Genomic DNA, 56,718 nt, shown 5'->3' on the forward strand with positions numbered 1-56,718 from the left:
TGCGACGACATCACCGATGGCCAGACGCTGGGCCACGACGCCAAGGCGCCAGACAATCCCGCCGAGCGGATCGCCTTCCTGCGCGACCGCACCGACACGGCGCTGGCGGGCAAGCCGACTGGGCTGGTCCCGTTCGACGCGCTGGCGACGGTCGCGGCGGAGTGCGCGATCCCTGCCAACCTGCCGCACGATCACCTTGCCGGCTTCGCGCGGGACTCGGTCGGCTGGTCCCCGACGACCGAAGAGGATTTGCTGTCCTATTGCTACCAGGTCGCGGGCGCGGTCGGGGTGATGATGGGGCATGTCATGGGCGTCGATTCCGGGGACCGCGACACGCTCGACCGCGCATCGGACCTCGGCATCGCCTTCCAGCTGGCGAACATCGCGCGCGACCTTGCCGACGATGCGGAGGTGGGACGCAACTACATCCCGACCGAGTGGAAGCTCGACCCCGCCAAGGCCGCCGATCGTCCCGAGATCGCACGGCGGCTGGCGGATTTGGCGGAGCGGTATCGCCGATCGAGCAAGGTCGGCGCGGCGCGGCTTCCGTTCCGAAGCCGCTGGGCGGTGCTGAGCGCGGCCGGGATCTATGGCGAAGTCGCAACGCGCGCGGTCGCGCTTGGCCCCCGCGCCTGGGACAAGCGGCTGAGCATTTCGAAGGCGGAAAAGTTCGCGCTGGTGATCGAGGCGTTTGGCGAGGCGCTGATGCCCGCGCCGAAGGTCAGCCGCGAAGGGCTGTGGACTCGCCCGTAGACGCCCGCGGCGCCCTGACCCGCGCTTCATCGTTGGTTGCAAGTTCGGCCTTCAGCGCCTCGATCGTCGGGGCGTAGAGAAAGCCGAAGCTGACGGTGCCTTCGCGGCTTTCCACGATATGGTGCATCCGGTGCGCCTGGACGATCCGCTTGAAGTACGTCGAGCGGGGAACGACGCGATGCTCGACGCGGCGGTGGACGATGACGTCGTGGAAGCCGAAGTAGATCGCGCCATAGGCGGCGATGCCCGCTCCGACCCATGCGGCCCAATCGCCCCAGCCGCCCTGCACGCCGCCATAGAGCAACGCGATCGACGGAAGCGCGAAGATGACGCCGTAGAGGTCGTTGAGCTCGAAACGGCCGGTCCGCGGCCGGTGATGGCTCTTGTGAAGCACCCAGCCGAGGCGCCCGTGCATCACCCAGCGATGCATGACGTAAGCGAAGCCTTCCATGAAGGCGACGGTGCCGACGAGCAGCAAGAGACCCGAAATCAACGACATGGCGGAGCCATTACACCTATTACGCGGGCTTGTCGGCGATAAAGCTCATCAGCTGCGCCAGCGTCGCTTCCATCTGGTCCTGCATCTGGCTGATCAGCTCGTTCTCGCGCATGTTCTCGTGGTCAAGCGGCTTGGAATAGCTGTCCGAAAAGGCCTGCAGGTCCTCGGCGTCGAAAATGCCCTTGGCGACGAGCTTGGCGAGAATCACGAGCAGGCCGTTGGTGTTGGCGATATTCCCCGCGACCAGCGCCTCGTCGACCATCGACATCGTCGACTCGACCTCGTCCTCTTCCGTATCCTCGATGATGTCGTTCATCGGCCCAATGTGGCATCTTCGCGAGCGAGTGCAAGGCGGCCGAGCGTCCGCCATGCGTCGGCCTTGATAGCGTAGTTGAGCGTGTAGGCCGGACTCGACGACGGCAAGTCGATCAGCTCAATGGCCTCGAGGGCGCCCAGCGCACGCCGCCCGATCCTCGCGGCGGTCTTGCCGTTGAAGGCGATCGCCGCGAGGCGCGGATGAGTCGTGACATAATCGATCAGCGGGTTGGCCCGAACGTCTCTCATCGCGCCGTCGAGACTGCCGGTCCGCCGAGCCTCCCCAACCACGTCCCATAGCGCGATGCCGCGAGCGCTTAGCCGGTCGAGGCGATCGTGATAGTCGGCCTGAGCGAGCGGTTCGCCGATGGCATCGCCTAGGAGGCGCCAGAACTGATTTTGCGGATGGGCGTAGTAACGCTGCGCGCCGAGCGACGCCTCCCCCGGCAGGCTGCCGAGTATCAGCAGCACCGCATCTGTCGACCCGACCGGCGCCATCGACTGCTTGAGCGCGGAATCCATCCGTCCGACATAGCGGCAAGGCTTCCGCGCGGCCATTGCCCCGACCCCGTCGCAGCCGCTAAGTCGCGGCGATGGAGCCCGCCGACCTGCGCATCGCCCTCTTTTCGGGCAATTATAATTACGTTCGCGACGGGGCGAATCAGGCGCTCAATCGCCTGGTGGGATACCTGCTTCGGCGCGGCGCGCAGGTGCGGGTTTATTCCCCGGTGGTCGAGGATCCGGCGTTTCCGCCGACCGGCGACCTGGTCAACGTGCCGTCGATCGCGATCCCGGGGCGCAAGGAATATCGCCTGCCGATCGCGCTGCCCGCATCGGTGAAGGCCGACCTGGCCGCGTTCGACCCCAATGTCATCCATATCGCCAGCCCCGACATCGTCGCCCATCGCGCGGTCAGTTGGGCACGGCGGCGAAATGTCCCGGCGGTGGCGTCGGTCCACACGCGGTTCGACACCTATCTTCAATATTATCATCTCGCGATGCTCGAGCCGGTGGTGCGCGGACTTCTTCGCCGCCTTTACCAGCGCTGCGACGCGATCGTCGCCCCGGCGCTGTCGACCGCGTCGATCCTTCGTGCGCAACGGATGAACAAGGATATCTCGATCTGGGCACGCGGCGTCGATCGCAGCCAGTTCAATCCGAAGCGGCGCAGCATGGAATGGCGCCGCGAAATGGGGCTCGCCGACGACGACTTCGTCATCGGCTACCTTGGCCGGGTCGTCATGGAAAAAGGACTCGATGTGTTCGCCGACGCGATCCGCGCCGCGCGCGAGGCGGGGATCGAGCACCGTGTCCTCGTCATCGGCGAGGGCCCCGCGCGCGAATGGTTCGCGGCGCAACTGCCAGAGGATACGGTCTTCACCGGCGAACTGGCGGGGAACGAGCTGGCGCGGGCGCTGGCGTCGACCGACCTGTTCCTCAACCCCTCGATCACCGAGTCCTTCGGTAATGTCACGCTGGAGGCAATGGCGTGCGGGCTTCCCGTGATCGCGGCATCGGCGTCGGGCGCGACCAACCTCGTCCGCCACAAGCAGACCGGGATGCTGGTTACCCCTCAGGACACCGAAAGCTTCGTCGAGGCGATTGCCGCCTATCGCGACCCCGCGCTTCGGGCGAAGCACGGACGCGCGGGCCTGGCCTTCGCCAAGACGATGGACTGGGACGAGATCAACGCCGCGGTGCTTCGCGTCTATACGCGGGTCATCGCGCGGCGCCGGCCCCGCCCGTAGCCGCTTACTTCACGCGCTCGATCCGCCGGGCGGCGTCGTCGAGGATCTCGGTGATCTCGTGGACCAGCGCCTCGTCGAAGCCGCTCTGTTGCACGCGGTGGCGCAGCGCATTCATCAAATTGCCGATGGCCCGACCGATCGGCGGGTGATTGCCCGCCTCCCGCGACGGCTTGACCTCGTCGAGCCGCTCGAACAGCGCGTCGACCTCATCGCTATTCTCGTCGAGATGCGCCTTGCCTTCGTCGGTGACCGCGAATGCCTTGCGCGATCCTTCGGCCGCCTGCTCCTCGATCAGCCCCATGTCGGTCAGCATGGTCAGCGTTGGATAGACCACGCCCGGACTGGGCGCATAATCGCCGCCGGTTAGTTCCTCGATCGCCTTGATCAGGTCGTAGCCGTGGCGTGGTTCGTCGGCGATCAGCTTGAGCAGGACGAGGCGAAGCTCGCCCGATCCGAACATCCGCTTACGGCCGCGCGGGCCACGTGGACCGCCCCCGCCACCGCGAAAGCCGCGATCGCCGCGATCGCCGGGCATGTCGCCGAAGTCAAAGTGGAAGCCGCCGGGTCCGAAGTTCATGCCGAACCCCCGCCGTCCGCCGAAGACGAAGCGAGCACCACGCTCACGCGGACCGCATCCATGTTCATGTCTAAGCATCTTAATTCCTTCCAAGATGCGTCTAAGATATATCTTCGATAGGTCTTCGACAAGGGACGTCGTGGAAATTTTTGGGAGGCCCCCTATGTCGGGTCTCGCATGGCCGACCTGTTCCTCTCCGACGCTCCCAACGACACCGCCACCGATCCCGCTGCGCCGCTCGCCGACCGTCTGCGTCCCGCTTCGCTTGCCGACGTCGTCGGGCAAGATCATGTCACCGGCCCGGAAGGCGCGATCGGGCGAATGGTCGAGGCGGGCAAATTGTCGTCGATCATCCTGTGGGGCCCACCGGGCACGGGCAAGACAAGCATTGCGCGGTTGCTCGCCGACGCGGTCGGATTGCGCTTCGTGTCGCTCTCCGCCGTCTTCTCGGGCGTGGCAGACCTGAAAAAGGTCTTCGCCGAAGCGAAGGTCGCCGCGCGCGCGGGCCAGCGCACCTTACTATTCGTGGACGAAATCCACCGTTTCAATCGCGCGCAGCAGGACGGCTTCCTGCCGTTCGTCGAGGACGGGACGATCACGCTGGTCGGTGCGACGACCGAGAACCCCAGCTTCGAGCTTAACGCCGCGCTCTTGTCCCGCTGCCAGGTGCTGATCCTCCAGCGGCTCGACCGCGAAGCGCTCGGCCAGTTGCTCGACCGCGCCGAAGCAGAGATGGGCCGCCCGTTGCCGGTAACCGACGAGGCGCGTGATGCGCTGCTCGCGAGTGCCGACGGTGACGGGCGCTTCCTGCTCAACCAGGTCGAGACCTTATTCGATGTCGGATTGGAAGCCCCGCTCGATTCCGCCGGGCTCGCCTCGTTCCTGCAGCGCCGCGTCGCGGTCTACGACAAGGACCGCGAGGGGCATTACAACCTGATCTCGGCGCTGCATAAGTCGATCCGCGGGTCCGACCCGCAGGCAGCGCTTTACTATATGGCGCGGATGCTGGTTGCCGGGGAAGAACCGTTGTTCGTGCTTCGCCGGCTCGTCCGCGCAGCAGTCGAGGATGTCGGTCTCGCCGATCCGCAGGCCCTCGTGCAATGCCTTGCCGCCAAGGATGCCTACGATTTCCTCGGGTCGCCCGAAGGCGAACTGGCGATCGTTCAGGCGTGCCTGTACCTCGCCACCGCGCCCAAATCGAACGCGACCTACACCGCGATGAAGTCGTCGTGGCGATCGGCCAAGGAAACCGGGTCGCTGATGCCGCCGATGAACATCGTCAACGCGCCGACGCGGCTGATGAAGGACGCGGGCTATGGCAAGGGCTATGCCTATGATCATGATGCCGAGGACGGCTTTTCGGGCGCCAATTACTGGCCCGACGAAATGACTCCGCAGGATTATTATCGGCCGACCCCACGCGGTTTCGAGGCGAAGATCGCGGAGCGGCTTGCGTTCTGGGCGCAAAAGCGGAGAGAGTTGCGCGACGACATTTAAGCGACGCGAGGAACGCCATGTACCAGACCACCGAGCCCGCCGTGTACTGGCAACAGCAACTCGTCGAATGGGGTCCCAAGGTCCTGTTCGCGATCCTGATCCTCGTCGCGACGCATTTCATCGCCAAGGCGGTTCAGTGGGGCCTTGCCAAGCTGGTCGATCGGATGCCCGTCCTGAAGCGGCATCCCGGCACCGGCGGCGACAGCATCGGCACCGAGCTTGGCCGCCTTGCCTATTGGCTGGTTTGGCTGGTCGGCCTGATCGCGGCGCTCCAGCCGCTCGGCCTGTCGGGCGTGCTGACCCCGGTCACCAGCCTGACCAACGAAGTATTCGCCTTCCTGCCCCGCCTGCTGGGCGCAGGGCTGTTCTTCTTCGCCGGCCTGATCCTTGCCCGCGTCGTTCGCCACATCGTCGAGGCGGCGCTGGGCGCACTCAACCTCGAACGGCTCGCGGGTCGCGCGGGGCTGAAGCTGGGCGATTCCCCGGTCGCGGTCGACACGACCGGCGTTGCCAGCGAAGGCGCCGCGCCGGCGCGAAGCTCGATCGCGCGTGCGGTCGGCGTGACCGTCAGCGCCACGATCATCATCTTCGCCGCCATCGGCGCGCTGCAGATCCTCCAGATTTCGGCGATTTCCGATCCGGCGACGGCAATGCTTCAATCGATTGCGCTCGCCATTCCGCGCGTGCTTGCCGCGCTGGTGTGGCTGGCGATCGCCTTTCTGATCGGCCGCTGGGTCAAGACGCTGATCGAGACCGTCCTTCCCAGCCTTGGCTTCGACAATAGCGTCCGCGCGCTCGGCATCATGCCCGCCAGCGCCAACCCGTCGCGCCTGGTCGGCGCGGTCGCGATGACCGCGATCCTGCTGGCGGCAGCGATCGAGGCGGCGCGGCAGCTTGGCGGCGATACGCTCGCGGCGCTGCTGTTCCAGATCACCGAGCTTGGCGGCAAGGTCATCTTCGGCACGGTCATCATCGTCGTCGGCCTGTTCCTGGCGCGCATCCTCGCGGGTCTGGTCGGATCGTCGACCGGTGAGGGCAATTACGCCGGCACGATCGTCAAATACGCAATCGTCGCGCTGTTCACCGCGATCGGGCTAACCTTCATGGGGCTGGCCGACCTGATCGTGCAGATGGCGTTCGGCCTGATCCTGGGCAGCGCCGCCATCGCCACCGCGATTGCCTTCGGGCTCGGCGGGCGCGAATTCGCGGCGCGGCTGCTCGACGACTGGTATCGCGGTGCGGGCCCGGTCGCCCCGCCGCCCCCGCCGAGGCTGAAGCGCGCGGTCCCGCCGACCGACGACAGCCAGCCGCCGCTGGTGTGAGGCACTTCGCGTCGACGGTCGCGATCGACTGGTCGGGCGCGAAGGGAAAGAAGCACAAGGGCATCGCGGTGGCCGAGGCGCGCGGCGACGAGGCGCCGATCCTCGTTCGCCCGGGTCATGTCTGGTCTCGAAGCGAAGTGCTCGACTGGCTGCTCGACCGAGCCGCAGCGGAGCCGACATTGTTCGGCTTCGACTTCAGCTTCGCCCCTCCATACGTCGAGCGCGGCGCCTATCTGCCCGGCGAAGACGGCATTCCCGACACGGCGCGCGACTTCTGGGCCTATGTCGACCGAGTGAGCGACGACGAGGATCTGGGTGCGGCCTCGTTTCTGGAGCAGGCGCACCGACGCCATTTCTACTTCGGCATCGCCGACGGGCGGAAGGCCGACTTCGTCCACTTCCGCCGCTGTGACGCCGCGCTCAACGCGCAGGGCGGGCGCAAGACCGCGAGCGCCTATGACGCGATCGGCGCGGCGCAGGTCGCGAAGGCGAGTTTCTCGGGCATGCGCCTGCTCCACCGCATCGACGGACAGGTCGCGATCTGGCCAATGGACGAGCTCGGCGCCGGGCAGAGCGCGGTGGTGGAGATCTACACGCGCATCTACATTCGCAATGCGGGCCTGCCGGGGAAGAAAATCCGGTCGGCGGAAGAATTGGACGAAGCGCTGATCGCGCTCGGCTCACCCCCTGCCCGTCTCGACCGCGACCCCAGCGACCATGAGAGCGACGCGCTGATCACCGCCGCGGGAATGCGCGCGCACTTGGCGCACCCCGAGGCCTTTGCGCCTGTCGCGATGACCGAGGCGATTGCGCGAAGCGAGGGATGGACGTTCGGGGTGACCTGACGCTAATGGCGGCCCCGCGTGCCGGTTTAGCTCAGTTGGTAGAGCAGCGGTTTTGTAAACCGAAGGTCGCGGGTTCGACTCCTGCAACCGGCACCATCAATTTACTCGCGCTGACCGTTCCTTTGGCCAAGGGTAGGACAAGTCGCCGATCGCCATCCGATCAGTCCGGTTCGGCGAGGTCGCTCGTATATTGCTGCGCCTTATGCCCGTCGGGCAAGGTGTCGACTGCGATTGCGACAGTGCCAAGCAAATGTTCGAGCGCGGCGCGTGCCGGACCGGCATGGCGCATCGACCCGCGTGACAGCGACAGCAGGATGGTGCCGTCGACGCGCTGGTGAAGCGCATATTGTGCGATTGGCAGTGGCCGGAGGGCGTGGGTCACCTCGATGTTGTTGCGCCATGCGCCGGCCGCGTCTCGGAAGCGCACCGGTCGCCGCCCGACCAGGTCGATGATCACCCGCTCCCCCCTAACGGTTGCGAGCGCGCCCTGGTCGCCGGTGCGATAGCGCAGCAGCGGCAGGCAGAAATTGAAGCCGCCGGTGACGGTCAGCTCGCCGCGCTCTCCGTCGGGAAGCGCGCGTCCTTGCTCGTCAATGACCTCGACCCACAGCCGATCCTGCAGCAGGACATGCGCGCCCAGCGAAGGGTCGAACACCGCGATCGGCCCGACCTCGTTCATCGAATAAAGGTCGAGCACGGGGCAGCCGAACCTTTCTTCCAGCGCCGACCGGAGACCGTCGCTCAGCATCATCGAGACCGACAGCAGTGCCCTGGGACGGCTGGTGACGCCGAGGTCCAGCAGCACTTCGAACGACAGGGGATCGCCAGCGATAAACTCGGGCGCGAGTGCATCGATGTAGGCGGCTCGGTCGTCGGGGGAATGCCAATCGTCGGGGTGGAGGTTGATCTTGGCGAGGCCGGACTCGCCCATTTGCGGAGTCACCGACGTATAGGTGAAACAGGTTTGCTGATGTCCTATCAGCACCACGCCAACCTGCCCCGCGCCATGCTTCGGCACGATCCCGAACAGTGCCAGCGCCCGCTTGTGGAAGCTGAGGTAGCGGCCCGCGACCTGCGGGTGCGAGGGGACCAGCAGGCTGTGGCCCGTGGTGCCGGTCGTCTGGAAATTGATCAGGCGCGAAAGATCGACCGGGTCGGGGACGAAGCGGGCAATGTCCTGGGCAAGATCGGCGCGCGATACGGGTTGGACATCCGCCAAGGTCGCCGGCACCGGGCCGAGCGCGCGATAATGAGGGATGTCGTCAAAGCATTGCCGAATGAAGTCCGGCAGCCATGGTGGCTGGCTCTGTCCGGTCACTGCGGGACCGAGTTCCGCCTCGAACAAGGCAAGCGCGGACAGATCATCACTGGTCAGGCGGTTGCCGCTTTGATTGCGGTAACGCGGCGCTTTCTGATGTTCGCGCATGAAGGTCAGGATTGCCCGACCCTGCGCGGTCAAGGTCGGATAGCGGTCGTCGTCGTCGGCATCTCGGGTCATTCGCGCGTCCATTTATCGGCCGACTCATGTGCCGCCTTGCGCGCCAGCGCGTCGCGAACCTCGCGGGCGCGCTGCTCGGCGAGACGGCTGGCGTCGAGCAGCCGCGCTCGTTCCAGCGCGCTGACCGCGGACAGCCGGTCGCGGGCCTGTTCGGCGCTCTCGCCTGCCGGTCGCAGCCCCAGCCGCGCCAGCATGGTGCGCGCCAGTTCCTCGCGCCGGTCGGCTTGCTCGACATAAGCGTGCGCGCTCGCCTGCCCGGCCAGCTCGCCGAGCGACGTCAACAGGAAGTCCGACAGGCGGGACGGGGCGGGCGGCCGGTCGCGCAGCCAGTCGTCGGCCAGGAGCCAGGCGGCGATTGAACCGAGCATCAATCGGTTGCGCTGGTCGCCTGGCTGACCGGCCGCGAAGGCGCGCCGGATGGTACCATCGACGCCAAGGCCCAGGTCGTGGATGACGTCGCCCAGAAGGGCCGCGACCGCCACGCCGTCGCGCTGGGCAAGCGCGGGCTCGCCAAGGAAATCGGCGGGGGTTTCGGCAATCCTGCGCAGGATCGCTTCGAGGGGCGGGCCAAGATCGTTCATTCGTTCACGCCGCAAACTTCCCGAAAAACTGGGTCGATGGACAGTCGTCGCACACTGCCGCCCTATGCCGTTGCCGGGACTGGCGGAAGCGCGCCGCAAGGCTGTCCACGTCGGCCACGGTCCGCAGCTGGTCGATGGCCACCCCATGGTCATCGAGCGTGAAGCTGCACGGACCGATCCGGCCAAGCTCATCGACGAATAGGAATTGCTCGCCGGGGCCGCAGTCGTGCACCGCGAGCGGGTGACCGCGCGTGCTGGCGTCGATCCGCGCGAGATAGTCCGGGCTGGCGCACAGCCGAACACCGCGCGCGCCAAGCTCGTCCTTTAGCGCGGGAATCGTGTCGGAAAGCCGTCGGCTATCGTCTGGACGCAGCGCCTGTGCGGGAAAGAAGTCGGGCCTGTCCCGGCCGCCAAGCTGGTTGAAGGTGATGTCGTCGATTCCCCAGTCGGCAAGCGTTCGGCAAAGGTCGGCAAAAGACGGCAGCGTCGCCTGCATCAGCACGATATTGGCGCGAAGTTTCAGCCGAGCGCCCTCCCGGGCCCGCTCAGAGGCAAGCGCCACAATCGCAGATCGAACCCGGTCGTAAGCCCCGGGCGCACCCCGCAGTCCGTCATGGACAGACGCAGGCCCGTCGAGGCTGAAGGTCACTTCCGCGAAATGATCGAGCAGGTGGCGACGCACCTCCAGATTGTCCATTCGCGTGCCATTACTGGTCATGCTGAGGGCGACGGCCGCATGACGCGCGAGGCGGGCAGAGAGCCCGAACAACGGTCGCCAGAGCATCGGCTCGCCGCCGAGCCAACTGACGAGCAGGGGCTCGCCCCGCATCCGGGCGGCATCGGCGACAAGGCCGATCACCCGCTCGACCTCGTCAGGATCGGCGGCATGGCGGGCAATCGGCAGCCGCCGGTCGTAGGCGCAAAAACCGCACGAGAAATTGCAGTGGGTGGTGATGCGCCAAAGCAGGATCATGCGGCAACCCTGTCTGAAGCCTGCTGATAATGGCGCTTGGCGAAGCGGCGCGCGAAGTCGAGCAAATCTTCGAACGTGAGGACGCGCTCGATTTCCCAACCTTGCTCCCGCGCGCGGGTCATCCACGCGAGATCGTCCCGAACCATATTGAGCGCCATCATCCCGCCGCCGCGCGCCGCCTTCAACGCCATGGCCGACACGTCCCAGCCGCTGTTCCCGCGTTCGTCGGCGTCGAACATGGTCGAAATGCCGTCGTCGCTGATCTGGACGATGCGAACCGCCCGTGCGTCTTCTTTTCGGTTGGCGTAAGTGTCGCGCAGCTTGTGGATGGGAAAGGCGGTCGCACCGCCGAAATAGCCCGTCAGAATGGCCAGGATCGCATCCTCCTGGTTCGAAAAGCCGTCGGTCGACATCATCTGCTGCTTGCCGCTCCACAGCGTGACTTGCACCTTGGCGCCGGTACGCAGGGCCGACAGCGCGATGATGGCACCGGCGAGCGTGAGGAAGGAGATGCGTCGGCGGGGGTCGGGCATCGACCCGCTGCTGTCGACGTAGAGGTCGAGATCCACCGGTTGGGTGCGGACTTCCTCGCCCGCGACCTCACCGTACGTCCGGCGCACCGTGGTCAGTCCGGGGATAGGATGCGGGGATTGGGCAAGCGTCGACAGCCAGTCGATCTCGTCGAACGAATCGCCAAATTCCCACGGCTCGAGCCCCTCCATCTGAGGCTCGGTCGCGCCCGGCTGTCGAAGCGTGGGGAACGGGACGAGGTGGGGAATGGCCTGTTCGCGATAGTAGAGCGCCGCGATCTGCTCGTCCGTCAGGTCGATCCCACCTGCGCGGAGGATCTCGCCATATTCCCACGTCTCGCGCCGCTGGCCGGCGCCGCTGCCCTTCGATGGCTCGATCGGCTTATTGGTATCCGCACCTTCCGTGTCCTGGCCGGTGATGCGCGGATCCTGCGACGGGTGCAGGCTCGGCCCGCCCTCCCCCTCCTCCATGTCGCTAAGGCCCACCGCGTCGCCGCCAAGCGCCGCGTCGCGCGTGTCGAACAGGGCATCGGCCGGGCCGAGCGCATTCTGGTCTTCAACCAGGTACGGCAGCACCAGCGCGGTAAAGCGGCTCGCCCCGACCAGCCAGTCGCGGGCATAGACGCGGACGATCCGCGCGCCGAGCCACGCATCGCCGAGCAGGCGCGCGTCCTCCGTCTCCCCGCCGATCGATCCGCGGTCGAGCGACCAGAGCGATTCGTAAATGCCCATGTAAAAACGCCACAGCCGGCTCGACGACGCGCCGCTGACGGCGGCCAGCGCGCGGTAGATGTCGCCGATCCGCAGCCCTTCTTGCCGTTGCAGCCGGTCGTTGATCAGCAGGTCGGTGAATAGGTTGGCGACCATCGGGGCATGCGCTTCGAGGGTCGGGAGTTCCTTGCGGATGCGGGCGATCAGCCGGAGGTGATCGGTCGGCGTCGCGGGGGCGAGGACATGGTGGCCAATTTCATGCGCAAGCACTTCGACACCATAGTCTTCGAGCGCGAAGCGGCGTACCTGCGGCAGATCGATGACCACGCTTTTGTCGGCAAGCCGGATCATCGCGAAGCTGCCCTGCAATCCTTCGCGCGCTGCGTCGGGCGAGCTGACGCAAAGAAGGGGATCGTGGAGCCGCGTATACTTGCTCCAATGGGCAAGCGCGGCGGGCCAGTCGGCGCGCCAGCGCGCGACCAACTCCTCGTCGGTCATGCTCATGGCCGCCGCCGCGAATAGACCCTGAGCTGGTAGGACCAGGGCGAGGCGAGCGCGATGCTGTCGTCAGTGAGCGCCATGGCCAGCCCGTTCGCGGGCAAGTCGCACTCCAGCGGGTGACCGTCGACCTCGACGCCCCGGTCAAGCGTGACCGGCGCGGGGTTGGCGGCCTTGGCGCCGGTGAGCGCTTCGGCGAAAACCGGACGCAGGGTCGCTCCATAGGTATCGGCGTCGAGCAGAAAGTGCTGATCACCCGAGCGTGCGAAGAATGCGTTGCCGAACGCGAACAGCACCGGAGGCACGGGAAAGCGACCGCCGAGCCCGGTGAAGCTGCCGACGCGATGGCCTTCGCTTGGCGTACTGCCATCGGGACGCCACCAGCGCGACGATCGGAACGAGGCGACGATCTCGTCCCACGAGGCGTCGGGTTGCGCGCTCACCGCCTGGAGCGCCAGCGCGGGGTTGATTGCTACCCCGAGCGCGGCATCGCGAAGATGCGCCGCTCCCGCGCGCCAACCGGCAAGGATGACCAGCGCGCGAAGATCGGGCACCGAACGCACCTCGCCGCCAAGCCGCGCCAGAATATCCATCCACTCGTCGATCCGCACTCCCGGCACGGCGGCCAGGTTGATCGCGGCGTTGGTCAGCGCGCCGAGCGTATCGCGCGGATTGATGGCGACGAGAGGGGCGAGTGCCGGGGCGACCTCGCGCCACAGCTTCAGCACCATCGCCGAGCGCGGGGTGTCGCCTGCACGCCCATGCTCGACCAGCGACAGCGCCATGTCGAACACTGTGTCGATAAACGCCGCGCCGCCGTCGGGTCGCTCGCGCAGGACATGGCCAAGCAACGGATCGACCGGATCGCGCAGGAAGGCGGACAGCGCGGCGGTGTCGAGGTTCGGCTGCCGCGAGCGAGCCATCGCGACGCGCGCGTTAAGGCCGGCCCGCCGGTCCGCCAGCAGATCGGCGAGCGGCGCGCTGACCGGCATCAGCGGGTTTCGAGCCACGCGAGATAGTTCGTGTAGCGCTGGTGCAGATATTTCAGCTTGAGCAAGTCGTCGTAGAGCGGGCCGTAGAGCTTGCGCCCCTTGCCGAGCTCCGTCACCAGCCGTTCGATGCGGGTCAGCCGGCTTCGCACGGTCCGCGCTTCCAGCCCGTGAAGCCCTTGATCGAACTCGGTCGACAGCGCCCCGACCGGATCGTCGCGATCGAGATCGAGCCGGTCGTATTCGGCGTTCGAGGAATCGAACAAGGCGCGCAGCCAGCTTAGTCGGTCGGCGCGATAGGCGGCATTCTCGGGTCGGGCGAAGAAAGGCGCGTCGACGTCGGGATGAAGCTTGTCGTTGAGGACGAACGGCAGCACCTGGCGCACGTCTTCGAGGTCGACCTCGGCTGAGCCGCGGAACCAGCTCATCGCCTTGGCGAAGGTGAGCAGCGTCATCAGGTTGCGAACCGACAGGCCATTCATCGTCTGGCAGCCCAAGTCCTTGAGCCGGTCGCGCCCTTGGTCCGCAGCAACCGCCGCCGCCCAGTCGACCCGCGACAGACGCGCGGTGTCCTTGGTCATATATTCGAACTGCTCGCCGGCCGATTCGAACAGCTCGAACTGGCTGCTGAAGAATTCGATGCGACGGCGGACGTGCTCGGGAACGGGAATGGCGCGAATGGCGCGGGTCATCCGGTCGAGCTCTTCGGTCGTGAAAACGATCTGCGACGGGACGACATCCTCGGGCCGGACATTGGCCTCGATCCGCATCAGCAGGTCGTTGAGGAAGCGCGGATTGAACGACAGCGCCTGGACGATAACGTCGATGCGGTCGCGCAGCGCCTCGATCACCTGATAGGTGCCGCCGCCCGCATCGTCATTGGCGGTCAGGTACCATGCGGCATCGGGACATTCGTAGATGTGGCCCAGCACCTCGGCATAATTGTCGCCCATCACCGTCAGCAACGCGCTCTGCGTGCGGGTCGGGATGCGATTATATTCGTCGATGATCCTGACCCGCATCGACAGCCAAGGGCGCCAAGCGATGCGGATTTCTTCCATCGACTGCGCGCCGACGAGATCGGCGGGGAGTGGATTGCCGAGCAGGTCGGCGATTGTCATCTGCGGATGGCCATGCTGCATCGAGCGACGAACCTCGCGCGGGCTGTAGCCGGCAAGGACGCCCATCAAGATCGCGCTGGCGGTCTTGCCGCGCCCGGGGCCGCCGACGAACAGGCACTTGCTGCGCGTGGCGAAGGTCAGCAGCGGCAGGAGGACGTAAGACGAATAGCTCTGGGCCGAGGGGAGCACCAGTTCGGACCCGCTGTCACCGATCGGAAAGGCGGCGGGCGGACCGTCATTATATTCAATGTCGTAATGCGGGCTGATGATCGCGTGATTGACGATCCAGAAATAGGCCTGGCGCAGCTTCTCGTCGAGCGGCAGCGCCCCGTCCGCCTCGGCGTCGGACACCGCCAGCGGCCCTTCGAACAGTTCGGCGACATCATACGCCGTCGATTGGCGCGCGGCAGCTGGATTGGTCGGCGACTTGGAAATCGAAGAGAAGATGTTCAGCAGATCCGACCCAAACGCCATTCGACAACCCTCAATTTCCGGTATCGGAATTTGTAGTGTCGGGACCCGCTTTGGCAATTGCTTTCACCGATGCGAAATTCGGCTCGAATAGAAAAATCAGTCGGCCCGCCGAAAGCAGATGTGCCGCTGTTCGGCGCTGCTGAAAAAAATTTTCGGTGGCCGTGGAACCCGAACCCGCGACCGACGTTTTGCTATCGTGGTTCAATTCTTCGGAAGCGAACCATGGAACCCCGGCAACTTCGGTTGCCGGGGTTTACTCGTTTCTGGGGCCTAGAGGCTTCCCGCATCCAGTTCCGCCAGCCGCATCCGCCGCGCCCGATCGGGCAGCGGATATTTGTTGCCGTTGGCGCAATTGAACAGCACTACCCGCTCGTTGCGATCGACCAGACCCCGGTCGAGCGCCGCGCGCCATCCCGCGACGACGGCGCCGCCTTCGGGGCAAAGCAGCATTCCTTCGTCGCCCGCGACATCCTCGACCGCTCGGGCGATCGCTTCCTCCTCGACCGCGATGGCGGCGCCGCCGCTTTCGCGCACCGCGCGCAGGATCAGGAAGTCGCCGACCGCCTTGGGAACGCGAATGCCGGTGGCCATCGTGGCCGCCCCTTCCCAGCGTTCCGCAAACTCCTCGCCCGCCTCGAACGCGCGGACCATCGGCGCGCAGCCGGTCGCCTGCACCGCGATCATGCGCGGGCGCTTCGATCCGATCAGGCCGATCTTCTCCAGTTCGTCGAAGCCCTTCCACATGCCGATCAGGCCGGTGCCGCCGCCGGTGGGATAGAAGATCGCGTCGGGAAGCTCCCAGCCAAGCTGCTCGGCGAGTTCGAGCCCCATGACCTTTTTGCCCTCCAGTCGATAGGGCTCCTTCAGCGTCGAGCAGTCGAACCAGCGCCCCGCCGCCGCGCCTTCGCCGACGATGCGACCGCATTCGTCGATCTGGCCGTCGGCGACGATCACCTCGGCGCCGAGCGCGGCGGTCTCGCGGATGTTGAGTTCGGGGGTCTCCTGCGGACAAATCACCAGCGTGTCGATGCCAGCGCGGGCGCCATACGCGGCGAGCGCGGCGCCGGCATTGCCGTTGGTCGGCATGGCGATGCGAGTCACGCCGAAGTGCCGCGCCATGCTCACCGCCGCCGCCAGCCCGCGGGCCTTGAACGAACCGGTCGGCAAGCGTCCTTCGTCCTTCACCAGCGGCGGCCGGGCTCCGTGATTGGTGCCGGTCTGGACGAGTTCGATCAGCGGCGTTTCCGGTTCGCCCAGGCTTACGGGCTCCGACCCAGCGGGAAGCGGAAGCAGTTCGCGCCACTTCCACATGCCCGCGGGGCGCTTCGCCAATTCTTCGCGGGTCAGGACGGCGGCGACCTTGTCGAGATCGTAGCGCGCCAGCAGCGGTCTTCCTGCGCGCGACAGATTTTGGAGACGGTCGGAGTCGTAGCGCTCACCGGTCAGCGAGCATTCGAGGTGGGTCATGAACATGGGCAAGCGCCTAGCGCAGCGATGCCCACTCCGCGACCCTTCGCTTTCGACGAAGTGACGAAGAGCAGCGACGAACAGTCCGCGCGGCCATTTGTCATGTTGTATCATCCTGTCCTACAAGTCCGACATGCAAAAGATCTCCACATCGCTTCTCGCGCTCTCGCTCGCTCTTCTCCCTGCCAACGCCTTCGCGCAGACGACCACGGCCCCCGCCGCGCAGCCCGACCATGTCGACGATCACCACGACCACGCCAACGACGTGATCGTGACCGGCACCCGCAAGAGCATCGACGATGTGCTTGGCGGCGTGTCGGTCGTCGATGGCGCCGATCTCGCGCGCGAGGTCCGGCCCAGCATCGGCGAGACGCTCGCGAAGCAGCCGGGCGTCAGCGCGACCAGCTTCGGACCCGCCGCGTCGCGCCCGATCCTGCGCGGCCTTGGCGGTGACCGCATCCGCATCCTGACCGACGGCATCGGCAGCCTCGACCTGTCGTCGTCGAGCGCGGACCATGCGGTCGCGATCAACCCGCTGACCGCCGACCGCGTCGAAATCCTGCGCGGCCCTTCGGCGCTTCTGTTCGGATCGTCGGCGATCGGCGGTGTCGTCAACGTCATCGACTCGCGTATTCCGCGCCGCGATCCCGAACGGCCGCTTCATGCCGAGGGCATGGCCGGTTACGGCTCGGCCGCCAACGAACGCTCCGCCAGCCTGTCGGTCGACGTTCCGCTCGGCGCGGGCTTCGTCCTTCATGGCGACGGCAGCTGGTCGAAGAGCGACGATCTCGACACCGGCGGCTACGTCCTCTCGCGGCCACTGCGCGAGGAGGCACGCGCGAGCGCCGACCCGGACGTCCGCGCGCTTGCCGACCTGAAGGGCGAACTGCCCAACAGCGCGGCGCGATCCAAGGAATTCGCGGGCGGAATCGCCTACGTCGATGGCGGCTTGAATGCGGGCCTGTCGATCACGCGCCACACCGCGCTTTATGGAATCCCGTTGCGCTACTCGCTCGAGCCCGGCGCCGAGGTCGAGGCGCCGACGCTAGACGTTCGCTCGACACGATATGACGGGCGCATCGAAGTGCCGATCGGCGGCGCGTTCGAGGCGATCAAGCTCCGCGGCGGCTATTCGCGCTATCGCCACGACGAGCTCGAAGAGAGCGGCGAGATCGGCACCAGCTTTTTCACCAACGGCGGCGAACTTCGCGCCGAGGCAGTGCAGAACGAGCGTGGCGGTTGGGGCGGCACCAGCGGCCTTCAATATGTCGACAAGTCGGTCCGCATCCGTGGTGAGGAAAAATACCTCCCCGACGCGCGGCAGAAGCAGGCCGGCCTCTTCACCCTGCAAAGCTATCGCGCGGGTGACTGGCGGTTCGAGGCGGGGGCGCGGATCGAGCGTTCGACGCTGACCGCCGAGGCCGACGATCAGCTTGGCACCGACGCCGGACGCCGCCGCTTCACCACCGTCTCGCTGTCGGGCGGCGCGCTCTACGAGTTCGCGCCGGGATGGCGCGCCGGGATCAACCTTGCCCGCTCCTCACGCGCGCCGGCGGTCGACGAGCTGTTCGCCAACGGTCCGCACGCGGGCACGCAGGCGTTCGAGATCGGCGATCCTGATTTGAAGGCCGAACGCAGCCTGGGCGGCGAACTGACGCTGCGCCGGACGGCGGGCCCCGTCCGGCTCGGCCTGACCGCCTTCCACAGCCGCTTCACCAACTTCATCTACCAGTCGCCGACCGGCGAGATCGAGGACGACCTGCCCGTCTACCTCTATTCTCAGGGCAAGGCGCGTTACTCGGGGATCGAGGTCGAACTGACCTCGCCGCTCGGGACGGCCGCGGGGATCGATTGGGGAATGGAAGCGCAGGCCGATGCGGTTCGCGCGACGATCAAGGGCTATGGTCCTGCGCCGCAGATCCCGCCGGTGCGCCTGCTCGGTGCGCTGACCGCAAGCCGCGGGCCGATCGATGGGCGGGTCGAGGTCGAGCGGGCGTTCAAGCAGTCGCGGACCGCGCCGCTGGAGACCGAAACGCCGGGCTACACCCTGCTCAACGCGTCGGTCGAATGGCATCCGCTGACCAGTCGTCCCGACCTGGTACTCGGTCTGGCCGCGAACAACATCTTCGATGTCACCGCGCGTCGCCACTCCAGCTTGCTGAAGGATTACGCCCCGTTGGCGGGGCGCGACATCCGCCTGACCGCGCGGTTCGACTTCTAAAGGTCGATCCCGCTGGCGATCGCCTCGAGCTTGCGGACCCGTTCCTTGAGGTCCGCAATTTCGATGCGTCCGCCGGCGGGGGGCAGGTCGGGTTCGCCCATGCGGCTGGCAAGTTCCAGCCGCTTGAAGTCGAGCCACCCCTGCCATCCCTTGAGCGCGGCCATCGCGGCGCCGCCCAGGGCAACGATCGAGGTTCCCCCGATCAGGCCAATCGATAGCGCGTCCATGGTCATTTCTCCGACCGGAGGGCTTCGATCTCGCGAGCCAGTTCGTCGTTCTGGCTGTTGAGGTGGTGGTCGATCGCCATCATGCGGCGGTCGTTCTCGTCCAGCTCGGTACGGAGCGCGTGGATCGAGGTGCGGCCTTCGCCAACCTTGCCCATCTTGTCATATTCGCTGACGCGTTCGCTGCTTCCGGCCTTCTTCTTTTGCGCGAAGAAGTAGATCGCCATCGCGGCATAGGCGACGACTGCAATCTCCCATTCGGTGAACAGCGCGAGGGCGACGAAGCCGATGCGAAGGAAGGTCGGGTCGACGCTGAAGCGGCGGCCGAGCTCGGAGCAGACCCCGGCGATCTTGCGATCGTGGCGATCCAGCGAATAATTGGTTTTCAACGACATTCCCCTTTGTCCTTCCCGATTATTTGGCCGCGTTCAGCGCGGCTTTGAGTTCTTCGAGTTCTGCATCGACCGCCGTGGCGGCGCGAAGCTCCGAAATCTCTTCCTCCAGGCTCTTCGGCCCGGTGAGGCCGAGTGCGTCGGCGCGTCCTTCGGCAAAGTCCGCGCGGCGTTCGAGCAGCTCGAACTTGGCGAACGCTTCCTCGGTGCGGCTGCCGTGCAGCATCTCGCTGGTGCGGGCGCGGGTCATCGCGCTCTCGAACCGGCTGTTGATCGCGGCCTGGCGTGCGCGGGCCTCGGCAAGCTTTGCCTGAAGCCGCTGGATGTCGGCTTCGTAGCCCTTGAGCACCGTTTCGATCTGCGCGATCTCGGCATGAATTCCTTCGGCCATTTCGGCCGCCTTCTGCTTTTCGACCAGCGCGGCGCGGGCCAGGTCTTCGCGACCCTTTTCCAGCGCGAGGCCGGCTTTTTCGGTCCACCCATTGGCCAGGTCGTCGAGCCGGTTGCAGGAGCGGCGAAGCTCCTTGATGTCGGCGATCGACCGGGCGGCGGTGGCCCGCACCTCGACCAGCGTCTCTTCCATCTCGACGATGATCATGCGGATCATTCGGGCCGGGTCTTCCGACCGGTCGAGCAATTCCGTCATGTTCGCCGCGATGATGTCGCGGGTCCGGGTGAAGATCGGGCCCGACAGGATGCCGGCAAGCGGCGCGAAACGGCTAACCGTTTCCGTCTGCTGTTCGGCAACCCGCGGAATGCGGATGGCCGGACGGGCCACGATCGGTTCGAATTCAGGCATAGGTGACAACTTCCACGTTGGCGGCCGAAACGGGGGCCGGAGAAATCGCGGCGCTGACCGCGATCGAGCTCATCAGGAGCGACGCGAAGGCCGCGACCAGATGACGATGAAACTTCAGACCGGACATTTTATTCTCCCTTTTTCATGGCCCTCGGCTTGGTGCGTCGGGTCCATGCCTCAACTGTTTCAAGTGCCGTGCCAATTCGAGTTTTCCGCCAAAAATGGGATATTCGGCGGCGGAATGGGGAGGAGTTGGCGTGAATTCCCACCAGCAGTTGGGAATTCCCACGACTTTGCCGCGCGGGAACCGTGGCGTGCGTCGTTCGCTGGTGCCGCAATCAGATTTTCACCTGAAAGGGACCATCATGTTTGCCAAGATTTTGGGCGCGATCGCCGGAGAGAAGCTCGCTGGACGCAACAACAAGGCCGCGGGCGCGCTGCTGGGCGCCGCGGTGCCGGTCATCGCTCGTCGCGGGCTCGGCCCGCTCGGCTTCGCGCTAGCCGCCGGTTACGGCGCCAAGAAGCTGATCGACTATTCGCGTGGTCGCAAGGCAGCGGAATCGCGCCGCCGGAACAGCCGCGCCGTCTAAGCCGGCACGGTAAGTCAGTAAGGATCAGGCCTCGGCGCCTCGCCGGGGCCTTTTTCTTCGCCTTCGTAGTAAGGTTCGACGGTGCCCTTGAGCTTGACCGTCATCGGATTGCCGAAGCGATCGCGGCTCTTGCCCGCGGCGACGCGGATCCAGCCTTCGGAAATCGAATATTCCTCGACATTGGTCTTTTCGACACCGTTGAAGCGGATGCCGACGCCATGCTTCAGCACGTCCTGGTCGAAGTGCTCGTTGCGCGGGTCGAGGCTGAGGCGGTCGGGGAGGTCTGGCTTGTCGGTCATGCCGACCGCCTAGCCGCTGGCACGCGGCCCCGTCAATTCGACGAACGGCGGGGCGACACGCGTTGCCTTGCACGCCGCCCATCGCCAAGGTCCCGCGCGAACCAACACCTCGGGGGACTCTCATGCGTCATATTTCGCTGCTGCTCGGCTGCTCTCTGTTCGCGGTCGCCGTGCCGACCCTTGCCGCCCAGCAGCCGACGCCCGCCCCCACCCCGCCGGTCGCGCCGCCGATCCCGCAGCCGGGCCAGGCCGAACCAATCCAGCAGGACGTGCCGCCTGGGATCGCCCCCGCGCCGGGGACCGCCGGTCTCAAGGGTCCGAAGTGGAACGTCAACGTCCCCCACGGCCCCGGTCGCACCGTGCCGATCGACACGCGCAAGGGCACGTGGATGAGCCTCGACGTGTCGCCCGACGGACGCGAGATCGCGTTCGACCTGTTGGGCGACATCTATACCGTGCCGATCGGCGGCGGCGAAGCACGCGCGATCTCGACCGGCCATTCGTGGGACATGCAGCCGCGCTATTCGCCCGATGGGCAGGAGATCGCGATCACGTCCGACCGCGGCGGCGGCGATAATATCTGGACGATCCGCCGCGACGGCTCCGCCCCGCGCCAGATCACCAAGGAAGATTTCCGCCTGCTCAACCAGGCCGACTGGTCGCCCGACGGCAGCTTCATCGTCGCGCGCAAGCATTTCACCTCGTCGCGCTCGCTCGGCGCGGGCGAGATGTGGCTCTACCACCGCAGCGGCGGGGACAAGGGCTCTGGCGTGCAGATGACCAAGGCGCGCACCAAGCAGAAGGACACCAACGAACCCGCCTTCTCGCCCGATGGCCGCTATCTCTATTTCTCCGACGACGCGACTCCCGGCGACACGTTCGAATATTCGAAGGATCCGAACGGGCAGATCTACGTCATCCAGCGGCTCGACCGGCAGACCGGCACGATCGAAACCTATGTCGACGGTCCCGGTGGCGCGATCCGTCCGACCCCGTCGCCGGACGGCAAGACCTTGGCCTTCATCCGCCGCGTCCGGTACAAATCGACGCTGATGACGATGGACATCGCGTCCGGACGCATCACGCCGGTCACCGACATCCTCGACCGCGACATGCAGGAAACTTGGGCGGTCCACGGCGTCTATCCGGGGATGAGCTGGACCCCTGACAGCAAGTCGATCGTGTTCTGGGCGAAGGGCGGGATCCACCGCGTCGACGTGGCCAGCCGCGCCATCTTCGAAATCCCCTTCCACGTCACCGGATCGCGCTTCGTCGAGGATGCGGTTCGCCAGCAGAAGGAAGTCGCGCCCGCCAGCTTCAAAACGAAAATGGTCCGCTTCGCCACCAAGAGCCCCGACGGGTCGCGCACCGTCTATGAAGCGCTTGGCAATTTGTGGATCGCCGACGGCAACGGCGCCAACCCGCGGCGGCTGACCCGCGGCGCGGAAATGGAAAGCTACCCGACCTTCTCGCGCGATGGGCGGCAGATCGCCTATGTCGGCTGGACCGATGACAAGGCGGCACGGATCAAGGTGGTGTCGGCGGGCGGCGGCGAGGGTCGCGTCGTCACCAGCGAGCCGGGCCATTACGTCGAGCCCGCATTCTCGCCCGACGGCAGCATGATCACCTATCGCAAGACCAGCGACGGCTTCCTGACGACGCCGCTCTACGGCCGCGATCCCGGTCTCTACGTCGTCCCCGCGCGCGGCGGGGCGGCCAAGCGCGTCGCGAAAAGCGGCGGCCAGCCGATGTTCGGCGCGGCCAACGACCGCATTTTCTTCACCGCGTCGGGACCTGAGGGCAAGCGGCTGCTGAAGTCGGTGTCGCTCGCCGGGACCGACGAAGTCACGCACCTCGTCTCGCAGAACGCAGCGCGGTTCGCGCTGTCGCCCGATGAGCAGTATGTCGCCTGGACCGAGCGCTACCAGGCCTATGTGACGCCGTTCGTTCGTTCGGGCCGGGAAATCGAAATCGCGCCCGAGGGCAAGGCGCTGCCGCAGTCGCGGCTCAGCGTCGATGCGGGCGACTGGATCCACTGGTCGGGCAACGGGCGCACGCTCTACTGGAGCCAGGGTCCGAACCTCTACGGCCAGAATGTCGGCGCCTCGAACGCCTTCACTGGCGGCAAGCAGGCGCCCGCGCCTCTGGTCGCGCAACTCGGTATCGTTGCCGAACAGGTCAAGCCATCGGGCCGCATCGCGCTGACCGGGGCGCGGATCGTGACGATGCGCGGCGACGAAGTGATCGAGGGCGGGACGGTGGTGATCGAAGGCGATCGCATCATCTCCGTCGGGCCGACCGCCGCGGTGTCGGTACCGGCGGGCACGCGCACGATCGACGTCACCGGAAAGACGATCATCCCCGGCCTGATCGACGCGCACTGGCACGGGCCGATGGGCAGCGACCTGATCGTGCCGCAGCAGAATTGGGTCCACGCCGCTGCGCTCGCTTATGGCGTGACCACGGTGCACGACCCGTCGAACGACACCGCCGAGATCTTCGCCGCGGCGGAATATCAGAAGGCGGGCAAGATCCTCGGGCCCCGCATCTTCTCGACCGGCACCATCCTTTACGGCGCGACGACGCCATTCACGGTGGAGGTGAACAGCCTGGACGACGCGCTGTCGCACCTGCGGCGCCTGCAGGCATCGGGCGCCTGGTCGGTGAAGAGCTACAACCAGCCGCGGCGCGAACAGCGGCAGATGGTGATCCAGGCCGCGCGCCAACTGGGGATGGAAGTTGTTCCCGAAGGCGGTTCGCTGTTCGAGCACAACATGACGATGATCGCCGACGGTCACACGACGATCGAACATTCGCTGCCCGTCGCCAATGTTTACGACGACGTGCTTCAATTCTGGCGCGGCAGCGGCACCGCCTACACGCCCACGCTGATCGTCGCGTACGGCGGCGCGTTCGGCGAAAATTGGTGGTACCAGAAAACCAAGGTGTGGGAGGAGCCGATCCTGTCGCGCTGGGTCCCCCGCCCCCTGCTCGATGCGCGCTCGCGCCGACCGGTGATGTATCCCGACGAAGAGAATAATCTGCAGTCGATCGCCAACGTCGCACGACAGGTCAGCGAGCTTGGCGTGCCGGTGTCGATCGGCGCGCACGGGCAGCGCGAAGGCCTTGGCGCGCACTGGGACCTGTGGAGCTTCGCCCTCGGCGGAATGACTCCGCTGCAGTCGCTCAAGACCGGCACGATCAACCCGGCGCGCGCGCTCGGCCTCGACAAGGACCTTGGCAGCGTCGAGCCTGGCAAGCTGGCCGACCTCGTCATCCTCGACGCCAACCCGCTGGAGAACATCCGAAACTCGACTAGCGTCTCGATGACGATGGTCGGCGGCCGCCTGCTCGACCGTAATCTTCAGGTGGTTGCGGGCAATGTCCCGGGCAGCGCGTCGGGCTTCAAGCCCTTCTGGTTCCACGAGCAAGCCGGCGGAAGCTTCACTGCCGGCGCGAGCGTCGGAGTGCCACACCAAGACTGATCATTATCGTTTTTCGATATTGTCGATTGACAATAAGCGCAGATTGCATATTGTTTTTCGATATTGAGGATATCGGAGAACGATGATGACCATCACCAGATCGAATTCGGACCCGTTGCTCACCACCGCGCGATACGTCCTTGGTGGGGCAATGGGTCTTTGCGCCTTTGCAACGACGATGACCGCGATCGGTCTCGGCGCCGTGCTGACCGTCCAGCGGCAGGAGATGAACGACAAGCTGGCGCTCGAGGGCGTAGCGGACGGCGGCTATCTCGCGGTGGTCGCGGGTATGCTCCTGATCGGCGCGCTGCTTGCGCTGACGTTTCTCTTCCTGCGCGAACTCTTCCGCATCGTCGGGTCGGTGCGAATGGGCGACCCGTTCGTTCCGATCAATGCCGACCGGCTGCAGCGCATGGCGTGGATGAATCTCGTGATCCAGTTCCTCTTGGTTGCCGTGGCCTCGATTGCGGTCTGGTTCCGCAAGATGAGCACTGCCCTCCTCGCCGAGGACGCGCTTAACCTGGCCGTCGGCGCGACTCTGCTGACGCTGGTGCTCTTCATTCTGGCGCGGGTGTTCCGGGTCGGCGCGGCGATGCGCGAAGAGCTGGAAGGGACGATCTGATGGCGATCATCGTCAAGCTCGACGACCGGCTTCACGAGCGGCGGATGACCCTCACCGAACTTGCGGAGCGGGTCGACATCACGCTGGCCAACCTGTCGATCCTGAAGACCGGCAAGGCGCGCGCGATCCGCTTCTCCACGCTCGAGGCGATCTGCCGCGAACTCGATTGTCAACCTGGCGACATATTGGCGTTCGACGCCACCGGTTGAGGCACGAGGCGGAACAATCTAGGGGGTTCGCGACTCTAAAATATCGATCGCCGGCCATCGGCGGCGGAAAGGTGAGGATGAGCGAACCCCAAGCGCGCCCCAATCGGCCGGCGCTGGCCCTGCATGTGCCCGAGCCGGCGTATCGGCCGGGCGACGCGCCCGACTTCTCGTCGATCGTCGTCCCCGCTGCTGGCGAAGCGCCGCGGCCCGACGTCGGTGCCGACGCGAAGGAAACGCATCCGCTGACCAACCACCTGGTGCGCGTGCTCGATGACGAAGGTCGCGCGACGGGGCCATGGGATCCGCGCCTCGACCCCGATACCCTGCGCAAGATGCTGACCGACATGAAGACGGTCCGCGTGTTCGACGACCGAATGTATCGCGCGCAGCGGCAGGGGAAGACCAGTTTCTACATGAAGTGCACGGGTGAGGAGGCGATTGCGGTCGCCGCCGCCACCGCGATGGACCCCGAGGACATGCACTTCCCGACCTATCGCCAGCAGGGCCTGCTGGTCGCGCGCGGCTATCCGCTGCGCCAGATGATGTGCCAGATTTACTCGAACGCGGGCGATACGCTGAAGGGTCGCCAGCTACCGATCATGTATTCGGACAAGAAGCACGGCTTCTTTTCCATCTCGGGCAACCTCGGCACCCAATATCCGCAGGCGGTCGGCTGGGCGATGGCGAGCGCGATCAAGGGCGACAGCCGCATCGCGATGGGCTGGATCGGCGACGGCGCGACCGCGGAAGGCGACTTCCATTCAGCGCTGACCTTCGCCGCGGTCTACCAGGCGCCGGTGATCCTGGCGGTGGTCAACAACCAGTGGGCGATCTCCAGCTTCTCCGGAATCGCGGGCGCCGAGCAGGCGACCTTCGCTGCGCGCGCGGTCGGCTATGGCATCGCCGGCCTTCGCGTCGACGGCAATGATGCGCTCGCGGTCTATGCGGCAGTGCGCTGGGCATCGGAGCGGGCGCGGACCAACAGCGGACCGACGCTGATCGAGTTCTTCACCTATCGCGCCGAGGGGCATTCCACCTCCGACGATCCGACCGGATATCGACCCGCCGGCGAAGCGCAGGCGTGGCCGCTGGGCGATCCGATCGCGCGGCTGAAGGCGCATCTGGTCGCGCTGGGCGAGTGGGACGACGAGCGCGACGCAGCGCTCGACAAGGAAATCGACGCCACGGTCCGCGCCGCGCAAAAGGATGCGGAAAAACAGGGCATCCTTCCCGAACAGGGCCGCGACAACATCGCGGGCATGTTCGACGACGTTTATGCCGAGGTGCCGTGGCACATCGCCGAGCAGCGCGAAGAAATCCTGGAAGAGGCGCGCGGCTGATGGCGACGATGAACATGATCCAGGCGATCAACGACGCTCACCGCGTGATGATGGCCAAGGACGAGAGCGTCGTCGTCTATGGCGAAGACGTCGGCTATTTCGGCGGCGTGTTTCGCGCGACGGAAGGCCTGCAAAAGCAGTTCGGCAAGACCCGCGCCTTCGACGCGCCGATTTCCGAGGGCGGGATCGTCGGCACTGCGGTGGGCATGGCGGCCTATGGCCTGAAGCCCGTGATCGAGATCCAGTTCGCCGACTACATCTACCCCGGCTACGACCAGATCGTCAGCGAGGTCGCCAAGATGCGCTATCGCACCGCGGGCGAATGGACTATGCCGATGGTCATCCGCTCCCCCTACGGCGGCGGCATTTTCGGCGGGCAGACGCACAGCCAGAGCCCCGAAGCGCTGTTCACCCACGTCGCCGGCCTGAAAACGGTGATCCCGTCGAACCCGCACGACGCGAAGGGCCTGCTGATCGCGGCGATCGAGGATCCCGATCCGGTGATCTTCTTCGAGCCCAAGCGCATCTACAACGGCCCGTTCGACGGACATCACGACCGCCCGGTCACGCCGTGGGCGAAGCGCGAGGAAGCGCAGGTCCCTGACGGCCACTTCACCGTGCCGCTCGGCAAGGCCGCGATCGTCCGCCCGGGCGAGGCGCTGACCGTGCTGACCTATGGCACCATGGTCCACGTCGCGCGTGCCGCTGTCGAGGAGAATGGCATCGACGCCGAGGTCATCGACCTGCGCACGTTGCTTCCGCTCGATATCGAAGCGATCGAGGAAAGCGTGAAGAAGACCGGCCGCTGCCTCGTGGTGCAGGAAGCGACGCGCACCTGCGGTTACGGCGCCGAGCTTGCCGCGCTGGTGCAGGAGCGCTGCTTCTATCACCTCGAGGCGCCGGTGATCCGCGTGGCGGGTCCCGATACCCCTTATCCGCATGCCTACGAATGGGCCTATTTCCCGGGGCCGAAGCGCCTCAAGGCCGCTCTCAAGAAAGTGATGGAGTCCTAATGGCGACCTATCAGTTCAAGCTCCCCGACATCGGCGAAGGCATTGCCGAGGCCGAGATCGTCGCATGGCACATCGCGGTCGGCGACCGGGTCGAAGAAGACCAGCAGCTCGCCGATATGATGACCGACAAGGCGACGGTCGAAATGGAAAGCCCGGTCGCGGGCACCGTGACCAAGTTGGCCGGCGAAGTCGGCGACCAGATCGCGATCGGGTCGGTGCTGGTCGAGATCGAGACCGAAGGCACCGCCGCCGCGCCCGAAAGCCGCGACGAGCAGCCGCTTGGTGACGGTGCGGTCGTCGCTACCGAGGCGCAGGAGGAAGCGATTCCGACCAGCGCGACGGAGGAAGCGCCTACCCCGCCGGCACCAGCGCCTGCAACCGCGCCTGCACCGGTCGCACCTCGCGCCGAATCTGCGCCGACGCCTGTGACCGATCATGCCGAAGCAGCGAAGGTGCTCGCCTCGCCGGCAGTGCGCCAGCGTGCGCGCGACCTGGGCATCGACCTGGGCGACGTGAAGATCGCAAGCGATCGCATCCGCCACGCCGACCTCGATGCGTATTTGCTCTATCATGGCGGTGGCGTCAGCCACGGCGGCGGCGCCAAGCGCGCCGACGAGACGATCAAGGTCGTCGGGCTTCGTCGCAAGATCGCGGAGAATATGCAGGAGGCCAAGCGCCGCATACCCCACTTCACGCTGGTCGAAGAGTTTGACGTCACCGACCTGGAAGAGACTCGCGCGATGATGAATCGCGATCGCGGCGACAATCCCAAGCTGACGTTGCTCCCATTCCTCATCACCGCGATGGGCAAGGCGCTGGTCGATTGGCCGATGCTCAACGCGACCTTCGACGACGATGCCATGCAGCTGACCCGTCACGGGTCGATGCACCTTGGCATGGCGACGCAGACTCCCGGCGGCCTGATGGTCCCCGTCATTCGCGACGCGCAATCCAGGAACGTGTGGCAACTCGCACGCGAGGTCGCGCGGCTTGCCGATGCGGCCAAGTCGGGCAAGGCCTCACGCGACGAACTCAGCGGATCGACGATCACTTTGTCGAGCCTCGGCCCGATGGGCGGCGTCACCTCGACCCCGGTCATCAACCGGCCCGAAGTCGCGATCATCGCGGTCAACAAGCTGCGCGAAATGCCGGTGATCGTCGATGGCGACCTGGAAGCGCGCAAGCTGATGAACCTCAGCCTCAGCTGCGACCATCGCGTCGTCGATGGCTGGGACGCGGCGAACTTCCTGCAGACGATGAAGTCCTACATCGAAAACCCGCTGCGGTTGCTGAGCGCCTGATGTCCCGCGCGGGGTCGGCGTCGCTGGCGCTCGGCACCTGCGCGGTCGCCGCCGGCGCGGCGTTCCTGTGGGACGTCGGCGCCCTGCCCGGCATGGCCAGCAGAAACGCCGCGGCCTTTGTCGTCGGGTTGGCTCTCGGGTGGGGCTCTCACGCTCTTGCTCGCCGGCATTGGGGCGCCGCGGCGCTGTTCGCGCTTGGCACCGTCGTCCTTGCGCTGGTTCTGTTGGTCGGGGCCGAGGTCGACGGCGTTCGCCGCTGGCTCCCGCTCGGCCCGTTCGATGTCCAGCCCGCGCTGATGCTGGTGCCGCTGCTGCTGGCGATCGCTGCCAGCCGCGAAGGCCGCCACTGGCGTGCGCTGATCCTGCTGCCGATGGCGCTGGTGGCTCTGCAGCCGGACGCGGCGACCTTGTCCGCGCTGGCCGCCGGAATGGTCGCGCTGATGGTCCACGCCAGTGTCCATTCGCGTCGCGGCTGGTCGCGGCGGCGCACCTCGATCGCGGTCGGCGCTTTGTTCGTGACTGTCGTCGGGATTGTCGTTGCAGGGATCCGCACCCCGCCCCCGGTCGCGTTTGTCGAAGGGACGATCGAGATTGCGCGGTTGAGCGGGACGCCCGCCATCCTGCTGCATCTTGCCGCGGTCGCGCTGATGATCGCCGCGCTCGCGGCGAGCGGCGATGCGGACGGCATCGCGCTTGCGGCTTATTTCACCGTCGCGGCGGTCGTCGCGGCATTCTGGGCGTTCCCGATGCCCGTCGCCGGCGCCGCGCCTAGCCACCTGGTCGGCTTCGGCCTGGCGCTTGGGTGGGTCGCGACGGGACGGCGACGCGCCGCCCCGTTCGGCCCTCCGTCCTAGGCGGCTAGCCGCTCGACTTCGAGGAGGCCGTTGGCGATCCCGGCGTCGCGCTGTTCGGGTCCGACCGCGATCCCGTCGGCGTGGACGAATTCGGGCACGATACCGATGAAGCCGAACGCCGCCTGAAGGTAGCTCTTCACATGTTCGAAAGCGTTGCCGTCATCGTAGAAACCGCCGCGCGAGATGGCGACGATGACGCGCTTGTCGCCGACGAGGCCTTCGGGCTTGCCTTCGGCGCTGTACTGGAAAGTCGTGCCCGCGACGAGGATCCGGTCGATCCACGCCTTGAGCTGGCTGGGAACGGTGAAATTGTACATCGGCGCACCGACCACGATCGTGTCGGCGTCCATGAACTCGGCGAGGATGTCGGCATCGCCCGATCCGCCCAGCGTGAAGTGCGCCAGCGGCGTCGCGACGAGATCGCGCTGGACGACGCGCTGATCGAGGTTCTGCGAGACGAGTTGGTCGGTGATGGCACCGGTCAACTGGCGGCTGACGCTGACGTCGCCGGTAATGCTGCTGTCGATCTTGAGGATGGTCATCATCTGGTCCTTGGTATTGATTTGTGCCTGAGACGCTTTAAGTAACCGGGCATGGACCAGCTACAAGACGGCATTAATTTGTTCGCTAGGCACAGCGATGTGCCTGCCCCCGCCGAGGCCAAGGATGCGAATATTTCGCACGACAGCAGCGCTTGTCGGCGCGTCACCCCCGTGCTCAACCGGGTAGGCGACAAGTGGAGCATGCAGATCGTGATGGCACTGGCCAACGGACCGCAGCGTTTTTCCGAACTGAAGCGCGCCATCGATGGCGTGTCGCAGCGGATGCTGACGCTGTCGCTGCGCGGGCTTGAGCGCGACGGACTGATCTCGCGCCACGTGACGCCGACGATTCCGCCGCGGGTCGATTACGAACTCACCGACTTGGGAGTCTCGCTTCGCGAGCCGGTCAACGCACTCGGCCAGTGGGCGACCGAACATATCGACTGCATCCGCGCCGCACAGGCGCGGTTCGACGCCAAGGCCGATTCGGACTGACCGGGACGCCGCCACTCGATCGCACGGCCGCCGAAGAGGTGGCGCGTCGAGGTGTGGCGGCCCTTGAGGGCGGAGATGGCGCGGCGGCCCGTGAGGCATTTTCGTCGCTGATCGATGCAGGCTTCGGCACCGTCCCGATGCGGCTGATGCTGGTTCGCGCCTGCAAGTTCGAAGGTAATCTGGAGTGCGAGGCGGCGGCGCTCGATGCGCTGCTGGAGGCCAGCCCCGACAATTTGAGCGGCCTGCTCCTTCGCGCCGATTGCCACCGTCGATCCGAAAACCCCCGTGCGACCGCTGCCTTTTTCCAGCGCGCCCTCGATCGCGCCCGATCGCTCGGGCCACAGTCGCCGGAGATCGTTGCCGACCTTCGCTCCGCACAAGATTATATCAATGCCCAGGCGCGCGAATTCAGCCAGTCGATCCGCGATGCCGTCGCGACGCTCGATCGGGCGGATGGCCTACGGCTTTCGCACACGGTCGAAATATTGAATGGCGAACGCGACATTCATCCTCAGCAACCCAGCGTTCTCTACGTCCCCTACCTGCTTCAGCGGCAATATTTCGAGCGCGACGAATTTGAATGGGCTGCCGCCTTGGAAGACGAAACCACGGCGATACATGACGAGCTGGCTGCGCTGCTCGAAGCGGACGCCGAGTTCCGGCCCTACGTCGAGGCCGAGGCGGACCGGCCGCGCAAGGACTTTGCCGGTCTGCTCGACGATCCCAGCTGGAGCGCTTTCTATCTGTGGAAGGATGGCGCGCTGGTCGAGGAGAATGCCGCGCGATGCCCCCGGACCGTGGCCGCGCTGGGAATAGTCCCGCTGAGCCGCATCGGCTCGCGGACCCCGTCGGTGCTCTTTTCGATGCTCCGACCGGGCGCGCATATTCCGCCGCATCATGGCATGCTCAACAGCCGCCTCATCTGCCACCTGCCGCTGATCGTGCCTGCCGGCTGCTGGCTGCGGGTCGGCAACGAACGCCGCGAAGTCGAGGCCGGGCGGATGATGATCTTCGACGACAGCATCGAACATGAAGCGAAGAACGAGAGCGACCAGACGCGCATCATCCTGTTGTTCGACATCTGGCGGCCCGAACTCAGCGAGCATGAGCGCACCGGTATCTCCGCCATCTTCGACGCGATCGACCGCTTCAGCGGCCTGCCCGACGCCTAGGCGCTTGCACCCGCGCGGCGAGGCTTTACGGCAGCGGGAATGAGTATCGACCTCGACGCGCTGAAGGCCCTCGACGACAAGCTTCGCTTCCTCAGTGCGTGGACGATCCACCACGCGAACCACGTCCGCGAATCCGGCGACGGGCTGAAGGTCGGCGGACACCAGGCAAGCTGCGCGTCGATGACCGCGATCATGGCCGCGCTTTACTTCCACGCGCTGGGCCCCAACGACCGCGTCGCTGTGAAACCGCATGCCGGTCCGGTGCTTCACGCCATCCACTATCTGCTCGGGTCGCAGTCGCTCGACCAGCTGAAGAACTTCCGCGGGTTCGGCGGCATGCAAAGCTATCCCAGCCGGACCAAGGACCAGATTCCGGTCGACTTCTCCACCGGATCGGTCGGACTTGGCGTCGCGATCACCGCCTTTGCCAGCCTGGTGCAGGATTATCTGACCGCGCACGGCCTGATGGACGAGGCCGATCGCGGCCGCTTCGTCGCGCTGATCGGCGATGCCGAACTCGACGAAGGCAATATCTACGAGTGCCTGATCGAGGCGTACAAGCACGACATCCGCAATTGCTGGTGGATCGTCGACTATAACCGCCAGAGTCTCGACGCGACCTCGACCGACCGCATGTTCGAACGCTTCGACGAGATTTTCGCGTCGTGCGGATGGCGCACGGTCGAGCTGCGTCATGGCAAGCGACTGGCGGCGGCGCTGGCCGCGAACAAGCCGGTCGCCGACTGGCTCGACGCGCTGCCCAACGCCGACCATTCGGCGCTGCTTTACCAAGGCGGCGCGGCATGGCGTTCGCGGATCGAAGGCGATGCAGGCAAGGCCGCGTCGGGTTTCCTCAAGGGCCTCGATGATGATGCGCTGGCCGCGCTGATGAGCGACCTTGGCGGACATTGTCTCGAAACGCTGACCGAGGCGTTCGACGCGGCGCAGGATGATGTCCCGACGCTGTTCGTCGCATGGACGGTCAAAGGCTTCGGCCTGCCCTTTGCAGGACACAAGGACAATCATTCGGGCCTGATGAATCCGACGCAGGCGCATGCGATGCGCGACGCGATGGGAATATCGGAGGGCGATGAATGGACGCCGCTCGCCGGGATCGGCGACAACCAGCGTCCGGCGGTCGAAGCACTGGTCGAACGGAGCCGCATCGTTCGCGAGAAGCGGCCGCGCGACTTCGGGCGGATCGACATTCCCGCCCTGCCCGCCCCGACCGGCGAGGAGCAGTCGACCCAGGCCGCTTTCGGTCGCGTACTGCTCGACCTCGCGAAGACTGGCGCGCCGATCGCCGAACGCATCGTCACGACCTCGCCCGACGTGACCGTGTCGACCAACCTTGGAGCGTGGGTCAACCAGCGAGGACTATTCCGGCGCGAGGCGGCAAAGGACGTTTTCGCTGCGGCAAAGATTCCGTCAGCGCAAAAATGGGCGGCGACAAGGGACGGCCAGCACATCGAACTCGGCATTGCCGAATCCAACCTGTTCCTGATGCTGGCGGCGCTCGGACTGTCGGGCGATTTGTTCGGTGAGCGCCTGGTGCCAATCGGGACGCTCTACGATCCTTTCATCGCGCGCGGCCTCGATAGCCTCAACTACGGTTGCTACCAGGACGCGCGCTTCTTGCTAGTCGCGACGCCGTCGGGCGTTACGCTCGGGCCGGAGGGCGGTGCGCACCAGTCGATCAATCCCCCGCTGATCGCGCTCGGCCAGCCGGGGCTACGCCATTACGAACCAGCCTACGCCGACGAGCTCGCGGCGATGATGGAGGAGGCATTTCGGCTGATCGACGATCCGGCCGGCGAGTCCACTTATCTCCGCCTGTCGACGCGGTCGATCGCCCAGGTCGAGCGCACCGACGACCGGTGGAAGGCCGACGCGCTGAAGGGCGGGTACTGGCTTCGTGAACCCGGTGAGGGCTCCGAGGCCGCGATCGTCGCGATGGGCGCGATCATGCCCGAGGCGCTGGCGGCGTGGGGGGAACTCAGCGCCGATCTTCCCGGTCTCGGCTTGCTCAGCATCACATCGCCCGATTTGCTCCACCGCGGCTGGACCGCTGCGCAGGCGGCGCGCTGGAATGGCGAGCATCGGCCGAGCCATGTCGAGACGTTGCTGTCGGCGCTGGCGCCCGGTGCCGGCCTCGTCACGCTATGCGATGCCGCACCGGCCTCGCTGTCGTGGCTGGGCGGCGTGATCGGCCAGCGCGTGGCGCCGCTCGGCGTCGAGAAATTCGGGCAGACGGGAAGCCTCGTCGACCTCTACGCCGCCTATCGCCTCGACGGCGACGCGGTGACTCAGGGGATCGCCGAATTGCTGTTGCCCCGCACGCCCGTCACCGCCTGAAGGAGAGCCGCATGGCCGGACGATATTTCGACGAGTGGCAGGTCGGCGACACGGTCGATCACGCGGTCACGCGCACGGTCACCGAAACCGATAATGTGCTGGTGTCCGCGCTGACCCACAATCCACAGCCGATGCACCTCGACCACGAAGCCGCGGCCGCGTCCGAATTCGGCAAGCCGCTGGTCAATTCGATCTACACCTTCGGCCTGATGGTCGGCGTATCGGTCGCGGACACGACACTGGGTACGCTGGTCGCCAACCTTGGGTACGACAAGCTGGTCTTCCCCGCTCCCGTGTTCGTCGGGGATACCCTGCGATCGAGCAGCGAATGCACCGGCGTCCGCGAGTCCAAGTCTCGGCCCAACGCCGGGATCGTGACGTGGCAGCACCGCAGCTTCAACCAGCGCGGCGAACTGGTGTGCGAATGCAGCCGCTCGGCGCTGCTACTGAAGAAGCCCGCATGACCGCGCATCCCGATCCGCGCAGTTGGCTGTTCGTCCCTGCCGACAGCGAGAAGAAGATCGAAAAGGCGATTGCCAGCGAAGCCGATGCGATCATCTTCGACCTGGAAGACAGCGTCGCGATCGACCGCAAGCCGGCGGCTCGCGCCATTCTGAAAGCGCTGTCGGCGCGCGAAGGCGGGCCGCGCTGGTGGGTGCGGATCAATCCGCTGCGGACCGATCACCACAAAAAGGATCTGGAGGTATTTGCCTCCGCCGACTTCGAAGGCGTCGTGCTGCCCAAGGCGGAAAGCGGGGCCGACGTGGCCGAACTGGCGCACCGCACGGGGCATTTGCCCGTCCACGCGATCGTCACCGAAACCGCTGCTAGCCTGTTCGGGCTGTTCAGCTACCGCGATTGCAAGGCGCCGCTCGCCGCGATGAGCTGGGGCGCGGAAGACCTTTCCGCCGCGCTCGGCGCGAGCGCCAAGACCGACGCCGACGGAGGTCTGTCCTTCACCTATCGGATGGCGCGCTCCCTCTGCCTCGCGGGCGCGGTCGCGGCAGGCGTGCAGCCGATCGACGGGGTCTTCGCCGATTTCCGCGACGAGGAAGGATTGCTGGCCGAAGCCCGCGCCGCCGCGCGCGAAGGATTTACCGGCAAGCTTGCGATCCACCCGGCGCAGGTCGGGCCGATCAACGCCGCCTTCACGCCGACCGATGAGGAACTGGCGCATGCGATGGCGATCATCGACGCCTTTTCGGCGCAACCCGACGCCGGGGTCCTGTCGGTGGGTGGAAAGATGGTCGATCGACCCCATCTAGTGCAGGCCGAGCGGGTGATCGCCCGCCGCCGCTGACATTCGAAAAGGGAGAACGACATGCCGACCCAAGCCAAGGGATGGGGCACCGATGCCGCCGACCAGCCATTGAAGCCGATGGAGTTCGAGCGCCGCGATCTTCGACCCGACGATGTCGCGATCCAGATCAGCCACGCGGGCATCTGCCACAGCGACCTCCACACCTGTCGCAACGATTGGGGCGGCACGCGCTACCCGGTCATTCCGGGCCACGAAATCGTCGGAACGGTCACCGAAGTCGGCGCCGACGTCACCACGCACAAGGTCGGCGATACCGTCGCGGTCGGGTGCATGGTCGACAGCTGCATGAAGTGCGACCAGTGTCTCGAGGGCTGGGAAATCTTCTGCCGCGAAGGCTGCGTCCAGACTTACAACAGCCCCGATCGCCACGACAAGACGATCAGCAAGGGCGGCTACACCGACCACATCGTCGTCCGCGATCACTTCGTCTGCAAGGTGCCCGAGGGCATGGACGTCGCGCGCGTCGCGCCGCTGCTCTGCGCCGGCATCACCACCTACTCGCCGCTGCGCCAATATGGCGTCGGCAAGGGCACCAAGGTCGCGGTGATCGGCCTCGGCGGGCTTGGCCATATGGGGGTCAAGCTGGCCGCCGCGATGGGCGCGCACGTCACGATGATCACCACGACCCCAGAAAAGGGCGAGGATGCGCGCAAGCTTGGCGCGCATGACGTGATCGTGTCGACCGACAAGGAAGCGATGAAGGCCGCAGCGACGCGCTTCGACTTCATCCTCAACACCATTCCGGTCAGCCATGAGATCGACCCGTATCTGCAGTTGCTCGGCCGATCGGGCCGAATGGTGATCGTCGGCGCGCTAACGCCGATGCCGGGCTTTACCGGCATGAACCTGATCTTCTGGAACCGCGCGGTCGGCGGATCGGCGATCGGCGGCATTCCCGAAACGCAGGAAATGCTCGATTTCTGCGCCGAGCATGACATCTATCCCGAATGCGAAACGATCCGCATGGATGAGGTCAACGAAGCCTACGAACGCCTGTTGAAGAACGACGTTCGCTATCGCTTCGTGATCGACATGGCGCACGGCCTCTGATGCGCTTCGGCGTTCTTGGCTTTGCGTTGGCGGTGGCGGCGTGCAGCGCCGCCCCGCCGGACGAGGCGCGTGCGCAAGGAGCGGCCTTTGATCCGGTCGCCTTTTTCACGGGGCGGAGCCAAGGACGCGGAACGCTTGAACAGGTAATGAAGAAGGAGCGCTCGGTCGCGGTCGAGAGCGTGGGCATGCCCGGCAAGGACGGCGTGCTGACGCTCGACCAGACAGTGAGCATCGCCGGTGACCCCCCCAAGAAGCGCAGTTGGCGGCTGCGGTCGATCGGTGGCGGACGCTATGCCGGGGCGCTGACCGATGCGACCGGTCCGGTAACCGCCGAAACCGTCGGGCGCACGATGCGCATCCGCTACCCGATGAAGGGCGGCCTGAAGGTCGAGCAATGGCTCATACCGCTTCCGGGGGGCCGCGCCGTCGACAATCGAATGACGATCACCAAGTGGGGCATGAAGGTCGCGACACTGCGCGAGCGCATCGAGAAGCGCTGACCCCTCTTTGCGCGCCCCTCCCCGCCCGCTAGGCTGAAAAGAAAAGCGTTCGGGGGAATGATCAAATGTCGGAGCAGGCCAAATCGTGGTCGATGGCGCGCGTCGTCACCGCATCGTCCGCAGGGACCGCGTTCGAATGGTATGACTTCTTCATCTTCGGATCGCTGACCCCGGTCATCGCCAAGGTCTTTCTCGCCGGGCTCGACCCGACCTCGGCGCTGATCGCGGCGCTGGCGCTGTTCGCGGTCGGCTTCGCCTTCCGGCCGCTCGGCGCGATCATCTTCGGCGCAATGGGCGACCGCGTCGGGCGCAAGGCGACCTTCCTCGCCACCGTCAGCCTGATGGGCGGCGCGACCTTCGCGATCGGCCTGCTGCCAACCTATGCGCAGGCGGGCATCATCGCGCCGATCCTGCTGATCATCCTGCGGATCTGTCAGGGCACCGCGCTTGGCGGCGAATATGGCGGTGCCGCGATCTACGTCGCCGAACACGCCGACGACGACAAACGCGGTTCGGCGACGGGCTGGATCCAGTCATCGGCGTCGATCGGCCTGCTCGCCGCGCTGTTCGTCATCGTCGTCACTCGCACGCTGGTAGGCGCGGAGGCGTTCGACGCATGGGGATGGCGCATCCCGTTCCTCCTCTCGGCGATCCTGCTCGCCATCTCGGTATGGATGCGGCTGAAGCTCTCGGAAAGCCCGGCCTTCGCCAAGCTGCGCGATGAAGGCGCGGTGTCGAAGACCCCGCTTCGCGAAGCGTTCGCACGCCGCGACAGCCTCCGCCAAGTACTGATCGCCTTCTTCGCCATCATGTGCGCGCAAGGCGCGGTCTGGTATTTCGCCTTCTTCTACATCCAGGTCTTCCTCGAAAAGTCGCTCGGAATGCCCGCGGCGACCAAGGACATGTTGCTGATCGCAATGACGCTGGTGTCGGCGCCGCTCTACGTCATGTTCGGCGCGCTCAGCGATCGGATCGGGCGAAAGCCGGTCATGCTCGGCGGCATGCTGCTCGCGCTCGCGCTTTACTTCCCGGGCTCGCATCTGATCGCGTCGTCGGTGAACCCGGCGCTGGTCGAGGCGCAGGGCAGCAGCCCTGTGACCGTCGTAACCGATACCGCGACCTGCGCGGTCCAGTTCGATCCCACCGGCACGCGCCGCTTCGACAGCGCCTGCGATATCGCCAAGAGCCTGCTGGTGGCGCGCGGCATCTCGTACGAGACCGCACCCTCCGCCGACGGCAGCACGCGGATCGCGGTGGGCCGCGGCGGACTGGACGTGGCCGACGGGGCCGCGCTCGACAATGCTGGCTTGAAGTCGCTCAAGACCGCCACCGATGCGCGCCTGAAGGAACAGCTTGTCGCCGCCGGCTATCCCGCCTCGGCCGATCCGGGCGCGACCAACTATCCGGTACTACTGGCGGTGCTGTTCCTGTTCGTCGTCGCCGCGACCGCGCTTTACGGGCCGCAGGCGGCGGCGCTGGTCGAGATGTTTCCGACCCGCGTTCGCTACACCGCGATGAGCCTGCCCTATCATATCGGCACCGGCTGGGTCGGCGGCTTCCTGCCCGTGACGGGCTTCGCGATCGTTGCGATCACGGGCGATATTTACGCGGGGCTTTGGTATCCGGTCGTCTTCACTGCCATTTCGATCGCGGCGTCGCTGTTGTTCTGGAAGGAAAAGCGCGGCCAGCCGCTCGTTTGAGGCGGCGTGGCTTTGGAGTCACAGGCGGGCACTTTGATTAGTCCAGCGTAAAGGTTAATGCAGCCGAGGTTCAGCCAAGCCGTTATAACAAGCCTGCGAATTAATCGGGGAAACGTCGTGATCTCAGCGTCCATCAGAATGTCTCTTATCGCCGTCGCGCTGGCTTCGTCGCCTGCGATCGCCAAGAAGAAGCCGGCCCCGCCGCCGCCGCCGGCCGCCCCGATCGCCTACACCCCGATCGACCGTTTCTATGCCGCGCGCCAGAATGCGCCACTGTGGGGCAACAATGTCGAGGCGCAGGCCGCGCTGGTGCAAGTCCTTCGCGAGGCTCCGCTCGACGGCTTCACCCGCGGACCCGCGCTTGCCGCTCAGATCGAGGCGGCGCGCGCCAACCCGGCCACCGCCAAGGCCGCCGACAAGATGATGTCGCAGGCGCTGATCGACTATGTCCGCTCGCTCTACACGCCCATCCCCGGGATGACCTATGGCGACAATTGGGTAAAGGCCACGCCGCCGAGCGGTGAATCGGTGCTTGCCGCCGCTGCTCGCGCGCCGTCGCTTGCGGCGCACGTTCGCACGGTGATGAACCTCAACCCGGTCTATGGGCAGCTTCGCGCCGCCGCGGTCGAGGAAGCCAAGCTTCCCGGTGGAGGACAGTCGTCGCGCCTCGCGCTCAACATGACCCGCGTCCGGTTCAAGCCGCCGTCGAACCGCTTCGTCATGGTCGACGTGCCCTCGGCGCGCCTGTGGATGTACGAGAACGGCGTGCCGGTGGATTCGATGAAGGTCGTGGTCGGCGAGAACAAGACTTCGCCCGACATGCGCACCCCGATGATTGCCAGTGTCATGTATTACACCATCTACAACCCCTACTGGCACATGCCCGACCATCTGGTCCCGAACATGGCGAAGGCCGCGCTTGCCATCGGCGGTGCGAAGGCGCTGGCCGGCAACAAGTATGAGGTCGTCGATGCCTGGTCGGCCAACCCGACCATCCTCGACGCCAACAAGGTCGACTGGAAGGGCGTCCTTGCCGGCACCACTACGGTCAAGCTTCGTCAGAAGCCGACCGGTGCCAATTCGATGGGCAAGATGAAATTCCCGTTCGAGAACGGGCTGGGCATCTACCTGCACGATACGCCCAAGAAGGAATATTTCAAGCTCGACAACCGTGCTAAGAGTAACGGCTGCATCCGGCTTGAGCGCGCGCAGGACTTCGGCACGTGGATGATGCGCCGTCCGGCCAACCCGGACGCGACCACGGCGGAACTGACTGTTCCGTTCCCGCAGGGCGTGCCGGTCTACGTCACCTATCTGACGGCGCTGCCCGAGGACGGGAAGATCGCCTATCACAAGGATATTTACGGCTACGACAGCGCCGCAATGGGCGCTGCGGCAACCGCTACGGCCGTCGTCGGTCAGTAACGGCGGGTAAACACCCGGGTCGACCAGGGGGCTAGCGTTACGCTGGCCCCCTTTTCGATTCTGGCGACCCCGCCGCCTTTTTCGGTCCACTGGCCGGGGTGCGGCACCTCTTCCAGCGTCACCGTCTTCGGCTGGTCGCTGTAATTCTGCGCGACGAACACCGCGTCGCCGTCCTTGGCGCGGACAAAGCTGAACACGCGCTGCGAATCCGTGCTCTTCACGTGCACCATCCGTGCACCCCACGGCGCATTGTCGAGCGCGGGATGCGCCTTGCGGAACGCAATCCAGTCGCGGATCAACGCGCCATTGGGATGGACCTTCCACACGATCGGATCGCGTTCGAAGAACTTCAGTCTTTTGTCGTTGCCGGCCTCCTGACCATTATAGACCAGCGGAATTCCTTCGGACGTGAACAGCAGCGCGAAGGCGTTGGGAAGCGCCTTGCCGAACCGTTCAAATTCGGTCCCCGCCCAGGCATTCTCGTCATGGTTGGAGGTGAAGATCATGCGCTGCGCGCCGGTCGGCCACGCGCTCTCATTCTCTGAATAATAGCCGTAGAGCGCGCCGGTATCGGCCTCGCCCTTGGCGATCTTCATCACCGCCTCCGCCCAGGCCCAGCCGTAACTGGAATCGAACGAGGTCATGTGGAGGTCGCGATGATTGAATTCGCCGAGCATCCACACCGGCTTGATCGCATTGAGGTCGCGGCGGACATCGGTCCAGAAGTCGGGCGGGACATATCCCGCGACGTCGGCGCGAAAGCCATCGACCCCCGCTTCGCGGACCCAAAATGCCATGCTTGTCGCCATGTAGCGGCGCAGCGGCTCCTTCGAATAATCAAAGTCGACAATGTCCGACCAGTCCCACCACGGGGTCGACCGATTGGCGCCCTTCCAGTCTGTTTCGTACCAGTCGGGATGCTGCTTCTTCAGCGGATTGTCCCACGCCGAGTGATTGGCGACCCAGTCGAGCACGACGTGCATCCCCTGCGTGTGCGCCGCGGCGGTGAAGGCCTTCAGATCGGCCATCGTCCCGAGCGCCGGGTTGACCGCGCGATAGTCGCGGACGCTGTAGGGGCTACCCAGCGTTCCCTTTCGGTTTTCGACCCCGATCGGATGGATCGGCATCAGCCACAGGATATCGACACCCATCTTCTTGAGCCGCGGGATTTCGCGCGTCGCTGCCTTGAGTGTGCCGTCCTTGGTGAATTGCCGGGTGTTGACCTGATAGATGATCGCCTTTCGCGACCAGACCGGATGCGACACGCCCTCGAAGCTTTCGGGGGCGTAGGGGCTCGCCGGCGCCTGCGCGGCGACAGGGACGGCGGTTAGCAGCAGCGCGGCGGCGAACGCGGCGCGGATCATCGGCCAAGCTCCGACGCCTGGGCCGCGCGTGCCGCGATCGCGGACAGGTCGGTTTCGCCCGCCTTGTAAATCCAGCTTCCGCCGACACACAGCACAGCGGGATCGGCCAGCCACGTTGGCGCGCTCTGCGCGGTGATGCCGCCGGTCGGGCAGAAGCGAATGTCGCCGAATGGGCCGGTCAGCGCTTTCAGTGCGGCCAGGCCGCCGGCAGCTTCCGCCGGAAAGAATTTGAACCGGTCCAGCCCCATGTCACGCCCCCTCATGATATCGCCCGCGTTCGCGACGCCAGGCAGGAACGGGACGCCGGAAGCGATCGCCGCGCTCCCCAGTCGTTCGGTCAGCCCAGGCGACACGATGAACTCGGCCCCGGCGGAAATCGCCTCGCCCAAATGCTTCTCGTCGAGCACAGTACCCGCCCCGACGATCGCCCCATCGACGGTGCGCATCTGCTCGATCGACCGGAGTGCTTGCGGAGTCCGAAGCGTGATCTCGAGCACCGGCAGGCCATGATCGACGAGCGTCTGTGCCAGCGCGACCGGATCGACCGAATCATCGAGCACGAGCACGGGAATGACCGGCGCCCGGCGCATGATGTCGTCGATCGTCATGGATGGTCTTTCGCGAACGCGGCCGCGGCTCCGTACAGGCCGGGCTGAGGATGGGTGATCAGCTTGACCGGGATCGCTTCCATGCGGCGTTCGAAACGGCCTTTGGCGATGAAGCGGTCGGCAAAGCCCGACGAGGCGAAGCGGTCCTTGAGGCGATAGCCAAGCCCGCCCGCGATCACGACGGCGTTGGCACCGTGCGCGAGCGCGGCGTCACCCGCCACCGCGCCGAGCGACAGAAAGAAGCGGTCGAGCGCAGCGGCCGCGAGCGGGTCCGCACCTTCCAGCGCGGCCGCCCACAGTGCCTTGTCGTCGGGATGCTGGACGGCCTTTTCCTCGATCGACGCGAGCGCGTTGTAGATGTTGACGAGGCCAGAGCCGCAGACGACGCGTTCGACCGATACGCGCCGGAAACCGCGACGAAGATAGGCGAGGATCTTGTCCTCCAGCGTGTCGAGCGGGGCAAAGTCGACGTGGCCGCCTTCGGTCTCGATGACGTGATAGCCGCCGGCCGCTTTCAACAGTTGCGCGACGCCGAGTCCCGTCCCGGGTCCGACGATGCTGGTGATGCCCGCGGTCGGCAACGGGCCTTCCGGGCCGCAGAGGTGACTGAAATGATCATCGTCGAACTGAGCAACGGCGTGGGCGATCGCCCCGAAGTCGTTGACAATGACATAGTTGTCGACGCCGAGTTTCTCGCGCATCAGCGCGGGGCGGATGACCCACGGATTGTTGGTCAGCTTGAGGACGTCGCCGCCGACCGGGCCGGCAAAGGCCATGCCGATTGCCGAGGGCACCTTGCCGCCGACTTGCGAGACGAATTCCTGCCACGCAGTCTGAAAGCTGGCGTGTTCGCTAGTCTTCAGCGTTATCGGTTCGCCCAGCGCGGCGACGCGGCCGCCCTCGATCGTCGCCAAGGCGAAGCGGGCGTGGGTTCCGCCGATATCGGCGACGGCAATCTCGCGGCTCATGACAGCGCATCCATCGAAGCAAGCATCGCCGACGCACCGGCCTCGGCCTCGTCGGCGCCGTGACGCATGAAGGCGAACAGTTCGCGGCCCGTGCCGACGGGCGGCGGTGGCAGCGCGGCGGGCTCGCGGGTCGACAGGTCGACGCCCACGGCCTCGAGCGTTCCGGTGGGCGCACAGACTCGGACGATGTCGCCGTCGCGAAGCTGCGATAGCGGTCCGCCGCCGAGGGCCTCGGGGCAACAATGGATCGCCGCCGGCACCTTGCCGCTTGCACCCGACATGCGACCGTCGGTGACCAGCGCAACGCGGAAACCCTTGTCCTGAAGGACGCCGAGCGGTGGAGTCAGCTTGTGCAGTTCGGGCATGCCGTTGGCGCGCGGGCCCTGGAAGCGGACCACGACCACAACGTCGCGCTCGAGTTCGCCAGCCTTGAAGGCGGCCAGCACTTCGTTCTGGTCGGCGAAGATCCGCGCGGGCGCCTCGATCGTCCAGCGCTCGGGCGCGACCGCACTCGTCTTGACGATCGCTCGGCCGAGATTGCCGGTCAGCAATCGCATTCCGCCGTCGGCGAGGAAGGGATTGGCGACGTCGCGAAGCATCTCCGGATTGCGGGTCGCTTCGACCGGCTTCCAGTCGATACGGTCCTCGGCCAGGTCGGGCATCGTCGCGAAAGCTGCGAAGTCGTCGGCACCCGCGGCAAGGATGTCGCCGTGGAGCAGGCCCGCCTCCAGCAGCGTGCGTGTCACGAACGCCATGCCGCCGGCTTGGTGGAAGTCATTCACGTCGCCCGATCCGTTCGGATAGACGCGCGCGATCAGGGGCACCGCGGCGGACATTTCGTCGAGGTCCTGCCAGTCGATGCGGATGCCTGCCGCGCGGGCGATGGCTGGAATATGAATGGCGTGATTGGTCGATCCGCCGGTGGCGAGCAGTCCGACCGCTGCATTGACGATCGCACGCTCGTCGACGACCTGGCCCAACGGCCGGGTCTTGGTCTTGGCGAGATCGGCGAGGCGATGGACCGCCAGCCGCGTCAGCGCCTGGCGAAGCGGCGTGCCCGGATTGACGAAGGCGGCGCCGGGAATGTGAAGTCCCATCAGCTCCATCATCATCTGGTTCGAATTGGCGGTGCCGTAGAAGGTGCAGGTGCCGGCACCGTGGTAGGACGCGGCCTCGGCGGCGAGCAGTTCCTCCTTGGTCGCCTTGCCTTCAGCGAAGAGCTGGCGGACCCGCTGCTTCTCTTTGTTGGCGAGCCCCGATGGCATTGGCCCGGCCGGGATCAGCAGCGCCGGTAGATGACCAAACCGCAGCGCGCCCATCAATAGGCCCGGGACGATCTTGTCGCAGATGCCAAGCATCGCGACGCCTTCGAACATGCCGTGGCTGAGCGCGATCGCGGTCGACAGCGCGATGACGTCGCGGCTGAACAGCGACAGGTCCATCCCTGGCTGTCCCTGCGTGACCCCATCGCACATGGCGGGCGTTCCGCCCGCGACCTGGGCCGTCGCGCCGACTTCGCGCGCGAAGATTTTCATCTGCTCCGGGTAGCGGCCGTAGGGCTGATGCGCCGAGAGCATGTCGTTATAAGCGGTGACGATGCCGATGTTCGGGCCGCGAAGCCCGCGGATCGCGTCCTTGTCCTCGCCCGCCGCCGCGAAGCCGTGCGCGAAATTCCCGCACGACAGTCGCGGCCGGTCGATCCCGCGCTCGCCTTCCTCGCGCATCAGCGAAAGGTAGCGCGTCCGCGATGGCTTCGACCGTTCAATGATCCGGTCGGTGATCGCGGCGATCCGCGGGTCGAGGCGCGGGACAGCGGTCATGGATACCAGTGAATGTCGATCGGCTGTTCGGCCTCCGCCAGCACGCGGCCGATCGGCAGCTTCGAGGAATGACCGTCGGCGATCGCCTGCTCAAGCAGGTCGCGCTTGTCCTGGCCGCTGACGGTGATCAGGATGGTGCGCGCCGACAGGATCGCGGCGCGGGTCAGCGTCACGCGCGCAACCGGCGCTTCCGCCGGCATCGGATCGGGCATCACGCCGACGGCCCGGCGCGCCTTGGGAGCGTTGAGCGCATCGTCGAGGTCGGGCCCTGCGAAAATCGACGCGGTGTGCCCGTCCTTGCCCATGCCCAGCCAGACGAGATCGGGCGGCCACGGCAGGTCCTGCAGGCGAGCGTCGGCGGAGTTCCCGGCCAGCTTGTAATCGGCGATGTCGGCGGTGATCGGCACCACGCGCGCACCGCTGGGCAGGAACGCCTTGGCGAGCGCGCGAACATTGCTCAGCTCATTGTCCATGGGGACGAGGCGCTCGTCGCCCGGAATGATCGTCACGCGCTTCCACGGCAGGTCGGCGGCGGCGAGGCGCGAGTAGACCGGCAACGGGGTCTTTCCACCCGGCAGCGCGAGCAGCGCCGAATTGCGCGCGTCGATCGCGCTTTCGACGATGAAGCCGATATCGCCGGCGACCGCGTCGGCCATCTCCTCGGCACTGTCATAGTCCCACCATTCGGCCTCAATCATGCCATTCAACTCCATTTTTCTTGGTCAGGGCGAGCGCGGACTTGGGTCCCCAGCTGCCCGATTCATATTCTTGCGGCGTCGCGCCGGTCGCGGCCCAGGCGGCGCGGACCCCGTCGATCCACTGCCACTGCGCCTCAACCTCGTCGCGTCGTACGAACAAGGTGGGGTCGCCGTCGATCAAGTCCAGCAACAATCGTTCGTAGGCGATGCGGCGGCGATGATCGGCAAAGGCGTTGGCCATGCCGACATCCAGCGGCACTTCCCGCAAGCGGATGCCGTCGCGGTCGAGCCCCGGGGTCTTGGCCATCACCAACAGGCGGATATTTTCCTCGGGCTGGATTGAGATCAGCAGCTTGTTGGCCTTGGTATGCGCTCCGCGCTTGGCGAAAATCGAATGGGGGACACATCTGAACTGGATGAAGATCTCGGTCCGGCGGGTCGGCATGCGCTTGCCCGTGCGCAGGTAGAAAGGCACCCCCGCCCAGCGCCAATTGTCGACATGCGCCTTGAGCGCGACGTAGGTTTCGGTCGTCGATGGCTGGCCGAGTTCGTCGAGGTAACCGCGCACCGGCGACCCATCGACCTTGCCCGCACCATATTGCCCGGTGACGACATGATCGGCGACGTCGTCGGCAGTGATCGGACGCAGCGAGCGAAGCACCTTGACCTTCTCATCGCGGACCGAGGTCGCGTCAAAGTCGGCGGGCGGCTCCATCGCCACCAGCGCGAGCAGCTGGAGCATGTGGTTCTGCACCATGTCGCGAAGCGCACCGGCGCCATCGTAATAGCCGGCACGTCCTTCCAGCCCGACAGTCTCCGCGACGCTGATCTGGACATGGTCGATGTGCGCCGAGTTCCACAGCGGCTCGAACGCCGAATTGGCGAAGCGCAGCGCCAGCAGGTTCTGGACCGTCTCCTTGCCGAGGTAATGGTCGATGCGGAACGTCCGCTCCTCTGGGAATGCGGCGACGACGGCGTCGTTGATCTCGCGGCTGGACGCGAGATCAGTGCCGAGCGGCTTTTCGAGCGCGAGACGGACGCGCTCGCCGGTCAGGCCGGCGGAGGCAAGCCCGTCGATCGTCGCCTTGAACAGCGAGGGTGCGGTCGACAGGAAGATGGCGAGGCCCTTCGTCGGATCGACCCGCTCGGCCAGTCGGGCAAAGCCCTCGATCTTGGTCGCATCGAGCGTGACGTAGGACAATCGCGATGCGAACGCCCGGGCCACCTTCTCGTCGAAGAAATCCTTCGGGACGTGCTCGGCCAGCGCCTCGAGCGCCGAGGCGCGGAATTGCTCGTCGTCCAACTCGCTTCGCGCGGTGCCGACGATCGTCAGCCCCTCAGGCAGCAGTCCGTCGGCATGAAGGCCGTAGAGCGACGGCAGCAGCATCCGGTGCGACAGGTCGCCGGTCGCACCGAACAGCAGCAGCGTGGAGACTTTATCGGCGGCCATGACGTCTCCCTAGCCCTTACCGGCCCGACTTGCGAAGCCTGTCTTGCGCAGCCGTGCGATGACCGGCCTTAGCGCCGCGACGGCGCGGCGAGGCGAACCGCGAAGCCGCCCCCCGGCGCCATCGCGATCGACAAGGCGTCGCCACGGCGGACCTGGCGCTGTTCGACGACCATGTCCTTGCCCTTGGCGCCTGCCTCGGCGGTCGGCCCGTCTCGATAGATGGTCGCAGTGTAGCGCTTGCCGGCCGGCAGGAAGTCGAGCTTCACGATAGCGCCGCGTGCTGCCTCGTCGGTGACGCCGCCGACATACCAGTCGTCGCTGCCACGATCCTTGCGCGCGACGACGACATGATCGCCGATCGCGCCCGACACGACGCGGGTTTCGTCCCAATCGACCGGCACCTGCTTGATGAACTGGAACGCGACCGGCGCGGCCTCGTAATTCTCCTGCAGGTCGGCCGCCATCTGCACTGGCGAATAGACGACGACGTAAAGCGCAAGCTGACGAGCCAGGGTCGACAGGATGTCGGTGTTACCACGCCCCTTCAGGCTGACGATGCCCGGCGTATAGTCCATCGGTCCTGCCATCAGGCGGGTGAAGAACAATTCGGTGTCGTAGCGCGGCGGGTTCTTGGGCTCGCCCCACGCGTTATATTCCATGCCCCGCTGGCCTTCGCGACTGACCCAGTTGGGATAGGTGCGGCGAAGCCCGCTGTCCTTGATCGGCTCATGCGCGTTGACCGCGATGCGGCGCTTGGCGGCTTCGGTCACAACCTTCAGGTGGTGGCGGGCCATTACCTGGCCTTCGTGCCATTCGAAGCGGATGCGGCCGTCGGGGCCCTTCGCCTGCACGCCGCCCGCGTCGGAGACATAGCCCGTCTTCACCGCGTCGATGCCGAGGCTGCGATAGTAGTCGAAGCCCGCTTCCATCTGGCTTTCGTAATGGGCGATGTTGGCCGAAGTTTCGTGGTGCCCGATCAGGTGGACGCCCTTCGACCTCGCGTAAGCGGCGATGCGCGGCATGTCGAAATCGGGATAGGGCTTGGTGAAGCTGAATTCCTGCCCGTTCGCGAACCAGTCGCCGTCCCAGCCGACGTTCCAGCCTTCGACCAGCATTCCGGGGATGCCGTTGGCTGAGGCGAAGTCGATAAGCTTGAGCGCGTTGGCGGTAGTCGCGCCATGCTTCGGGCCCGATGCCCAGCTCTGCGTTTCGAGGTGCATGCCCCACCAGATGCCGACGTACTTTCGGGGGGTGACCCAGCTGACGTCGCCAAGCTTGTTCGGTTCGTTGAGGTTCATCACCATGTTGCGCGCGGCGTATAGCGAGGGCGCATCGGGAGCGATGGTGACCATCCGCCACGGGGTAGTGAAGGCGCCAGTGCGGCTGACCTTTGCACCGGTCGACGACGGCGTCAGCACGGCCTTGAGCAACGTGCCTTCGGCGCGCGCGACGTTCATACCCGAATAGTCGACCAGCGCGGCCTCGTGGAGCGACACGTGCGTTCCGTCGGCGAGCACCATCGTCAGCGGCGTCTGCGCGGTGCCGATGCCGCTGACCTGCGTGGCGTTGTAAAGATATTCCTCGCGGTTGCTTTCAAACGCGGGCGCCCACCACGCGCGGCCGTCGCTCGCCATGCGGAACTGGGTCAGTTCCTCGGCGATGTTTGTGGTGCGGTTCGCGGGCACGCCGTCGAACCGGTAGCGGAAGCCGATGCCGTCGTCATAGGCACGGAATTCAAGTGCGATCGACCGCTTCAGGCCGGTCTTCTCGCGCATCGACACCGTCATCGCCTCATAGTGGTCGCGGACGGTTCGGTCCTCGCCCCACGGCGTGCGCCAGCGCTCGTCATGGTCACGGCGATCGGTGCGGACGACTTCGAAATTGCGGAGCATCTGCGGCTGGTCGGTGAACAGGAAGCCGAGCTGGCTGTCGGCCACGACCGGCTTGCCGCGACGGTCGATGCGATACTGCATCCGGCCTTCGCCGTTCAGCGTCATCGTCACCTTGAGCACGCGGCCTGGCGAGTCCAGCGTGACGGTCTGCGCGGCGGCGGGGAGCGCCACCAGCATCAGGGCGAGTGCGGCGAGCAGTCGTTTCAACATTTGACGATGTATCCTGAAGCTGGAGGCAGAGTGGAGGACGAAGGATCGGCACCGCCGGTGGCGATTAGTGGCGTTCCACCGGGTGCGGGAAAGTCGGACGCGGAACCGCCGAGGTTGACGACGCACAGCAAGCGATCGCCATCGAGCGTTCGTTCGAAGGCGACGATCCCCGATCCGGCGCTCTCGCGAACGGCAATCGCCCCTTCGCGAAGCGCGGCCTGGTCCTTGCGAAGCGCGACAAGCTTACGCGTCCAGGCGAGGATGGAATTGGCATCCGCCTCCTGCGTGGCGACGTTGAGCGGGCGATGCTCGGCGGCGAGCGGAAGCCAGGGCTTGTCGCTACCGAAACCGCCGTCCCTTGCATCGCTCCACGGCATCGGCGTGCGCGCGCCGTCGCGGCCGAGCGTCTGCGGCCAGTTGGCGACTGCTTCGGGGTCCTGAAGCGCTTCGAACGGAACGTCGGCCTGTGGCAAGCCGAGTTCTTCGCCCTGGTAGAGGATCACGTTTCCGCGAAGCGCCATCAGCAGCATCAGGGCGGCGCGGACATGTGCGTCGCGGTGATCGGCATCCCACCAGCGCGACGCGAAACGCGGCGCGTCGTGATTGGAAAAGGCCCAGCTCGGCCACCCCTCGCCTTCGCTTCCCGGCCACTGCGCGATTGCGTTGCGGACGACATCGGGCGTCAGTTGCTCGGCGTAAAGGTAGTCGAAGCCGTAGGCGCTGTTGAGACGCGCCGGCCCGTGCGTGAAATCCTTCATCTCGCGCGCCGCCTGCTCGCCCCCCACCTCGGCCATGGTGAAGCGCGCGTCGTAGCGGTCGGTCAGATCGCGGATGCGCTCGACGAAGCGCGGAAGGTCGGCGTGGCTCTGATTATGGAAATGATGCTGCAGGTCGAACGGTCGCGTTCGCTTGGCCGGGTTCGCGACCGGCGGATTGTCGGTCAGCGCCGGATCATGCATCGCGAAGTTGAGCGCGTCGAGGCGGAAGCCATCGACCCCGCGGTCGAGCCAGAAGCGGGCCACGTCGAGCAGCGCATCCTGCACCTCCACATTGTGGACGTTGAGCTGCGGCTGCTCCTTCAGGAAGCTGTGGTGGTAATATTGCTCGCGACGCGCGTCCCACGTCCACGACGGTCCGCCGAATACCGACTGCCAATTGTTGGGCGGCGATCCGTCCGCTTTCGGGTCGGCCCAAACATACCAGTCTGCCCTGGGATTATCGCGCGACGAGCGGCTTTCCACGAACCACGGGTGAAGGTCGCTGCTGTGCGAATAGACCTGGTCGATCAGGATCTTCAGCCCAAACCCGTGCGCGCGAGCGACGAGCTCGTCGAAATCGGCGAGCGTTCCGAAGATCGGGTCGACGTCGCGATAATCGGCGACGTCGTAACCGAAATCCTTCATCGGCGAGGTGAAGAAGGGCGACACCCACACCGCGTCGCAGCCGAGATTGGCGATGTGATCGAGATGCGCGGTGACGCCGCGAAGATCGCCGATGCCGTCGCCGTTGGTGTCGGCAAAGCTGCGCGGATACACCTGGTAGATGACCGCGCCCTTCCACCACGGAGAACGGGCAGTAGCGGCGACATCACGCAACAAGGTCGAACTGCTGCTCATCGCGCGGCGCACACCGCATAGCCGAGCGCGGGCAGCGTGATGCCGAGCACACCCGGAGCAGACGCGTTCGTCGCACACTGGCCCGCCAAGGCCGAGAATTGCGTGCTGCCGACCTCGACGCGCACATTCTGAGTCAGTGTCTCGGTCGAAGTGTTGAACACGAGCAGCACTTCCTTGCCCGTGGTCGGATCGAAGCGCGACACCGCGAACAGGCCGGGCCCGTCGCCGGCGTGGCGGAGCAATTGGCGACCGCGCGTCAATGCGGGGGTCGAAGTGCGCAGTCGCGAAAGCACGCCGATGGTCCGATAGAGAGGATGCGCGGTGTCGAAGTTGGCGGTCGCGGTGGTCGCCGCGGTGCCGATCAGCTTGTTGTCATTGTAGACCGCGACCTTGCTGGGGAACATGTCCTCGCGCGAATCCTGGTCGCCGCCGTCGCCGGCAAAGCCTTGTTCGTCGCCGCTGTAGATCGTCGGCACCCCGCGCAACGTGAGCAGCATGGCATGCGCGAGGATCGAGCGGTTGAGCTGCTCCTCGTCGGTCGCCTGCGGGAAGCCCGTGCGGATCGCGTGGCCGACGCGGCCCATGTCGTGGTTGCCAAGGAAGGTCGGCAGCCGACGCGCGGTCTCGTCGCCGCCCTTGTAGAGCGGATCGACGTGGAACAGGCCGGCCAACGTGCTGGTCGGCGCCTTGCCCGCGACCACCGCCTTCACCGCGGCGGCGAAGGCGAAATCGAGTGTGGTCGGAAGTCCGTCGCGAACGGTGTGGATCGCGGTGAACGCCGGGTCGACGGCGTCGGTGTAGACTTCTCCGAAGATGTGGAAATTCGGAATGCCGCGCGCCTTTGCCCGCGCGATCATCGCCGGCGCGAAGGCTTGCCAGAATTCGGGGTTCACATGGCGCGCGGTGTCGATGCGGAAGCCGTCGATGCCGTAGCGGTCGATCCACTCGCCATAGATGTCGATCATCCCCTGAACGACGCGCGGATGCTCGGTGAACAGATCGTCGAGTCCGACGAAATCGCCCATCGTCGAGCTTTCGTTGCGGAACAGCGTGTCGCCGCGATTGTGATAGTAGATCGGATTGTTGAGCCATGACGGCTTCTTCACCGACCGTTCGGCCGACGGGACGCGGACGGTGTAGGCCCAGTTGGGATCGGTCAGCCGCGCGAAATTATCCGTGGTTCGCACGCGGTCGCCAGCGAAACCCGGATTGATCGCGGCGCCCTTCGGCCCGCCTTTGCGCTGATAGGGATAGTCGGCGATCGAGCGATAGGCGCATTCGCCCGTTCCCGCGCATTCGGCGAGCTGGATCACGTCGGCAGTGTGATTGGTGATGATGTCCATGAAGACCTTCATCCCGCGCGCATGCGCTGCATCGACCAGCGCCTTGAAATCGGCGTTGGTGCCAAGGTGCGGATCGACCGAGGTGAAATCGGTGATCCAGTAGCCGTGGTAACCCGCGCTCTCCTTGCCCTTCGCGCCCTGCACCGGCTTGTTCTTGAAGATCGGCGCGACCCAGACCGCGGTCACACCCATGCCCTGGATATAGTCGAGGCGCTTGGTCAGCCCCTTAAGGTCGCCGCCGTGGAAAAAGCCCTTGGCGGTGGGATCGAAGCCATGTGCAAGCCGATCGCCGCGAAGCCCGCCGCGGTCGTTGGCGGTGTCGCCGTTCTCGAACCGATCGGGCAGCAGGAAGTAGATCACCTCGTCTTCGGGCAAGCGAGCGCGGACCGAGTCCGCCGGCGACTGCGCGCGGGCCTGACCGACCAAAGCACCGGCCACCAGGGCGCCGAGCGCGATGCCGAGAGCCGTTCGAGCGCCGCAAAGCTTCATTGCCATTCCTTTTCCTTGGGTCATGCCGCGATGCCGGCGGCGGCCGAGTGTCGCGCGATGAAGTCGGCGTGGCTCGGCATTTGCGCGACTTCGCGCTCGATCAGCTTTTCCCAGATCGACATGTAATCGCCCAGTTCGCGCTCCCCGATCGTGTCGGCCAACGGATGATGCGCGGTCGGCACGATCCCCTGCCCGACCAGTACCTGCAGCCAGCCGACCTCGGTGAAGAGTTCATCATGCTCGCGCGCGATCGTGCCGTTCGCGCGGAACAGCGCAATGCGATGCGCCAGCGCCTCGGGAATTTCCATGTTCGCGCAGTGGCGCCAGAAGGCCGACGTCTCGGGCACCGTCGCCTTGTAATGCAGGACAAGGAAATCGCGGATCGTGCGATATTCGAAATCGGTCTGGCGGTTATACTCTTCCGGCACCGAGGGATCGAACGACCCCCGCGGAAGCATCTTGATCAGGCGCGACAGTCCGCTCTGGATCATGTGGATGCTGGTCGATTCCAGCGGCTCCATGAAGCCGCTCGACAGCCCGAGCGCGACGACATTGCGATTCCACGCCTTGCGCCGTTTTCCGGTGACGAACCGCAATGGCCGTGGATCGGCTTGCGGTGCTCCGTCGAGATTGGCGAGCAGCGTTTCCGCCGCCTCGTCGTCCGAGATGAACTCGCTGCAATAGACATAGCCGTTGCCGATGCGGTGCTGCAGCGGGATGCGCCACTGCCACCCCGCCTTGCGCGCGGTCGATCGCGTGTAGGGCGTGAAGCCGCCGCCGCTGTCGCAGGGGACGGCCATCGCGCGGTTGCACGGCAGCCACTGCGACCAATCCTCGTAGCCGGTCTGGAGCGCTTGCTCGATCAACAGTCCGCGGAAGCCCGAGCTATCGACGAACAAGTCTGCGGCGACCTTGCGATCGCCTTCGAGCGTGACCGCGGACACTCGCCCCGTCTCTCCGTCGAGCGAGACGTCGACGACCTTGCCCTCGATGCGCTCGACGCCCTGCGCCTCCGCGCGTGCGCGCAGGAAGCGGGCGTAGAGGCCGGCGTCGAAGTGGAAGGCGTAGGGCATTGCCGGCAGTTGCGTCGACGTACGCGGATCGGCGCGTTGCATCTTAAGCGCGCGCGCGGCGACTTCGTTGAGGCTGTAGCGGTCGAGTGGCCCGGCCAGGCCAAGCGCCTGAGCCCGGTGCCAATAATGCTGGAAGGGGACGATGCCGACCCCGCGTCCGACTTCACCGAACGCGTGCATGTAGCGCGAGCCCGGACCCGACCAGTCGACGAATTCGATGCCCAGCTTGTAGGTGCCCTGCGTGGCACGCAGGAACTCGTCCTCGTCGATGCCAAGCGCCTGGTTGAACAGGCGAATCTGCGGGATGGTCGCTTCGCCGACGCCGACGGTCCCGATTTCCTCGGACTCGATCAGGCGGACGCGATAACCGGCGGGAATGAATTGCGACAGGATGGCCGCCGCCATCCAGCCGGCGGTACCGCCGCCGACGATCAGGATATCGGTATGGGGTTCCTGCTTGCTCAACGCACGTCCGTTCGATGGTGCCGCTTCAAGCCCCGTCGCCATGACAGGCGGCGAAGCGGCGGGAGGCATGCCGGTGCAGCCTCCCGCCCGGATCGATCAGAACTTGTACGAAAGCGACAGGTAATAGTCGCGACCGTAGCGCTGATAATCGATCACGCGATCGGTATCGTTGTTCTCGTAGGTCACGAACGGGCGATTGGTGATGTTCTTCGCCTGACCGATGATCGACAAACCCTCGAGCGCGCCGGTCTTGAACTCATAGCCAAGCTGCGCGTCTAGAATGCCCTCGGCCTTGGCCGTGCGGAACGTCGGGCTGGCGGACAGACCGGCGACTTCGCCGATGAACTTCGACCGGTAGCGATAGCTCACCCGCGCCTGGAAGCCGTACTTTTCATAATAGACTTCGGCATTGCCGACATACTTCGACAGGCCCGGGATCTGGATCGTTCCCGGCTGGCTGGCGTACTGCACCTTGCTCTTCACCCGCGCGATCGAGCCGAACACGCCGAAGCCGTCGAGCGCCGGGGTGATGTTTGCGAACGGCAGCGACAGGCTGAGTTCCTGACCGAAGATCTTGCCCTTGCCGTCGTTGGCCGGACCCGAGACGAGGCCGTCGGTGGTGTTCAGCTGCGCCTGAACCGCCGCCGGCAACGTCGCCGCCACCGCCGAGAAGTCGGCGAGGAAGCTGCGGTTGGGATCGACATAGTCGGTCAGCTTCTTGTGATAGCCCGACAGCGCGATGTAGCCGCCCTGGCGGAAGTAATGTTCGAGGCTGAGGTCGAGGTTGCGCGACTTGTAGGGACGAAGCTGCGCATTGCCGCCGTAAGCCGTGAAATAGGGCTGGTTGGCGGGATCGGATGTACCGATGTTGACCGGGTTCGTGCTGAACACGCGAGTCACGCGCTCCTGATCCATGCGCGGACGCATGATCGTCTTGGACGCGCCCATCTTCACGAAAGTTGACGGCATCACTTCGAACGACAGCGCGGCGCTGGGCAGGAAGTGGTTGTACTTGTCGCCGTCCTTGACCTCGGCATAGGTCACCAGCGTTCCCGTCTGGTTGGCGACGAAGCCTTCCGACGACTGGTTGGTGTGGACATATTGCGCCCCGACCGAACCACGCAGCGGCACCGAGCCGAGCAGCGTGTCGATGTTGACGAGCGCGTACAGCGTCGAAACCTTTTCGGTCACGTTATAGTCGCGCGCCAGGCTGTCCGGGCGATTGTCGAACGCGACGTCGTAGGCATTGTTGTAGAGGTACAGCGGATCGAGCGCGATCATGCCCGGAACGCCGAGGTAATCGAGCGGAACGGTACCGACGATCGCCGCGTCGGGGATCGGCGCCGACAGCGCGGTGCCGCTCGACACGGTGCACGACGGATTGGGATCCTTCGGGCAGAGGAAGGCGCTGGTGTAGAGAGCATCCTTCGAGCGACGCGAGTAGACCGCGCCGACTTCCCAGCGATTGAGGAACCCGCCGCCGAGTTCGCCGTCGAGGCTGGCGCGAAGTGCGCGAAGCTCGTCCTCGAATTTGGGCTGGTTGAGGAAGCCCGACTGAACGACCGCTTCGGTGCCGTTGTAGCCCCATCCGCGCGGATCGGTCAGACGCAGGTTCGCCGGGTTCGCATAGTCGAGCGTCGGCACGATATCGAAGGTGCCATTGCCGTTCTGCGAGATGTTGATCGTGTCCCGCGCGCCCGACAGATTGTACCCGGTGCCCGAGTAATTCTCGAGCAGGAAGTCCGAACGAGTGGCCATCGAATAGCTGGCGTCGACGGTCAGGTTGATCGTGTCGGTCAGGCCCTGGACGTGGTTGGCGCCGATCGAGAAGTTGTGCGCCTTGCGACGGTTATAGTCGTTACGAACAACGCCGACGATGCCGCCGACGTTGGCGTCGGTGACGAAGCCGTCGGTCGCTTCATAGCTGTTGACGACCGGCCCGCTGCTCCAGTCGGGAGCGATCGGGAATTCGATGCCGCGCAGAAACTGGGTCTGCTTGAACTTCGAATAAAGGATGTCGAGCGTGGTGTGCGAGGTGTCGCTCGGCTTCACTTCGATCGTCGCGACGACGCCGGTGCGGCGAAGCGCGGTCGAGTCGACGAACGGCTTTGCACCGCCGAGCAGCAGGTTGCCGCCGGCCGAACTGGAGTTAGGGAAGCCCCATGCATTGTAGCGCTCGATCTGGGTCGGCTGCAGCATCGACGACACGCCGATCGCGATGCCGACGGTGTCGTTGGCGAATTGGTCGACATAGGTCGCCGACCCGCGATAGCCGACGCGCTTGCCTTCGGGGTTGAGCTTGTCGTTCGAGTTGAGCTGGCCGCGCAGGTTGAGCGCGACGACCGGCTTCGACGTGTCGAGCGGGCGAAGCATGCGAAGATCGACAGTGCCCGAAATGCCTGCTGGGACGAGCGC

Annotated in this window: 51 protein-coding genes and 1 tRNA gene (2 of these 52 cut by a window edge); 24 read left to right on the forward strand and 28 right to left on the reverse strand. The window is 65.8% G+C overall.

The window, feature by feature from the left end:
• Positions 1-753: the 3' portion of a phytoene/squalene synthase family protein gene (locus SH584_RS04875; RefSeq protein ID WP_324808996.1), read on the forward strand. It extends 141 nt beyond the left edge of the window; only the last 753 of its 894 coding nucleotides appear in the window; the start codon falls outside the window, past its left edge; its stop codon occupies positions 751-753.
• Here SH584_RS04875 and SH584_RS04880 read toward each other — a convergent pair.
• From SH584_RS04880 to SH584_RS04890, 3 genes are read right to left on the reverse strand one after another with little or no spacing between them, the layout of a single operon-like run.
• Positions 722-1,252, reverse strand: coding sequence for a sterol desaturase family protein (locus SH584_RS04880; RefSeq protein ID WP_324808998.1), 531 nt, complete (start codon positions 1,250-1,252; stop codon positions 722-724). The two genes, SH584_RS04875 and SH584_RS04880, sit on opposite strands and share 32 nt — an antisense overlap.
• 19 nt (positions 1,253-1,271) lie before the next feature.
• Positions 1,272-1,568, reverse strand: coding sequence for a hypothetical protein (locus tag SH584_RS04885; protein WP_324809000.1), 297 nt, complete (start codon positions 1,566-1,568; stop codon positions 1,272-1,274).
• The gene (locus tag SH584_RS04890) at positions 1,565-2,125 is read right to left on the reverse strand and encodes a DNA-deoxyinosine glycosylase (protein WP_324809002.1); all 561 of its coding nucleotides are present in this window, start codon (positions 2,123-2,125) and stop codon (positions 1,565-1,567) included. Before SH584_RS04890 ends, SH584_RS04885 begins: the two co-directional genes overlap by 4 nt.
• Positions 2,126-2,160: 35 nt before the next feature.
• Between SH584_RS04890 and SH584_RS04895 the strand changes: the two genes are divergently transcribed.
• Positions 2,161-3,315, forward strand: coding sequence for a glycosyltransferase family 4 protein (locus SH584_RS04895; protein ID WP_324809004.1), 1,155 nt, complete (start codon positions 2,161-2,163; stop codon positions 3,313-3,315).
• A gap of 4 nt (positions 3,316-3,319) precedes the next feature.
• Here the strand turns inward: SH584_RS04895 and SH584_RS04900 are convergent, their stop codons facing one another.
• Entirely contained in the window at positions 3,320-3,892 is a 573-nt protein-coding gene (locus SH584_RS04900) for a PadR family transcriptional regulator (RefSeq protein WP_324809006.1), read from the reverse strand.
• Positions 3,893-4,069: 177 nt separating this feature from the next.
• Here SH584_RS04900 and SH584_RS04905 point away from each other — a divergent pair, with 177 nt between their 5' ends.
• The 4 genes from SH584_RS04905 (at position 4,070) to SH584_RS04920 (ending at position 7,652) form a co-directional block, all read left to right on the forward strand.
• Entirely contained in the window at positions 4,070-5,389 is a 1,320-nt protein-coding gene (locus SH584_RS04905; RefSeq protein ID WP_324809008.1) for a replication-associated recombination protein A, read from the forward strand.
• 17 nt (positions 5,390-5,406) lie between these two features.
• Positions 5,407-6,711 (forward strand): mechanosensitive ion channel, encoded by a 1,305-nt coding sequence (locus tag SH584_RS04910; protein ID WP_324809010.1) that lies wholly within the window; start codon positions 5,407-5,409, stop codon positions 6,709-6,711.
• Positions 6,708-7,556, forward strand: a complete 849-nt coding sequence (locus tag SH584_RS04915) for a hypothetical protein (RefSeq protein WP_324809011.1) — start codon at positions 6,708-6,710, stop codon at positions 7,554-7,556. The genes SH584_RS04910 and SH584_RS04915 overlap by 4 nt, the downstream gene beginning before the upstream one ends.
• 20 nt (positions 7,557-7,576) lie before the next feature.
• A tRNA-Thr gene (locus SH584_RS04920) sits at positions 7,577-7,652 on the forward strand.
• 64 nt (positions 7,653-7,716) lie between these two features.
• Here SH584_RS04920 and SH584_RS04925 read toward each other — a convergent pair.
• The 7 genes from SH584_RS04925 to SH584_RS04955 all read right to left on the reverse strand — a co-directional run bounded on the left by SH584_RS04925 (position 7,717) and on the right by SH584_RS04955 (position 16,404).
• Positions 7,717-9,054 (reverse strand): AMP-binding protein, encoded by a 1,338-nt coding sequence (locus SH584_RS04925; RefSeq protein ID WP_324809012.1) that lies wholly within the window; start codon positions 9,052-9,054, stop codon positions 7,717-7,719.
• Complete coding sequence (locus SH584_RS04930) at positions 9,051-9,635, reverse strand: hypothetical protein (RefSeq protein ID WP_324809014.1); 585 nt, start codon at positions 9,633-9,635, stop codon at positions 9,051-9,053. The genes SH584_RS04925 and SH584_RS04930 overlap by 4 nt, the downstream gene beginning before the upstream one ends.
• 4 nt (positions 9,636-9,639) lie before the next feature.
• Entirely contained in the window at positions 9,640-10,608 is a 969-nt protein-coding gene (locus tag SH584_RS04935) for a radical SAM protein (protein WP_324809015.1), read from the reverse strand.
• A complete protein-coding gene (locus SH584_RS04940) occupies positions 10,605-12,353 on the reverse strand; it encodes a hypothetical protein (RefSeq protein WP_324809017.1) in 1,749 nt (582 codons plus the stop codon). The genes SH584_RS04935 and SH584_RS04940 overlap by 4 nt, the downstream gene beginning before the upstream one ends.
• On the reverse strand, positions 12,350-13,357 hold the full coding sequence (locus SH584_RS04945) for a hypothetical protein (protein ID WP_324809018.1): 1,008 nt from the start codon (positions 13,355-13,357) through the stop codon (positions 12,350-12,352). Before SH584_RS04945 ends, SH584_RS04940 begins: the two co-directional genes overlap by 4 nt.
• A complete protein-coding gene (locus SH584_RS04950; protein WP_324809019.1) occupies positions 13,339-14,931 on the reverse strand; it encodes an AAA family ATPase in 1,593 nt (530 codons plus the stop codon). Before SH584_RS04950 ends, SH584_RS04945 begins: the two co-directional genes overlap by 19 nt.
• A gap of 270 nt (positions 14,932-15,201) precedes the next feature.
• Positions 15,202-16,404 carry a threonine synthase gene (locus SH584_RS04955; RefSeq protein ID WP_324809021.1) on the reverse strand — a complete coding sequence of 401 codons (1,203 nt, stop codon included), beginning with the start codon at positions 16,402-16,404 and terminating at the stop codon, positions 15,202-15,204.
• A 127-nt stretch (positions 16,405-16,531) separates the two neighbouring features.
• Here SH584_RS04955 and SH584_RS04960 point away from each other — a divergent pair, with 127 nt between their 5' ends.
• Complete coding sequence (locus tag SH584_RS04960) at positions 16,532-18,619, forward strand: TonB-dependent receptor (protein WP_324809023.1); 2,088 nt, start codon at positions 16,532-16,534, stop codon at positions 18,617-18,619.
• Here SH584_RS04960 and SH584_RS04965 read toward each other — a convergent pair.
• Genes SH584_RS04965 through SH584_RS04980 form a run of 4 tightly spaced genes read right to left on the reverse strand, consistent with a single transcriptional unit; the run spans position 18,616 to position 20,161 of the window.
• A complete protein-coding gene (locus tag SH584_RS04965) occupies positions 18,616-18,846 on the reverse strand; it encodes a hypothetical protein (RefSeq protein WP_322842367.1) in 231 nt (76 codons plus the stop codon). The genes SH584_RS04960 and SH584_RS04965 overlap by 4 nt on opposite strands.
• 2 nt (positions 18,847-18,848) lie before the next feature.
• Entirely contained in the window at positions 18,849-19,238 is a 390-nt protein-coding gene (locus tag SH584_RS04970; RefSeq protein ID WP_322842281.1) for a PspC domain-containing protein, read from the reverse strand.
• A 19-nt stretch (positions 19,239-19,257) separates the two neighbouring features.
• Positions 19,258-20,034, reverse strand: coding sequence for a phage shock protein PspA (gene pspA / locus SH584_RS04975; protein WP_322842280.1), 777 nt, complete (start codon positions 20,032-20,034; stop codon positions 19,258-19,260).
• Complete coding sequence (locus tag SH584_RS04980; protein ID WP_324809027.1) at positions 20,027-20,161, reverse strand: hypothetical protein; 135 nt, start codon at positions 20,159-20,161, stop codon at positions 20,027-20,029. The genes pspA and SH584_RS04980 overlap by 8 nt, the downstream gene beginning before the upstream one ends.
• 238 nt (positions 20,162-20,399) lie before the next feature.
• Here SH584_RS04980 and SH584_RS04985 point away from each other — a divergent pair, with 238 nt between their 5' ends.
• Positions 20,400-20,624 carry a hypothetical protein gene (locus SH584_RS04985; protein WP_322842278.1) on the forward strand — a complete coding sequence of 75 codons (225 nt, stop codon included), beginning with the start codon at positions 20,400-20,402 and terminating at the stop codon, positions 20,622-20,624.
• Positions 20,625-20,638: 14 nt separating this feature from the next.
• On the opposite strand, the gene SH584_RS04990 is transcribed toward SH584_RS04985, so the two are convergent.
• Entirely contained in the window at positions 20,639-20,923 is a 285-nt protein-coding gene (locus SH584_RS04990) for a DUF3297 family protein (protein WP_324809029.1), read from the reverse strand.
• Positions 20,924-21,045: 122 nt separating this feature from the next.
• Between SH584_RS04990 and SH584_RS04995 the strand changes: the two genes are divergently transcribed.
• From SH584_RS04995 to SH584_RS05025, 7 genes are all read left to right on the forward strand, one after another.
• On the forward strand, positions 21,046-24,408 hold the full coding sequence (locus SH584_RS04995; RefSeq protein ID WP_324809031.1) for an amidohydrolase family protein: 3,363 nt from the start codon (positions 21,046-21,048) through the stop codon (positions 24,406-24,408).
• An 85-nt stretch (positions 24,409-24,493) separates the two neighbouring features.
• Positions 24,494-25,030 (forward strand): DUF2975 domain-containing protein, encoded by a 537-nt coding sequence (locus SH584_RS05000; RefSeq protein ID WP_324809034.1) that lies wholly within the window; start codon positions 24,494-24,496, stop codon positions 25,028-25,030.
• Positions 25,030-25,239 carry a helix-turn-helix domain-containing protein gene (locus SH584_RS05005; RefSeq protein WP_322842274.1) on the forward strand — a complete coding sequence of 70 codons (210 nt, stop codon included), beginning with the start codon at positions 25,030-25,032 and terminating at the stop codon, positions 25,237-25,239. Before SH584_RS05000 ends, SH584_RS05005 begins: the two co-directional genes overlap by 1 nt.
• Positions 25,240-25,316: 77 nt before the next feature.
• Entirely contained in the window at positions 25,317-26,579 is a 1,263-nt protein-coding gene (locus SH584_RS05010) for a thiamine pyrophosphate-dependent enzyme (protein WP_324809036.1), read from the forward strand.
• Positions 26,579-27,592: an alpha-ketoacid dehydrogenase subunit beta gene (locus SH584_RS05015; protein WP_324809038.1), complete on the forward strand. Its 1,014-nt coding sequence runs from the start codon at positions 26,579-26,581 to the stop codon at positions 27,590-27,592. The genes SH584_RS05010 and SH584_RS05015 overlap by 1 nt, the downstream gene beginning before the upstream one ends.
• A complete protein-coding gene (locus tag SH584_RS05020) occupies positions 27,592-28,893 on the forward strand; it encodes a dihydrolipoamide acetyltransferase family protein (protein WP_324809040.1) in 1,302 nt (433 codons plus the stop codon). Before SH584_RS05015 ends, SH584_RS05020 begins: the two co-directional genes overlap by 1 nt.
• A complete protein-coding gene (locus SH584_RS05025) occupies positions 28,893-29,747 on the forward strand; it encodes an FtsW/RodA/SpoVE family cell cycle protein (protein WP_324809042.1) in 855 nt (284 codons plus the stop codon). Before SH584_RS05020 ends, SH584_RS05025 begins: the two co-directional genes overlap by 1 nt.
• Here SH584_RS05025 and SH584_RS05030 read toward each other — a convergent pair.
• Positions 29,744-30,289, reverse strand: a complete 546-nt coding sequence (locus tag SH584_RS05030) for an FMN-dependent NADH-azoreductase (RefSeq protein ID WP_324809044.1) — start codon at positions 30,287-30,289, stop codon at positions 29,744-29,746. The genes SH584_RS05025 and SH584_RS05030 overlap by 4 nt on opposite strands.
• Before the next feature lie 51 nt (positions 30,290-30,340).
• On the opposite strand from SH584_RS05030, the gene SH584_RS05035 reads away from it, so the two are divergent.
• From SH584_RS05035 to SH584_RS05075, 9 genes are all read left to right on the forward strand, one after another.
• A complete protein-coding gene (locus SH584_RS05035; protein ID WP_322842268.1) occupies positions 30,341-30,784 on the forward strand; it encodes a winged helix-turn-helix transcriptional regulator in 444 nt (147 codons plus the stop codon).
• A gap of 53 nt (positions 30,785-30,837) precedes the next feature.
• The gene (locus SH584_RS05040) at positions 30,838-31,956 is read left to right on the forward strand and encodes an aspartyl/asparaginyl beta-hydroxylase domain-containing protein (RefSeq protein WP_324809046.1); all 1,119 of its coding nucleotides are present in this window, start codon (positions 30,838-30,840) and stop codon (positions 31,954-31,956) included.
• A gap of 39 nt (positions 31,957-31,995) precedes the next feature.
• Complete coding sequence (locus tag SH584_RS05045) at positions 31,996-34,311, forward strand: transketolase (RefSeq protein ID WP_324809048.1); 2,316 nt, start codon at positions 31,996-31,998, stop codon at positions 34,309-34,311.
• Positions 34,312-34,322: 11 nt separating this feature from the next.
• Entirely contained in the window at positions 34,323-34,775 is a 453-nt protein-coding gene (locus SH584_RS05050) for a MaoC family dehydratase (RefSeq protein ID WP_322842265.1), read from the forward strand.
• Positions 34,772-35,611: an HpcH/HpaI aldolase/citrate lyase family protein gene (locus SH584_RS05055; protein ID WP_324809049.1), complete on the forward strand. Its 840-nt coding sequence runs from the start codon at positions 34,772-34,774 to the stop codon at positions 35,609-35,611. The genes SH584_RS05050 and SH584_RS05055 overlap by 4 nt, the downstream gene beginning before the upstream one ends.
• 21 nt (positions 35,612-35,632) lie before the next feature.
• On the forward strand, positions 35,633-36,682 hold the full coding sequence (locus tag SH584_RS05060) for an NAD(P)-dependent alcohol dehydrogenase (protein ID WP_324809050.1): 1,050 nt from the start codon (positions 35,633-35,635) through the stop codon (positions 36,680-36,682).
• Positions 36,682-37,182 (forward strand): DUF3833 family protein, encoded by a 501-nt coding sequence (locus SH584_RS05065; RefSeq protein ID WP_324809051.1) that lies wholly within the window; start codon positions 36,682-36,684, stop codon positions 37,180-37,182. The genes SH584_RS05060 and SH584_RS05065 overlap by 1 nt, the downstream gene beginning before the upstream one ends.
• Positions 37,183-37,247: 65 nt before the next feature.
• Positions 37,248-38,882, forward strand: coding sequence for an MFS transporter (locus tag SH584_RS05070; protein ID WP_324809053.1), 1,635 nt, complete (start codon positions 37,248-37,250; stop codon positions 38,880-38,882).
• A gap of 138 nt (positions 38,883-39,020) precedes the next feature.
• Positions 39,021-40,307 (forward strand): L,D-transpeptidase family protein, encoded by a 1,287-nt coding sequence (locus tag SH584_RS05075; protein WP_322842260.1) that lies wholly within the window; start codon positions 39,021-39,023, stop codon positions 40,305-40,307.
• Here the strand turns inward: SH584_RS05075 and SH584_RS05080 are convergent.
• The 11 genes from SH584_RS05080 to SH584_RS05130 all read right to left on the reverse strand — a co-directional run.
• Positions 40,301-41,671 (reverse strand): alpha-amylase family glycosyl hydrolase, encoded by a 1,371-nt coding sequence (locus tag SH584_RS05080; RefSeq protein WP_324809056.1) that lies wholly within the window; start codon positions 41,669-41,671, stop codon positions 40,301-40,303. The two genes, SH584_RS05075 and SH584_RS05080, sit on opposite strands and share 7 nt — an antisense overlap.
• A complete protein-coding gene (gene eda, locus SH584_RS05085; RefSeq protein WP_324809057.1) occupies positions 41,668-42,279 on the reverse strand; it encodes a bifunctional 4-hydroxy-2-oxoglutarate aldolase/2-dehydro-3-deoxy-phosphogluconate aldolase in 612 nt (203 codons plus the stop codon). The genes SH584_RS05080 and eda overlap by 4 nt, the downstream gene beginning before the upstream one ends.
• Positions 42,276-43,247, reverse strand: a complete 972-nt coding sequence (glk, locus tag SH584_RS05090; RefSeq protein WP_324809058.1) for a glucokinase — start codon at positions 43,245-43,247, stop codon at positions 42,276-42,278. The genes eda and glk overlap by 4 nt, the downstream gene beginning before the upstream one ends.
• Positions 43,244-45,067, reverse strand: a complete 1,824-nt coding sequence (edd, locus tag SH584_RS05095) for a phosphogluconate dehydratase (protein ID WP_324809059.1) — start codon at positions 45,065-45,067, stop codon at positions 43,244-43,246. The genes glk and edd overlap by 4 nt, the downstream gene beginning before the upstream one ends.
• Positions 45,064-45,765, reverse strand: coding sequence for a 6-phosphogluconolactonase (gene pgl / locus SH584_RS05100; RefSeq protein ID WP_324809061.1), 702 nt, complete (start codon positions 45,763-45,765; stop codon positions 45,064-45,066). The genes edd and pgl overlap by 4 nt, the downstream gene beginning before the upstream one ends.
• A complete protein-coding gene (zwf, locus tag SH584_RS05105) occupies positions 45,758-47,215 on the reverse strand; it encodes a glucose-6-phosphate dehydrogenase (protein ID WP_324809064.1) in 1,458 nt (485 codons plus the stop codon). Before zwf ends, pgl begins: the two co-directional genes overlap by 8 nt.
• A gap of 68 nt (positions 47,216-47,283) precedes the next feature.
• Complete coding sequence (locus tag SH584_RS05110; protein WP_324809066.1) at positions 47,284-49,317, reverse strand: glycoside hydrolase family 97 protein; 2,034 nt, start codon at positions 49,315-49,317, stop codon at positions 47,284-47,286.
• Positions 49,311-50,933 (reverse strand): alpha-glucosidase, encoded by a 1,623-nt coding sequence (locus SH584_RS05115; RefSeq protein ID WP_324809068.1) that lies wholly within the window; start codon positions 50,931-50,933, stop codon positions 49,311-49,313. The genes SH584_RS05110 and SH584_RS05115 overlap by 7 nt, the downstream gene beginning before the upstream one ends.
• Entirely contained in the window at positions 50,930-52,771 is a 1,842-nt protein-coding gene (locus SH584_RS05120; protein ID WP_324809070.1) for an alpha-amylase family glycosyl hydrolase, read from the reverse strand. Before SH584_RS05120 ends, SH584_RS05115 begins: the two co-directional genes overlap by 4 nt.
• A 14-nt stretch (positions 52,772-52,785) precedes the next feature.
• Positions 52,786-54,303, reverse strand: a complete 1,518-nt coding sequence (locus SH584_RS05125; RefSeq protein ID WP_324809072.1) for a tryptophan halogenase family protein — start codon at positions 54,301-54,303, stop codon at positions 52,786-52,788.
• A gap of 96 nt (positions 54,304-54,399) precedes the next feature.
• Positions 54,400-56,718, reverse strand: the 3' portion of a protein-coding gene (locus SH584_RS05130; protein ID WP_324809074.1) for a TonB-dependent receptor. 516 nt of this gene lie beyond the right edge of the window; only the last 2,319 of its 2,835 coding nucleotides appear in the window; its start codon lies beyond the right edge, outside the window — the gene reads right to left on this strand; its stop codon occupies positions 54,400-54,402.

Origin of the sequence: Sphingomonas sp. LY29 (genome assembly GCF_035593985.1) — a bacterium.
Classification (GTDB): Bacteria; Pseudomonadota; Alphaproteobacteria; order Sphingomonadales; family Sphingomonadaceae; genus Sphingomicrobium.

Excerpts from the sequence above, each read along its gene's own strand:
- SH584_RS04880 (WP_324808998.1), bottom strand. The coding sequence starts at position 1,252 with ATGTCGTTGATTTCGGGTCTCTTGCTGCTCGTCGGCACCGTCGCCTTC.
- SH584_RS04885 (WP_324809000.1), bottom strand. The coding sequence starts at position 1,568 with ATGAACGACATCATCGAGGATACGGAAGAGGACGAGGTCGAGTCGACG.
- SH584_RS04890 (WP_324809002.1), bottom strand. The coding sequence starts at position 2,125 with ATGGCCGCGCGGAAGCCTTGCCGCTATGTCGGACGGATGGATTCCGCG.
- SH584_RS04895 (WP_324809004.1), top strand. The coding sequence starts at position 2,161 with ATGGAGCCCGCCGACCTGCGCATCGCCCTCTTTTCGGGCAATTATAAT.
- SH584_RS04900 (WP_324809006.1), bottom strand. The coding sequence starts at position 3,892 with ATGAACTTCGGACCCGGCGGCTTCCACTTTGACTTCGGCGACATGCCC.
- SH584_RS04905 (WP_324809008.1), top strand. The coding sequence starts at position 4,070 with ATGGCCGACCTGTTCCTCTCCGACGCTCCCAACGACACCGCCACCGAT.
- SH584_RS04910 (WP_324809010.1), top strand. The coding sequence starts at position 5,407 with ATGTACCAGACCACCGAGCCCGCCGTGTACTGGCAACAGCAACTCGTC.
- SH584_RS04925 (WP_324809012.1), bottom strand. The coding sequence starts at position 9,054 with ATGACCCGAGATGCCGACGACGACGACCGCTATCCGACCTTGACCGCG.
- SH584_RS04930 (WP_324809014.1), bottom strand. The coding sequence starts at position 9,635 with ATGAACGATCTTGGCCCGCCCCTCGAAGCGATCCTGCGCAGGATTGCC.
- SH584_RS04935 (WP_324809015.1), bottom strand. The coding sequence starts at position 10,608 with ATGATCCTGCTTTGGCGCATCACCACCCACTGCAATTTCTCGTGCGGT.
- SH584_RS04940 (WP_324809017.1), bottom strand. The coding sequence starts at position 12,353 with ATGAGCATGACCGACGAGGAGTTGGTCGCGCGCTGGCGCGCCGACTGG.
- SH584_RS04950 (WP_324809019.1), bottom strand. The coding sequence starts at position 14,931 with ATGGCGTTTGGGTCGGATCTGCTGAACATCTTCTCTTCGATTTCCAAG.
- SH584_RS04955 (WP_324809021.1), bottom strand. The coding sequence starts at position 16,404 with ATGTTCATGACCCACCTCGAATGCTCGCTGACCGGTGAGCGCTACGAC.
- SH584_RS04960 (WP_324809023.1), top strand. The coding sequence starts at position 16,532 with ATGCAAAAGATCTCCACATCGCTTCTCGCGCTCTCGCTCGCTCTTCTC.
- SH584_RS04965 (WP_322842367.1), bottom strand. The coding sequence starts at position 18,846 with ATGGACGCGCTATCGATTGGCCTGATCGGGGGAACCTCGATCGTTGCC.
- SH584_RS04970 (WP_322842281.1), bottom strand. The coding sequence starts at position 19,238 with ATGTCGTTGAAAACCAATTATTCGCTGGATCGCCACGATCGCAAGATC.
- pspA (WP_322842280.1), bottom strand. The coding sequence starts at position 20,034 with ATGCCTGAATTCGAACCGATCGTGGCCCGTCCGGCCATCCGCATTCCG.
- SH584_RS04980 (WP_324809027.1), bottom strand. The coding sequence starts at position 20,161 with ATGTCCGGTCTGAAGTTTCATCGTCATCTGGTCGCGGCCTTCGCGTCG.
- SH584_RS04985 (WP_322842278.1), top strand. The coding sequence starts at position 20,400 with ATGTTTGCCAAGATTTTGGGCGCGATCGCCGGAGAGAAGCTCGCTGGA.
- SH584_RS04990 (WP_324809029.1), bottom strand. The coding sequence starts at position 20,923 with ATGACCGACAAGCCAGACCTCCCCGACCGCCTCAGCCTCGACCCGCGC.
- SH584_RS04995 (WP_324809031.1), top strand. The coding sequence starts at position 21,046 with ATGCGTCATATTTCGCTGCTGCTCGGCTGCTCTCTGTTCGCGGTCGCC.
- SH584_RS05000 (WP_324809034.1), top strand. The coding sequence starts at position 24,494 with ATGACCATCACCAGATCGAATTCGGACCCGTTGCTCACCACCGCGCGA.
- SH584_RS05005 (WP_322842274.1), top strand. The coding sequence starts at position 25,030 with ATGGCGATCATCGTCAAGCTCGACGACCGGCTTCACGAGCGGCGGATG.
- SH584_RS05010 (WP_324809036.1), top strand. The coding sequence starts at position 25,317 with ATGAGCGAACCCCAAGCGCGCCCCAATCGGCCGGCGCTGGCCCTGCAT.
- SH584_RS05015 (WP_324809038.1), top strand. The coding sequence starts at position 26,579 with ATGGCGACGATGAACATGATCCAGGCGATCAACGACGCTCACCGCGTG.
- SH584_RS05020 (WP_324809040.1), top strand. The coding sequence starts at position 27,592 with ATGGCGACCTATCAGTTCAAGCTCCCCGACATCGGCGAAGGCATTGCC.
- SH584_RS05025 (WP_324809042.1), top strand. The coding sequence starts at position 28,893 with ATGTCCCGCGCGGGGTCGGCGTCGCTGGCGCTCGGCACCTGCGCGGTC.
- SH584_RS05030 (WP_324809044.1), bottom strand. The coding sequence starts at position 30,289 with ATGACCATCCTCAAGATCGACAGCAGCATTACCGGCGACGTCAGCGTC.
- SH584_RS05035 (WP_322842268.1), top strand. The coding sequence starts at position 30,341 with ATGGACCAGCTACAAGACGGCATTAATTTGTTCGCTAGGCACAGCGAT.
- SH584_RS05045 (WP_324809048.1), top strand. The coding sequence starts at position 31,996 with ATGAGTATCGACCTCGACGCGCTGAAGGCCCTCGACGACAAGCTTCGC.
- SH584_RS05050 (WP_322842265.1), top strand. The coding sequence starts at position 34,323 with ATGGCCGGACGATATTTCGACGAGTGGCAGGTCGGCGACACGGTCGAT.
- SH584_RS05055 (WP_324809049.1), top strand. The coding sequence starts at position 34,772 with ATGACCGCGCATCCCGATCCGCGCAGTTGGCTGTTCGTCCCTGCCGAC.
- SH584_RS05060 (WP_324809050.1), top strand. The coding sequence starts at position 35,633 with ATGCCGACCCAAGCCAAGGGATGGGGCACCGATGCCGCCGACCAGCCA.
- SH584_RS05065 (WP_324809051.1), top strand. The coding sequence starts at position 36,682 with ATGCGCTTCGGCGTTCTTGGCTTTGCGTTGGCGGTGGCGGCGTGCAGC.
- SH584_RS05070 (WP_324809053.1), top strand. The coding sequence starts at position 37,248 with ATGTCGGAGCAGGCCAAATCGTGGTCGATGGCGCGCGTCGTCACCGCA.
- SH584_RS05075 (WP_322842260.1), top strand. The coding sequence starts at position 39,021 with ATGTCTCTTATCGCCGTCGCGCTGGCTTCGTCGCCTGCGATCGCCAAG.
- SH584_RS05080 (WP_324809056.1), bottom strand. The coding sequence starts at position 41,671 with ATGATCCGCGCCGCGTTCGCCGCCGCGCTGCTGCTAACCGCCGTCCCT.
- eda (WP_324809057.1), bottom strand. The coding sequence starts at position 42,279 with ATGACGATCGACGACATCATGCGCCGGGCGCCGGTCATTCCCGTGCTC.
- glk (WP_324809058.1), bottom strand. The coding sequence starts at position 43,247 with ATGAGCCGCGAGATTGCCGTCGCCGATATCGGCGGAACCCACGCCCGC.
- edd (WP_324809059.1), bottom strand. The coding sequence starts at position 45,067 with ATGACCGCTGTCCCGCGCCTCGACCCGCGGATCGCCGCGATCACCGAC.
- pgl (WP_324809061.1), bottom strand. The coding sequence starts at position 45,765 with ATGATTGAGGCCGAATGGTGGGACTATGACAGTGCCGAGGAGATGGCC.
- zwf (WP_324809064.1), bottom strand. The coding sequence starts at position 47,215 with ATGGCCGCCGATAAAGTCTCCACGCTGCTGCTGTTCGGTGCGACCGGC.
- SH584_RS05110 (WP_324809066.1), bottom strand. The coding sequence starts at position 49,317 with ATGTTGAAACGACTGCTCGCCGCACTCGCCCTGATGCTGGTGGCGCTC.
- SH584_RS05115 (WP_324809068.1), bottom strand. The coding sequence starts at position 50,933 with ATGAGCAGCAGTTCGACCTTGTTGCGTGATGTCGCCGCTACTGCCCGT.
- SH584_RS05120 (WP_324809070.1), bottom strand. The coding sequence starts at position 52,771 with ATGGCAATGAAGCTTTGCGGCGCTCGAACGGCTCTCGGCATCGCGCTC.